Genomic DNA, 57671 nt, shown 5'->3' with positions numbered 1-57671 from the left:
GAACTGACGATCGATCACGACGCCCGGAATCTGGGTCATCGCTTCGGCGACGTTGGTGTTCGGGAACTTGCCGATGTCCTCGGCGGTGACCGCCTCGACGACGGCGTCGGCGTTGCGCTTGGTGTCGAGCGACTTCTCGAGACTGGCGCGGATGCCGGTCACGGTGATCGTGTCCAGCTGGGCTGCCTTGGCGGCGTCGGCCTTTTCCTGAGCCGTCTTCGGTTTCGCGGGTGCCGCCGAGTCCTGCGCATAGGCAGACCCGGTGATACAGCACAGTCCGGCGATGATGCTCGCCGCGAGCAGGTTTCTACGATGCGACATGATGTCCTCCCCTCAGAGGATGAAAGCGTCGACGGGTTTCGCGACCGCGTCGTGCCTTGTTGCTATCGATAGGCCTTGCGGCCCGGTTTTCTAACGAGTCAGCGTTCCTTCCCCGCTCTTCAATGAGCGGTCGAACCGTGCAGGTAGAGACCGGCGGCACCGATCACACCCAACTGTCCGTGGTCCATCAGACGTACCGGCACTTGCTGGAGAAAGGCGCGCATGACGCCCTTGTTGAAAAACCTGGTAGCGAAGCTGCTCACCAGCAGTCGATCGCGGATTTGCGGCAGGATGCCGCCGGCAAGGTACACGCCGCCGCGCGCGCCGTAGAGCATCGCGAGGTCACCGACGAAGCTGCCCAGCAAGCCGCAAAAGACATCCAGCGCTTCCACGGCGGCGGGATCGCTCCCGTCGAGGGCGGCGCGCGTGACATCCGCGGGCAGGGCCAGCGTCGCCGGCGTACCGCGCAGCGTCGAAATGGCGTTGTAGAGATTGACCAGACCGGGCCCGGAAAGGGCGGTCTCGTAGGAAACGTAGTCGCGACCGCGAGCGAGTTCGGCGAGGATGGCGGACTCGCGATCGTTGCCCGGTGCGAGCGAAATCTGGCCGGCTTCGGTCGCCAGCACGGTGGCGTGCGGCGTGCCCGGAAGCAGCACGGCGGAACCCAGGCCGGTACCCGGCCCCATGACCAGCACGGGGCCGATGGCCGGCTCGGCCGAGGTCTCGATCACCGCCGTCGTCTGGTGGCTTTCGAGGAACTGGCAGGCATAGGCCACGGCTTCGAAGTCGTTGACCACGGCCAGGCCGGACAGGCCCAGCGTGGCGCGGATGTCGCCGATGGACACCGGCCACGGCAGGTTCTCGTTGACCACCGCGTCGCCCAGCACGTAGCCGGCGCTAGCGACCGCGCAATGCGCGATGGGTGGGTGGCCTTCGAGATGGCCGACGAAATCCTTGAGCACGGCGGTGAGGCTCGGCCACTCGGCACAGGCGTAGCGCTCGTAGCGCAGCACTTCTATGCCATCGCCGGCGCGCTGGACGAGGCCCACGCGGGCATGCGTCCCGCCCACGTCGGCGGCGAGGAACGCCTCCTGACGCGACGCACGCACGATATCCCGTTGTTTGGCCGACTCGCCCACGCGTTGCCCCTTATGACCGATTCCGTGTCGTCACATGAAGTTTCCGTGACGCCCTGTTGCGGCGCAGTCTGTGAGGGTGATGACAACGTTGTCAACATGACGAACGGACAAGACAAGCAAGTTTCTGTCATGCGCCGCAATAGCCTGTCAGGAGCATTTTCGGCAACTTACGAAAAATGCCTGCAATTAAATCGTGATTATTGATTCCTCAGATACTTGCTGCACTGCAATATCGAAAGTCATCCGGGAATGACAACGAAGTCGGTATCGCACTTTCGCCGATTGACAACGTTGCGCACACAGGTCAAAAAAGGGACAAAATTGGGGCGGGTCCGGCGGTGCCGCCGACCGGATACCAAAAACAACTACGCGGGGGAGTACCCATGTCGTCCACCACGGTCGCCGTCGACGAGACGCGCCACTCCAGCCTGGTCCCGATGATCATCATCGGTGTCCTGTTCTTCATCTTCGGCTTCGTCACCTGGCTCAACGGCCCGTTGATCACCTTCGTCAAGCTCGCCTTCGCGCTCGACGACGTGGGCGCCTTCCTCGTGCCGATGGCGTTTTACTTGTCGTACTTCTTCCTCGCCCTGCCGTCCTCCTTCATCCTGAAGAAGACCGGCATGAAGAAGGGCATGGGCCTTGATCTTTTCGTCATGGCCATCGGCGCCGTGATGTTCGGCCAGTTCGTCACCATGCGCGTCTACCCCGGCGCACTGACCGGCCTGTTCGTGATCGGTGCCGACCTGTCGCTGCTGCAGACGGCCTCCAACCCGTACATCTCGATCCTCGGCCCGATCGATAGCGCCGCGCAGCGCATCGCCTTCATGGGCATCTGCAACAAGATCGCCGGCGCGCTCGCCCCGTTCGTCTTCGGCGCGCTGGTGATGAGCAACATCGGCAGCTTCGACAAGCAGATCGCCGCGGCCGGCTCCGCCCAGGAAAAAGACGCCCTGCTGGCCGCCTTCGCCGCCAAGGTGCATATGCCGTACATGGTGATGGCCGCGCTGCTCGTGGTGCTGGCGATTTGGGTCGTGCGTTCCTCGCTGCCCGAGATCAAGCCGTCCAACGAGAACTCCGAGCGCGCCATCGGCCACGCCAAGGGTAGCCTGCTGAGCTTCCCCCACCTGTGGCTGGGCGTGCTCTGCCTGTTCGTTTATGTGGGTGTGGAAGTGATGGCCGGCGACGCCATCGGCACCTATGGCCAGGGCTTCGGCATCTCGCCGGACGAGACCAAGCATTTCACCTCGTACACGCTGTTTGCGATGCTGCTGGGCTATATCGCGGGCCTCGTCCTGATCCCCCGGTTCGTGTCGCAGCAGAAATACCTGGCCTTCTCGGCGATCCTCGGCGTGGTGTTCTCCATCGGCACCTATGTGACCACGGGCTACACTTCGGTGGCCTTCGTCGCCGCGCTGGGCTTCGCCAACGCCATGATGTGGCCGGCCATCTTCCCCTTGGCGATCAAGGGCCTGGGGCGCCTGACGGAATTCGGCTCGGCCTTCCTCGTCATGGGCATCGCTGGCGGCGCGATCATGCCGGTGCTGTTCGCCCACCTGAAGCAGGTGTACAACTTCCAGGCCGTGTTCCTGGCGATCATGGTCCCGTGCTACCTGTACATCCTGTACTACGGCGCGGCCGGCCATCGGGGCGGTCAACACGTCAAGGACTGACGTCGCATCTTTGCTACGTGACGGCCATCCGCTAGGATGGCCGTCCTGCTTATGAGGGTCGTAGATTGCGCAGCCCCACCATCAAGGACGTGGCCGAACGCGCGGGCGTCTCGCTGAAGACGGTGTCCCGCGTCATCAACCACGAGCCGTCCGTCCATGTGCGCACCCGCGACAAGGTGCAGCGCGCCATCGAGGCGCTCGACTACCAGCCCGACCAGGCGGCGCGCAGCCTGCGCAGCTCGCGTACTTACGCGCTGGGACTGGTCTACGACAACCCCAACGCCCACTACGTCATCGCCATGCAGAACGGCGTGCTCTCGGTGTGCCGCGAGCGCGGTTTCGGCTTGCAGATCCACCCGTGCGACGCCCTCGCGCCGCGCCTGGCCGAACAGTTGGGCGACCTCGCCCGGCGCAATCGCCTGGCCGGCCTCGTGCTGTGCCCGCCCATGTCCGAGCAGCCGGGCCTGCTGGCCTCGCTGACCGAACAGAAGGTGCCTTTCGTGCGGATCTTCTCCGCCCGCAAGGACCCGAAGGACGGCTGGCCCTGCGTCTTCGTCGACGACCGCGACGCCGCCTACGCCATCACCGAACACCTCATCCAGCTGGGCCATCACCGCATCGGCTTCCTCTGGGGCGGCAAGGAGCACCGTTCCAGCCCCGAGCGCTATCAGGGCTATGAGGACGCGCTTCGCGAGTACGGCCTGCCGGTCGACAAGAAACTGGTGGTGGAGGGCGACTACTCCTTCGACGACGGCTTCCGTGGCGCACGCAAATTGCTCGCCCTGAAGGAACCGCCGACCGCCATCTTCGGTTCCAACGACGAGATCGCCGCCGGCGTGCTCGCCGCCGCGCGCTCGGGTGGCGTCGATGTGCCGTGGGAGCTCTCCATCGCCGGCTTCGAGGACAGCCCGTTCTCCAAGCAGTCGTGGCCCGCACTCACCACCGCACGTCAGAACACCGAGGAAATCGGTCGCCACGCGGCGCAGCGACTCATCGCCGAACTGGAGCGCGGCGAGGGTGCCTCGATCGACAACGAGGGCTTCAGCCCCGACCTCGTGGTCCGCGGTTCCACTGCTCCTCGTCGCCTGTAACCGCGTTTTACAGGCGCTTCGTAGGATTGGCTCGCCTGCGGGCGACTATGCTCCTGTAGGAGCGCGCTTGCGCGCGATCCGCGGCAGCGGCAACTTGGCCCGCTACGCGGATCGCGCGCAAGCGCGCTCCTACAGGGGTGGGGCGTTGTCCACGGGCCCTTAACGCCTTGTTTGCTATAGTCCCGTGGATGTCCTCCCCGCGTCGCGCTTCGACGCCTTGTGCAGGACATCCCCGCGAGTCCCCCAATCTGTACCGGCGGACCGTTTCGAGCGCCGCCATTTCGCGTTGCGCATCCCTATCCCCAGGACGGCAATCCCGGCCACGTGTTCGTGTGCCTGCGCGTCCGCGAGAACAGGAGCACACACGATGCAGGATTCATCCGGGCACGACGCCCATTTCGGCTGGTTTACACGCCGCCGCAAGCATCTGAAACCCGACGATCTCACCATCGTCGACGAACCCATGTTGAAGCGCGCCGTCGGCGCCGCCGTCCTTGGCAACGCCATGGAGTGGTTCGACTTCGGCGTCTACGGCTATCTCGCCGTGACGCTGGGACATGTCTTTTTCCCTGGCAACAGCCCCGCCGCGCAGGTGATCGCCACCTTCGCGACGTTTACCGTGGCTTTTCTTGTACGCCCCATCGGCGGCCTCGTATTCGGACCGCTGGGCGATCGCTTCGGTCGGCAGCGCGTGCTCGCCGCCACGATGATCATGATGGCTTTGGGTACCTTCGCCATTGGCCTCATCCCGAGCTACGACAGCATCGGTATCTGGGCGCCGATCCTGTTGCTGGCCGCACGCCTGGTGCAAGGGTTCTCCACCGGTGGCGAGTACGGCGGTGCTGCGACGTTTATCGCTGAATACTCCACCGACGCGCGACGTGGGCAGATGGGTAGCTGGATGGAATTCGGCACGCTGGGTGGCTATATCGCCGGTGCCGGTGTCGTCACGGCGCTGACCATGCTGTTGAGCACGCAGGAGATGCATGCCTGGGGTTGGCGCGTGCCGTTCCTCGTGGCCGGGCCGCTGGGCCTGCTTGGCCTTTACATGCGCATGAAGCTGGAAGAAACCCCTGCATTCAAGGCACATGCGGAAGCGATGGAAGCGCACGGCGACACGCCACGCATCGGCTTGCTTGAACTGGTTTCCGTGCATGGTCCGCAGCTGCTGAAATGCGTCGGCCTGGTGCTGGTGTTCAACGTCGCCGACTACATGCTGCTTACCTACATGCCGAGCTATCTCACGGTGACGATGGGCTACAGCGAGGCCAAGGGCTTGCTGCTGATCATCATCGTGATGCTGGTGATGATGCCGCTCAACGTAGTGGGTGGCCGCTTCAGCGATCGCATCGGTCGCCGTCCCATGATCATCGGCGCCTGCGTGGCGATGCTGCTGCTCGCCATTCCCTGCATGCTGCTGGTGGGCACGGGCAACGACCTGCTGATCTTCGCCGGCCTCATGGTGCTTGGCGTCGTGCTGGTCTGCTTCACCAGCACGATGCCGTCGACGCTGCCTGCGCTGTTCTATACGCCCGTGCGCTACAGCGCGCTGTCCATTGCCTTCAACGTGTCGGTGTCGTTGTTCGGCGGCACGACGCCGCTGGTCACCGCGTGGCTGGTGGAGCGCAGCGGCGATCCGCTGGTGCCGGCCTATTACCTGATGGGCGCGGCGGTGATCGGCGTCATCACGATGCTCTTCGTCACCGAGACCGCCGGCCTGCCGTTGCGCGGTTCGCCGCCGGCTGTGGCCGACCACGCGGAAGCGCGCGAATTGCTCGCCAGCGATGCCCCGCTGACGGTGGACGAAACCTTGCCGTCGCTACCGGAAAGCGACAACGGCGGCGAGGCGAAGCCGGCCTAGCGCGCCTGGGTCATCACGCCGATGGCGACGATCGCCAGCGCGATGCCCAGCCAGTTGAGCGCCGACAGCTTCTCGCGGAAGCCGAAGGCGCCGACCAGGGTGCCGAGCACGACGACGCCGGCGTTGGTCGAGGCGAAGACCAGCGACGGCTCGTTGGCGAGGGCTTGATGGCCCTTGATGTAGAACAGGATGTTCGCGAAGTTGCAGGCGCCCAGCACCACGCCGAAGCTGAGGTTGCGCAGGGATAGCGCGGCGTGACCCGCGACGGCGCGGCCGATGGCCACGAGCCAGCACAGCACCATCGCGATGAGGAAGGCGGCGAGCAGGGCGCTGGGAAACGATGCGCCGGCCTGGGCGATGAGCTTGAAGCAGATGTCGATGGCGCCGAAGCCCGCGAACACCAGCAACGGCGCCCACCAGCTGCCGGCTTCCACGCGCCCGCGCTCCTTGCGCCAGAGCACGCAGAGCACCGCGACCAGGGCGATACCGATGCCTGCGCCCTTGAGCGGCGTGAGCGTATCGCCGAGGAAGGCGAAGGCCGCGACCAGGGACACGAACAGGGACAGGCGCTGCGCGACATCGGTGCGCACGATGCCAACGGTGCGGACCGAGCGCGCCATGACCACGAAGATGCTCGGTAGCAGCACACCCAGGACGATCAGCGGTGTCCAGGTGGCGCGGGCGTCCAGCGCGGCCTGTGGCGTGGCATGCAGGAACCACCAGGCCATCGCGGACGCCACGATGTAGTTGGTGCCAACGGCCTGCACGATGTCGATGCCGGCACGCCGGGCGAGCTTGAGCAGGATGGAGACGGCGACGCTGAAGGCGACGGCCAGGAGGATGTAGAGCATGAGATCAGCGTCGGAAGGCGAGGCTGCGAAGGATGCGCTCGTCCCGTGCCCTGCGCAAACCGTCCTACCCGTCGTTCCTGTGAAAACAGGAACCCAGCGCCTTGGTTTGCCAGCATGGCGAGGGCGCCGCATCGGCTTTTGCGTAGGAGGTCCTGACGCGACAACCGATCGCATCGCGCTGGGTTCCAGCGTGCGCTGGAACGACGGATTGCCAGCCTCGTCGTTCCTGTGAAAACAGGAACCCAGCGCCTCGGTTGACCAGCAGGGCGGGGCGCTGCATCGGGCTTTGCGTAGGAGGCTACGACGCGATAACCGATTGCCCCGCGCTGGGTTCCAGCGTTCGCTGGAACGACGGCTGGTTGGTCGCTATCAGCGCTTCAGCTGCGCCGCTTCACGGGCCAGCGTTTCGATCGCCGCATAGTCGCCGGCGGCGAGCTTGTCGGCCGGGGTGAGCCAGGAGCCGCCCACGCAGACCACGTTCGGCAGCGACAGAAACTCGTGCGCGTTGGCGAGGCTCACGCCGCCCGTGGGGCAGAAGCGGATCTGCGGCAGGGGCGAGGCCCAGGCGCCGATCAGCTTGGGGCCGCCCGCCGGCACGGCCGGGAAGAACTTCTGGAAACGGTAGCCGCGCTCGAGCAGTTCCATCGCCTCGCTGGCGGTGGCCGCACCCGGGAGCAAGGGCAGCTCGGAATCGTCGGCCGCGTCGAGCAGGCGCGGGCTGCTGCCCGGCGACACCGCGAACTTCGCACCGGCCTTATAAGCCGCTTCCAGATCCTTCGCCGTCAATACGGTACCGACACCGACGAAGGCGCCTTCGACTTCCGCTGCGATGGCGCGCACCGCGTCGAGCGCGGCGGGCGTGCGCAGGGTCACCTCGATCGCCGGGACACCACCGGCCACCAGCGCGCGGGCCATGCCCACCGCCTTCGACGCGTCTTCGATGATGACGACGGGCACCACCGGCGCGAGCCGCAGCGTGGATTCGACCTGTTGTTGCTTCGCTTCGTTGCTCATCTGCTACTCCGGTGGATCAGAAGACGCCGGCACCGAGGTCGGCGGTGACGGCCGACTGGCGGAACATGGCGAAGAGTTCGCGGCCCATGCCCGTGTGATGCGCGGACAGGTCGACGTTGTCGGGGATGCGGGCGTTCCACTCGTCGGCGGGTACCAGCACTTCCATGCTGCCGGTGACGGCGTCCACGCGGACGAGGTCACCCGTGCGGATGCGCGCGATCGGACCGCCGGCTTCGGCTTCCGGCGTCACGTGGATGGCGGCGGGCACGCGACCCGACGCGCCGGACATGCGGCCGTCGGTGAGCAGCGCCACGCGATGGCCGCGATCCTGCAACAGGCTCAGCGTCGGCGTGAGCTTGTGCAGTTCGGGCATGCCGCGTGCGCGTGGTCCCTGGAAGCGCACCACCGCCACGAAATCGCGATTCAGCTCACCGCGATCGAAGGCCGCCTTCACGTCATCCTGCTCATCGAACACGATGGCGGGCGCCTCGACGACCATGCGATCTTCAGGCACCGAGGACACCTTGATCACGCCGCGGCCGACATTGCCCTTGAGCATGCGCAGGCCGCCGTCGTGACGGAACGGCTCCGTGATGGACCGCAGCACGCCGCGGTTGCCGCTTTCCTTCGAGACCGGCGTCCACGCGAGGCTACCGTCCACCAGTGAGGGCTGCTGGCGATAGGCGTCGAGGCCATGACCCATGATCGTATGCACGTCGCCATGCAGCAGACCGGCGTCAAGCAACTGATCCATCAGGTAAGCCATGCCGCCGGCTTCGTGGAAGTGGTTCACGTCCGCGTAGCCGTTGGGATACACGCGCGCCAGCAACGGCACGACGGCCGAGAGCGCGTCGAAATCGTCCCAGCGCAGCTCGATGCCGGCCGCGCGGGCGATGGCGACCAGGTGCAGCAGATGGTTGGTGGAACCGCCGGTGGCATGCAGGCCGACCACGCCGTTGACGATGGCACGCTCGTCGATGATCCGGCCCAGAGGCAGGTAATGCTCGCCCAGGCAATCCGTGGCCAGCACGCGGTCGACGGCGAGGGCAGTGAGCGCGTCGCGCAGCGGCGTGTCCGGTGCCTCGAAGCTGGCGCCCGGCACGTGTACGCCCATGATCTCCATCAGCATCTGGTTGGAGTTGGCCGTGCCGTAGAAGGTGCAGGTGCCCGCACCGTGGTACGAGCGCGCCTCGGCCTCGAGCAGTTCGGCGCGCGATGCCTTACCGGCGGCGAAGGCCTGGCGCACCTTCGACTTCTCTTCATTGGGAATACCCGAAGGCATCGGACCCGACGGGATGAAGGCGCTGGAGAAATGGCCGAACGACAACGCGCCGATCAGCATGCCCGGCACGATCTTGTCGCAGATGCCGAGATACACAGCACCTTCGTACATGTCGTGCGAGAGCGACACGGCGGTGGCCATGGCGATCAGGTCGCGCGAGAAGAGGGACAGGTCCATGCCCGGGCGACCCTGGGTCACGCCGTCGCACATCGCCGGCACGCCGCCCGCCACCTGCGCCGTCGCGCCGCGAGCGCGCGCGAGTCCGCGAATCAGCTCGGGATAGCGCTCGTACGGCTGGTGCGCCGAAAGCATGTCGTTGTAAGCGGTGACGATCGCAATGTTCGCGGCGTGGCCGTTACGCAGGGCGTCCTTGTCGTGCTCGCCGCAGGCGGCGAAGCCGTGCGCGAGGTTGCCGCAGGACAGATGATGCCGCTTCGCGCCCTTCCCGCGTGCGGCGTCGATTTTCGCGAGGTAGGCGCTACGCGACGCGTGGCTGCGTTCGACAATGCGCTGGGTGACCTCGGCAAGGACAGGATGGATGGTCATGGCGTGTTCCTGAAGGCTTTGACCGTACCGCGCGCCCCATCATGGCGCGCGGGAGTGGCGGAAACGCCGCCGACTCCCCATCGGCGGCATGGGAGGCGTCTTACGGCGCCCAGTAGACGTCGAGCGGAACGCGGTCCTGCGTGAGCACGGCGCGGATCGGGAAATCCTCGCCGGCCTCGGCCTTGGCGAGTACGTCCTTCTTGTCGGCACCTTCGATGTGCAGGTACAGCGCGCGGGTATCGAGCACCTTCGGCAGCGTGAGCGTGATGCGCGGCTCGCCGGCACCACCCGCACGCATCGACAGCACGGTCTTCGTGCCGTGCGGATCGATGGCTTCGGCGAGGTGGTCGCCACCCGGGAAGAACGAAGCGGTGTGGCCGTCCGGCCCCATGCCCAGGATCAGCGCGTCGAACGGCAGGCCAAGCGCATCGATGCGCGCGCCGACATCGGCGAGCGCGGCGTCCACGTCGTTCTTGTGCGCGGGGTCGAACAGCGGCAGAAATTTAGCCACATGCGCTTCGTGGTGCAGCAGGTGGTCGGCGACGAGCTTCGCGTTGGAGCGGTCGCTGTCGGTGTCGACCCAGCGTTCGTCCACCAGCGTCACGGTGACCTTGGACCAGTCGATTTCCTGCTCGGCCAGCACGGCGAACATCATCTTCGGCGTGCCGCCGCCGGACACGGCGAGGCTGGCCTTGCCGCGCGCCTTGATGGCGGCATCGAGCTTGGCGGCGACATCGCGTGTGAGCTTATCGGCCAGCGTCAGCTTGTCGGCGAATTCATGGCGGTTGATCTTGGCGTTCATGCGGCATCCTCGGCCCAGGTGCGGCCATCGCGTTCGATAAGCGCCACCGCGGCGCTCGGACCCCAGGTGCCCGCCGTGTACGGCTTGGGCGTGTCACCAGCGGCTTCCCACGCGTCGAGGATCGGGCCCGCCCAGTTCCATGCCGCCTCGACCTCGTCGCGACGCATGAACAGGGTGGGGTTACCGCGCACGACATCGAGGATGAGGCGCTCGTAGGCGTCGGGCTGCTGCACGCCGAACGCCGCCGCGAAGCTCATGTCGAGCGGCACGTGGCGAAGGCGCAGGCCGCCCGGACCCGGGTGCTTGATCGTCAGCCACAGCTTCACGCCCTCGTCCGGCTGCAGGCGCAGCGTAAGACGGTTGGGCAGGAGCGGGCCGCTCGTCGGGTCGAAGATCGAATGCGGCAACGCACGGAACGTCACCACGATCTCCGACACACGATTGGGAAGGCGTTTGCCGGTGCGCAGGTAAAACGGCACACCGGCCCAGCGCCAGTTACCGATCTCCGCCTTGAGGGCGACGAAGGTTTCGGTCCTGGACTGGTCGCTGCCGAGCTCGTCAAGATAGCCCGGAACGCCCTGACCTTCCGCCGCACCGGCGCGATACTGGCCGCGCACGGTGAGCTGGGCCGCATTGCTGGCGTCGATCGGACGCAGCGAACGCAGCACCTTGAGTTTCTCGTCGCGCACGGCGTCGGGTGCGAGCGACGAAGGCGGCTCCATGGCAAGCATGCACAGGAGCTGCAGGATGTGGTTCTGGACCATGTCGCGCAGGGCGCCGGCACGGTCGTAGTAGCCGGCGCGATGACCCACGCCGACGGTCTCGGCCACGGTGATCTGCACGTGGTCGATGTGCTGGGCGTTCCACAGCGGCTCGAACAGGGCGTTGCCGAAACGCAGCGCCAGCAGGTTCTGTACCGTTTCCTTGCCCAGGTAATGGTCGATGCGATAGGTCTGCGATTCGCTGAAGACCTGCGCCACTGCGTCGTTGATCGCGTTGGCGCTGTCGAGGTCGCGACCGATGGGCTTTTCCAGCACCACGCGCGAGCGCTCGCCGTTGAGGCCCAGCGAACCGAGGCGCTGACAGATGTCGGTGAAGATTTCCGGGGAGGTGGACAGGTAGAACACCCGGATGTGGTCCGGCTCCTGCGCCATCAGCGCCGCGAAGTCGTCCCAGCCCTCGGCCTTGCGGGCATCAAGCGGGCGATAGGCGATGAGCTCGATGAACGCGTCGAGCTGGGCCGGCACCACGTGCGACACGCCCTTTTCGACCGCCGACCGCACCTGCTCCCTATAGCCCGCGTCGTCGAGGCCCTCGCGGGCCACGCCGATGATCCGGCTCCTCGCCTGGATCTGGCCGTCCACGAACCGGTGGTACAGCGCGGGCAGGAGCTTGCGCACGGCGAGGTCGCCGGTGCCGCCGAAGATGACCAGATCGAACGGTTCGATCAGGGGGAGGGGAGCGCTCACGACAGTCGCCTCGTTGGAATTCGGATGGAGATGCCTCCGGATCGTACCAGTGACATACCAGGTGGTACCAGCCCCGTACCACTTCGCGAATCCTTTCGACGATTTTCACCTCTCCACAACCCCATGCAAACGTTTCCACTGAAACTTAAATCGTGATAATCGCCCCCTGAATCTCACAGTGGTATGCGCATCGTCTCAGCCGCTTGCCCCATTGGTAACTGATTGGTATCTTCGTCGAATGGAAACCGCCCTCGTCGCCGAGTACCAGCGCCTGCAACACGATCCGGCCGCCCGGCAGCCGTTGGCGTACATGCGCCTGCGCCGCGCGATCCGCAACGTGATCGAGAACGGCGAGGTCCAGGTGGGCAATGCCCTGCCCAGCGAACGCGACCTGGCCAAGGCCCTCACCTTGTCCCGGGTCACCGTTCGCAAGGCCATCGGCGGCCTGGTGGAGGACGGCCTGCTCACCCAGCGACACGGCGCGGGCACCTTCGTCTCCGAGCGCATCGTCAAGCCGCTGTCGCGCCTGACCAGCTTTACCGACGACCTGCGCTCCCGCGGTCTCAACCCGCGGTCGGAGTTCTTCGAGAAGGCCATCGGTGAAGTCACGCCCGAGGAAGCCATGGCGATGAACCTGTCGCCCGGCACGCTGGTCGTTCGCCTGCACCGCCTGCGCTACGCGGGCGACGAACCGCTGGCGATCGAGCGCAGCGCGGTACCGCATGCCCTGCTGCCCGATCCCCACCTGGTCGAAGATTCCCTCTACGAGGCGCTCGACAAGCTCGGCAACCGCCCGCTGCGCGCGCTGCAACGTCTACGCGCCGTGGTGCTGGGCCCCGCACAAACCCGCCTTCTCCGCCTCTCGCCCGGCAGCGCCGGATTGAACATCGAGCGGCGCAGCTTCCTCGACGACGGACGCATCGTCGAATTCACCTGCTCCTGGTATCGCGGCGACATCTACGACTTCGTCGCGGAACTGCAAAGCGACTAAAGGCCCATCATGACGACCAAGCCGCAAGACACCCTGATGTACCGCGAAGCGCACGAGACCGCCGAGGTCGTGGAGCGCCAGCTCGCCCAGAACGAAGCGGTGGTGTCGGCGCTTGCCGAACGCCTGCGCGCGAACCCGCCGCGCATGGTCATCACCTGCGCACGCGGTAGCTCCGACCATGCCGCGATGTACGCCAAGTACGTGTTCGAGACCCAGCTCGGCGTCGTGACGGCTTCGGCCTCGCCGTCGGTCACCTCGATCTACCACGCCGACCAGCACCTCGATGGCGCGCTCTATGTCGCCGTCTCGCAGTCGGGCAAGAGCCCGGACCTGGTCCGCAACGCCGAGGCCGCCAAGCGGGCCGGTGCCTATGTGGTCGCACTGGTCAACGTGATCGACTCGCCGTTGGCCCAGGTCGCCGATGTGGTCGTGCCGCTGCATGCTGGCCCGGAAAAGAGCGTGGCCGCGACCAAGAGCTATCTTGGCGCGCTGTTCGCCATCCTGCATATCGCCGCTCGCTGGAGCGGCAAGAAAGACATCGCCGATGCGCTGACCGCACTTCCGGCGCAGCTGCGCGCGAACTGGGAAGCCGATTGGTCGTCGCTCACCGACGGCCTGGTCACCGCGCACAACCTGTTCGTGGTCGGTCGTGGTTTCGGTTTCGCCGCCGCGCTCGAAGCCGCGCTCAAGTTCAAGGAAACCTCCGGCATCCACGCCGAAGCCTTCAGCGCCGCCGAGGTGAAGCACGGCCCGATGGCCATCGTCGGCCCCGGCTTCCCCGTGCTGTTCTTCGCCCAGAACGACGACACGCTGCCGAGCGTGCTCGACGTGGCCGCCGAGTTCCGCAAACGCGGTTCCCGCGTGTGGGTGGCAGCCCCGGGCGTGCAAGGCGAGGACATCCTGCCGCTGGTCACCAGCGCGCCGATCGCCGCTCCGCTGATCGCCGTGCAGAGCTTCTATCGCGCCACGGCGGCGCTCGCGCTGAAGCGCGGTTTCAATCCGGACGTGCCGCCGCACCTGAACAAGGTCACCGAGACGGTATGACGTGGAGCGGGAGAAGGGAGTCGCACCTTGAAGGTTCCGTCACTCACCGACCGCTTCTCCCTTCTCCCGCCTCCCTTCTCCCACCCCCATCAAGGACTCCCCCATGACCCTCGCCCTCGTCAACGGCCGCGTACTCACCGACAACGGATTCCAGAGCGGCTTCGCCGTGCTGGTGGACGACGGGGTCATCACCGGGCTGGCCCTGCCGTCGGATCCGCGCGTGCGCGCCGCTGAACGCCATGACCTGGGCGGCCGCACCTTGCTGCCGGGCTTCATCGACTGCCAGGTCAACGGCGGCGGCGGCGTACTGTTCAACGACGAGCCCACGGTGGAAGCCATTCGCCGCATCGGCGAGGCGCACGCGAAATTCGGTACCACGGGTTTCCTGCCCACCCTGATCAGCGACGATGCCGACGTGATGGCCAAGGCCATCGACGCAGTGAACACGGCAGTGGAGCAGGGTGTGCCGGGCGTGCTCGGCATCCATCTGGAAGGCCCGTTCATCGCCCCGGAACGCAAGGGCGTGCACGACCCGAAGAAATTCCGCATCGCCAATGCCGACGATATCGCGATGGTCGCCCGTCGCCACGGCGGCGTGACCTTGCTGACCCTCGCACCGGAACGTGCGGATGACGAGGTACTGCGCCAGCTGGTCGCGAACGGTGTGATCGTCTGCGCCGGCCACACCGCTGCCGACTACGACACCACGCGCAAGGCGCTGCAACTTGGCGTGCGCGGCTTCACCCACCTGTTCAACGCCATGACGCCGTTCACCAGCCGCGAGCCGGGCGTGGTCGGCGCCGCGCTGGACGACGAGGGCAGCTGGTGCGGTCTGATCGCCGACGGCCACCATGTGCATCCGGCGTCGCTGCGCGTCGCCATCAAGGCGAAGGCGCGCGAGAAGATGATCCTGGTGACGGATGCGATGCCGCCGGTCGGTTCCGACGATCCGAACTTCGTGTTGAAGGGCGAGACAATCACCGCACGCGACGGCATCTGCCAGACCGCCGATGGCACGCTCGCCGGTTCGGCGCTGGACATGGCCACCGCCGTGCGCAATACGGTTGACATGGTCGGCGTGCCGCACGATGAAGCAGCGCGCATGGCGTCCACCTATCCGGCCGCCTTCCTCGGCCTCGATCGCACGCACGGCCATATCGCCGCCGGGTACCGCGCCGACTTCGTGGTGACCGACAACAACCACGACGTCGTCGAGACCTGGATCGGTGGCAAGAAGGTCTACGGTGCCGCATGAGCGGCGAGCGTAGCGAACGGCTGTTCTCCTACGGCACGCTGCAACTGGACAGCGTGCAGTTGAGTTCGTTTGGACGCCTGCTCGAAGGCGAAGCCGACACCATGCCCGGCTACCGCAAGGACATGGTGGAAATCACCGATCCGGAGGTGCTGCGCGCAAGCGGCGAGCGCTTCCATCCGATCGTCTCGCATACGGGTGACCCCACCGACCAGGTCGATGGCAAGGTGTTCCGCATCACTGCCGACGAACTGGCGGCAGCGGATCGCTACGAGGTGTCCGATTACAAGCGCGTCAGCGTGACGCTGAAATCGGGACACGAAGCCTGGGTGTACATCAAGGCCTGACGTCGTTCCTGTGCACGCAACAACGACGGGTTTCGCATAAAAAAGGCCGGCGAATCCGCGCCGGCCAGGATGGGAGATCGCAGGGCATCTGGGTACGTCGCCCGGATGCCCTCGTGGTGTCTTAGAAGTCGTAACGCACGCCGAAACGGAAGTAGCGGGGATTCTGGAAAGCCAGCGGACGCTGGTAGTCCTGGCTGGCGACCGGAACGCCATTGCGGATGGTGCCGGTTTCACCCACGTCGACCTGGGCGATCGGACGCTGGCTGCCGACGACATTGAACACCGCCGCCGTGAAGGCCAGCGGCTGCTTCTCGCCAGCCCACAACGGACGGTATTCGGCGTTGAGGTCGAGGTTCCAGGTGTACGGCAGACGCCCCCTCGAACCGCGCGGCGACGGCTTCAGGCCGCACTCGAAGTACGACGCGCCGTAGTCGATGGCATCGACGGGATCCACGCCGATGCAGTTCTTGGGACGCCCCGTGGCGACGGCAACGTTCGCACCGAACAGCCATTCGGGCGTGGCCTGGAAGTAGCCATACGCCTTCAGCTGGTGGGTGCGATCGTTCGGCAGCACGCCATTGGTGTACTGCATGATCTCTGGCGCATCCCAGTCCTGCGTCACCGAGGGATCGAGCTGGCCGATGTCCGACTTCAACTGACCCTCGGAGTTGCCGTAGCTGCGCGAGAAGGTGTAGTCGATTCGACCGAACCAGTTGTCCGCGAAGTGGTGCTCCAGGTAGACATCGAGCGAGTAGTAGCTGCGCTTGAGATCGGGGAAGGGCACGTTGCCCGGCGGCGGCGAGGTGAAGTCGGCCTTGGTCAGGGCGAAGGGAACGAGCTTGCCGCCGCCCACGTCGACGAGGAAGGTGTTCGACTTGCCCGGATTGAACAGGTAGCAGCCCGGAATCGACGCGTTGCTGAGATCGATGCCGTTGCGCGCCGCGTAGGTCTCGAACGGTCGCGAATCGCAGAAGTCGTCGATGGAGCTCTTCAGCTTGCGATAAGTGGCCTTGGCGCCGTAGCTCCAGTCGGCGTTGATCGCCTTGTCGAAGCCCAGGATGTATTCGTCCTGGTAATAGGCCTTGATGCCCTGCGCGCCCACGGTCTTCGGGTTCGGAACCGTGCCATCCTCGCCATTGAGGTAGCGGCGCGAGCCGAGCAGCTGCGTACCGGTGGGCTCGCCATTCGGACCCACGCCCGTATAGGAGTAGTACTCGCTGTAGTACGTGGAGGCCGATGCGGCGCGGATCGCGACGTTCGACGGAATGGCCAGATGGTAACGGCCGGCATTGGCGTACACCTTGAACGTGGAGTCCCCGAACACGTCCCAGGTCACGCCCAGTCGCGGCGCCAGCTGGTGACGCTGCTTCACGTAGACGTCGCCGTTGCCGTTGATGTTCTTGAACTGCTCGTTGCGCAGGCCAACGTAGGCCATCCAGCGATCGGAGACCTGCCAGCGATCCTCGATGAACTGCGCTTGCTGCTCCGTCTTGACCGAGGCACCGGTCTGAAACAGGCGCTTCTCGACGAAGTACGGGGCACCGGGCGGCGGCACGATGTCGGGACGGTTGGGCACGTCGCCGGCGTCCTTGTACACCCAGCGGTAACCGCCTTCGTAGACGTTGCCGGAATAAGATTCCAACGTCTGGTTGTCGATACCGACACGCAGGTCGTGGTCGCCGATGTGGTACTCCACATCGAGACGATAGCCGTGGGTCTTGTCGCGCGCGCCCTGGCCGAGCACGGTGTTGTTGACCAGGCCGCAACCGGTGATCGGCGTGGAGACCGTTCACTGATCGGTGATCCAGGGGCAGTTGCCGCTGTCGGCGTAGTTGAGGTTACGCACGTGACGCGTACGCGAACGGCCGTACAACGCGTTGATCGTGAGATCGTCGGTGATGTAGCCCGTGTACTTGCCAATGTAGACATCGCCACCCGGCGCGGAACCCGGACCCGCGTCGAAGTTCTTCAGGTTGTCGGTACCGATGTAGTTCGCGCGGCTACCGGACGCGTAGTCGTAGGCGTAGACGCTGCGCTCGGTATTGGTCTTGTCGCCGATGCCGGTCAGTTCGAGGATGTGGCTGTCGGTGATGTTCCAGTCGATCTTGGCCATCCACTTGGTGGCCTTCTGCTCCTGGTTCGTTTTCTGCGGTGACGTGATGGGGCTGATGTTCTTGCTGTTGGACCGCGTGAAGTCGGCGGCGGCGAACAGGAACAGTTTGTCCTTGATCAGAGGACCGCTGATGTAGCCGGTGTACTGCGTATCGTTGCTCTTGTTCTCGGAGCGCGTCTGGTAGATCGTGCCGTTCTTGCGGTAGATGTTGCGCGGGCTCTGGCGCAGGCCCGAAGGCTGCCAGTACATGCCGACGCCGCCCTTCCACTCGTTGCCGCCGCGCTTGGTCACGATGTTGATCACGCCGCCGGTGGAGCGACCGTATTCCGCACCGTAGCCGCCGGTGAAGATCTGCTGCTGGTCGATGGCGTCGTACGGCAGGCTGGTGAAGCCCAGCCCGGTGAGGGCGTTGGTCACCGCGTAGCCGTTGATGTAGTACTGGTTTTCCGAGGCCGACGAACCGCCGAACGAAGCAACGTTGCCGTAGCGACTGTCACCTGAGATCACGCCGGGTGCCAGCAAGGCGGCAGCGGTGACATCGCGGGCGAGCGGCAGTTTCTGCAACTGCTGCGAGGTCAGCACCGTGCGCGAGTCGACCGACGAGACGTCGATGGCGGGCAGGGCGTTGCCGGTGACCTGTACGCCTTCCAGGTTCTGCGCGGCGCCGGCATGGGCCGCGGCGGACGCACCGGCGAAGGAGACATCGACGCCGCTGCCCAAGGCCACCTGGACCTCGTCGCGGGTCTCGACCACCTGGTCGCCTCGCTGAAGGGTGATCTTGTAGCGGCCGACCGGCAGGGACGAGACGCGGTAACGACCTTCCGCATCCACGCCGGTATCGCGGCTGAAGCCGGTGTCGAGGTTCTGCAGGCGCACGGTGGCACCTTGGGGCTGGCTCACCCGGCCGAAGACGACGCCGGAAGCGTTGGACTGGGCGAGGGCGGAGCCGCTGGCGAAACAAAGCACGAGCGCGGCGCAAAGCGAAGAACGTCGCGGCAGGACGCCGCGAAACATGGAACGGGCCATATTGTGGTCTTCCCGGAATGGACAGCAAGGTGACGGCCGCAGCACGACCGCCAAGCAAGTGCGCATCTGATGACCACCACGCCCGACCGTTACCCCCGTCCAGGCGCCCGCCCGTGCGCAATCTCTTGCGCTTCGGTGAGCATCCAGACCGGTTTAGCCGCAATTGCTTACGGGTGTCAAGCGATTGTTAGGAATTCGTGACACGCGACACCCCTGCGGCTAAAGTGGCGCCGTTCGGGTGTCCCGCCGGCCAAATGGCCTTCGGGATGAAACGGGAAGCCGGTGCGCCGCGTCGCGGCAAGGCCGGCACTGCCCCCGCAACGGTAAGCGCCGGGAGGCTTCACCTCCCCCGAAGCCGGTAGAAGCCACTGCGAAAGCGGGAAGGCGCCGGCACCGGATGGCGCGAGTCCGGAGACCGGCCCGATGGAAATCTCCACGACCTTTCGTGGGGTTTCGCCTGTTTCGGACGATTCGCGGAGGGCGGATCCGGACTGCCCCGTGGCCGATCCGGTCGCGCGCGTTCGTCTTTCCTCCCGTGGCGTCCATCGCCCTGTGATTGCCGCCACCCCGCGGCGGAGGAACCCGTCTCATGAAGAAGACCCTGCTCGCGATGGCCCTGCTGTCGACCATCGCCGCCGCCCACGCGGCCGACACCCCCGACCACCTCGATCCCGTGGTGGTGACCGCCAACCGTGCGCCCACGCCGCTGGACGAGGTGCTGGCACCGGTCACCGTGATCTCGCGCGACGACATCGAGCGCATGCAGCCGGTCAACGTGCAAGACCTGCTGAACGGCCTGCCGGGCATCTCGATGACCAGCACCGGCGGTATCGGCCAGCAGACCTCGTTGTTCATGCGTGGCACGAACGGCAACCACACCCTCGTCCTGATCGACGGCGTCCGCGTGGGCGCCATCGGCACCGGCGCCGCCGCCTACGAACAGCTGCCGGTCGAGCAGATCGACCATATCGAGATCGTCCGCGGTCCGCGCTCCAGCCTCTACGGCTCGGACGCCATCGGCGGCGTGATCCAGATCTTCACCCGCCGCGGCCAGGCCGGTGAGGCGCCCACGCCCAGCATCACCGTCGGCGGCGGCAGCCACGGCTACACCAACGGCCAGGTCGGCCTGTCGGGTGGTACCCAGCACGGCTGGTACAACGCCAGCCTCGGCGGCCAGTACACGACGGGCATCAACGCCTGCCGCGTCGGCGCCGCGAAGGCCGGTGCTGGCTGCTTCACCGACGAGCCGGACCATGACGCGTTCCGCAACTACAACGGCGCGCTGTCCGGCGGTTACCGCTGGGACAACGGTACCGAACTGACCGGCACCTGGCTGCGCAGCAAGAGCAACATCGAGTACGACGGCGATTTCCAGAACCTCAGCCGCCTCACGCAGCAGGTCGCGGGCGCCAAGCTGGCCTTCGACGTGCTGTCGAACTGGCGCATGTCCGTCAGCCTGGGCCAGAACCAGGATCGCGGCGACAGTTACCTGAACGGACAGGGCAAGACGGTGCTCGATCCGAACACCTTTGAGCCCATCCTCAACAATCCCGACAAGTACCGCACCGGTTACCTGTATTCGAAGCGCAACCAGGCCTCCTGGCAGAACGACATCGCCCTGGCCCCAGGCCAGACCCTGACCGCCGGTGTCGACTTCCAGCAGGAAAAGCTGAACAGCTCCACTGCCTACACCCGCGACAGCCGTGACAACACGGGCGTGTTCGCCCTGTATCAAGGCGTGTTCGGCGCCCACGAAGTGCAACTGTCGGCACGCCACGATCACAACAACCAGTTCGGCAACCACACCACCGGTTCGGCGGCTTACGGCTATTCGCTTGGCGACGGCATGAAGCTGACGGCGTCGTACGGCACCGCGTTCCATGCGCCGACGTTCAACGACGAGTACTACCCGTACTTCGGCGTGCAGTCCCTGAGCCTCAAACCCGAGACATCGCGCACGGGCGAGATCGGCCTCTCGGCCCATCAAGGCGTGTGGAACTGGGCGGTGAACGCCTACCAGACCACGGTGAGCGACCTGATCACCCTCGACGACCACTTCGTGCCGGTGAACGTGAGCAAGGCACGCATCCGTGGCCTCGAGGGCCAGGTCGGCGCCGATGTGAACGGCTGGCACCTGCGCGGCTACGCCACCTTCCAGCAGCCGAAGAATCGCAACGCCGGCGAGCAGCATGACAACCTGCTGGCCCGCCGCCCGGAGCGCTTCGCACGCGTGGACCTGGACAAGGACCTCGGCGCCTTTACCGTCGGCGGCTCGTTCTACGCCGCCGGCTACCGGTATGACGATGCGGCAAATACCCGTCGCCTCGGTGGCTACGCCACCACGGACCTCCGTACCACCTGGCACGTGGACAGCGACTGGAGCGTGCAGGGCCGCGTGGCGAACGTAGGCGGCAAGCGCTACGAAACGGCGGCCTACTTCAACCAACTGGGCCGCACGTACTACCTGACGGTGCGTTACTCGCCGAGCCGGTGACACCGCGGACAGGGTGACCCGGCGTGTGTCACACGCCCGAAAAGCCCTGACCGCAAAGTGCGAAGATAAACGGGCGCCCCCTGCCTTCCGGCAGGGGCCTGACCATAGGCACAGCCACAAGGAAGCCCGGACAGCATAAAGTGCGCCCGGGCGCGGGTGTGTCTCCCGCGATCACAGGGAGTGTCGTGAATTTCTTTGCACCATTCATTCGCCGGCCGATCGGTACCTCGCTACTGGCGGTCGGACTGACCATTGCCGGTTTCCTGGCCTACCTGCTGCTGGGCGTCGCCGCGCTGCCCGCCGTGGAAGTGCCGGCCGTGTTCGTGCAGGTGCAGCTACCCGGTGCCAATGCCCAGACCATGGCCACGACGGTCATCGCGCCCCTGGAACGCCACTTCGGGCGGATTCCCGGCGTGGACCAGATGTACTCGAACAGTTCCGAAGGCAGCGGTTTCGTCCGCATCCGTTTCACGATGGACCGCACCACCGACGCTGCGGCCCGCGACGTCCAGGCAGCGATCAACGCATCGGCGGCCGACCTGCCGCCCGGCCTGCCAGCGCCCCCGCAGTACTTCAAGTTCGACACCGGCCAGATCCCCGTGCTGCTGGTGGCACTGACCTCCAAGTCGATGCCGCCAGACAAGCTGTTCGACCTCGTGGACACGCAGATTCGCCCCACCGTGGCGCAGATCGACGGCGTATCGCGCGTGCAGGTCTTCGGTGGCACGCCGCATGCGGTGCGCATCGAACTGAACACACAGGCGTTGGCCGCCAAGGGCCTTACCGCCAACGACGTGTCCAACGCGCTACGCGCGGCCAACGTGAATTCGCCCCAGGGCCTGCTCAGCGACGGCATGACCAATATGACCGTCATCGCCAACGACGGTCTGCGCGAGCCGGCGGAGTTCGCAAAGATCCTCATCGCCTCGCGCAATGGCGTCCCGGTACGCCTGTCCGATATCGCCACCGTCTACAGCGGCCAGCAGGACCAGTACCAGGCCGCGTGGTTCCAGGGCCAGCGCTCGGTCAGCATGCAGATCAACAAGCGACCGGAGGCGAACTCGATCGCCACGGCCGAGGCGATCCGCGCGGCGCTGCCGCGTTTCCGCGCGATGCTGCCGGCGGACGCCGAGGTGACGCCGATCTTCGATCTCACCCAGACCACCCAGTCCGCCCTGCACGAAGTGAAGGTGGCGCTGCTCATCAGTATCGTGATGGTGGTGCTGGTCATGCTGGTGTTCCTGAGGCGCCTGGGGCCCACCCTCATCGCGACCCTGAGCGTGCCCTTGTCGCTTGCCGGCGCTTTCGTGGTGATGTGGACACTGGGCTACACGCTCAACACCATGTCACTCATGGCGCTGGTGCTGTGTATCGGCTTCGTCGTGGACGATGCCATCGTGGTGATCGAGAACATCGTCCGCCACATGGAGAACGGCTCCGAGCCCATGCCGGCTTCTCTGGACGGCGTGCGCGAGATCGGCTTCACCGTGATCTCCATCACGATCTCGCTGGTGGCCGTGTTCGCGCCGTTGCTGTTCGGCAACAATATGATCACCAAGCTGTTGCGCGAGTTCTCCGTGACTCTCGCCTCGGCCGTGCTCATTTCGGCGATCGTGTCGCTGACACTGACTCCTGCGCTATGTGCCCGCTACCTCAAGCACGATCCGCCGGACCGCAAGCCCGGCAAGATCGAGCAACGCCTGGAGCGTTTCGACCGGGGCTTGCTGCGCGTCTATGAGCGCGCGCTGGATTGGGCGATGCATCATCGCCGGATCATGCGTTGGCAGCCGCTGACCTTGCTGATCGCCACGTTCCTGCTGGGTTTCGCCGTGGTGTAAACGGCGGGCGGCAACTTCATGCCCGATGAGGATACGGGCCTGCTGCAGGCGGAGGTCACCGCCGACGCCAACATCTCGCCCGAGGTGATGAGTGGCCGCCTGAAGCGAGTGGGCGAGATCATGCAGAACGATCCCGCCGTGATGGACGTCACCACGATCCTCGGCGGCGACAACGGCGGCGCGGTGGGCAACTCGGGCATGATGTTCATCGACCTCAAACCCAAGGGCAATGCCCCGGGGCAGCGACGCGACACCATCAAACAGGTCATGGAGCGACTCGGCAAGACCTACGAGAAGCTGGCCGACGTACAGGTCTTCATGACGCCGATGCAGTTCCTGGGTGGTGGTGGCAACAGCTCCAATCGCGGCCAGTATTCATTTCAGCTGATCAGCACCGACGGCGAAGACCTCCAACCCTGGGCGCTGAAGCTCGTGCGGCAGATGCGCACGATGAAGGAGTTCCGCGATGTCGGCAGCGACTTCGACGTGGTGGGAAAGCAGCAGATGCTCACGGTCGATCGTGATACGGCCAATCGCCTCAACGTAACGATGGGCTTGATCGACACGGCATTGAACAACGCGTTCGGCCAGAGCCAGGTGTCGATCATCTACTCGGACATCAACCAGTATTGGGTGGTGCTCACCGCCACGGCCGCCCAGACCCTGACGCCGGAAGCGCTGCTCAACACCTACGTGAAAAGCTCCACGGGCAAGATGGTGCCTCTATCGGCCGTGGCCAAGATGATGCCGCGTGCGACGCCGATGGCCATCACGCACCAGAACCAGCTCGAATCGGCCGACATCACCTAAAACCTGCCGCCGGGCATCACCCCGGACAAGACCGACGCGCTGGTCGAGCAGGCGTTGCGCGCCATCCATCTTCCTTCCGGCATCCGCATGGACGCCACCGGCATCAACCAACGCCTGCAGGATGCCAAGTCCAACGGCATGGTATTGCTGATCGGCGCGATCCTGGCTGTCTATATCGTGCTCGGCATCCTCTACGAGAGCCTGGGCCATCCGTTGACGATCCTGTCCACGCTACCGGCGGCGGGTGCGGGCGCCTTCCTCGCCATGCTGGTGACACAGACCCAGTTGACGCTGATGGCGATCATCGCGGTGCTGCTGTTGACCGGCATCGTGAGGAAGAACGCCATTCTCATGGTGGACTTCGCCCTGGTCGCCGAACGCGAGCACGGCATGACGCCCGTGCAGGCGATTCGTCAGGCGGCACTGGTACGCTTCCGCCCCATCACCATGACCACGCTCGTGGCGATGGGCGCGGCGCTACCTCTGGCGATCGGCTTCGGCGTGGGTTCGGAAATGCGCCGCCCGCTGGGTATCGCCATCGTCGGCGGCCTGCTGGTGTCGCAGCTGCTCACCCTGCTGAGCACCCCGGCGATCTACCTGTGGAACCACGACCGCAAGGAGCGCAAGGCACGGCGCAAGCGCCGCAAGCTCCTGAAGAAGCGGCTGAAGCGCTGGAAGGCGATACGCAAGAATCACGCCTGATTCCGCAACGCGCGTGCTACGCGACCGGGGTACGTATCGTCACCCCGGTCGCGTAGGACTCATCCCACGGCGTCCATCCACTACACGACCATTTATGAACCTGCATCCCGGTTGATGAGATGCCAATAGCATCAATGATCCGCGGACGACAGCAAGAATGACTGAGTGGATCCCTGGCTCCCCCTGATCACCGCATCTCTTCTTGCATGCATCGCCATGAACGGCAAGAAGCTCAAACCCGTCATGATCGGGATGTCCATCGCCTTGATGGTCATGAAAATGTTCGGCCTGATTCCGGTGATCTCCTTGTAGGAGCGCGCTTGCGCGCGATCTGCGGCAGCGGCAACCTGGCCGCATTCGCGGATCGCGCGCAAGCGCGCTCCTACAATAGTCAGGCGACGGCGGGCAGGACGCTGGCGTTTTTCCAGGTGCCCATGCGGTAGTACACCACCGTGATGAGGACCGATATCGCCGAACTGGCCGGGAACGCCCACCAGATGGCATCGGCACCCCATGAAGGTCCCAGCAGGTAGGCGAAGGGGTAGCGGATGAACCACATGGTGAGTGCCAGCACGCATAGCGGGAACATCACCGCGCCCGTGGCACGTACCACGCCGAACAGCACGAAGGTCACGCCGAACATCAGGTAGGACCACACCACGATCAGGTTCAGATGCTGCGCGATGCCAATGGCGGTGCTGTCGGAGCCGAGGAAGATCGACAGCGCTCCCCGATTGAACAGGCACACGATGATCACCAGCGCGCCGGTGAAGCCCAGGCTGGCGAGTACACCGGCACGGCCGATGCCGGGGATACGATCCCAGCGGCGTGCTCCGACGTTCTGCGCCACCATTGCCGACACCGCCGTACCCACGGCGATGGCGGGCATCTGGATGTAGTTCCACAGCTGCACCGCGGCGCCATAGGCGGCCGTGGTCTGCGAGCCATGGTGATTCACCAGCGACATCATGATGATCGCCGACGACGAGATCACGATCAGCTGGGCGCCCATCGGCATGCCCTTGAAGATCAGCGTACGCAGTACGGCGCGGTCGGGAATGAGCAGGTTCAGCTCATGGCGCTGGATGCAAAGGAAATACTTGCGGCGATACAGCCACGCGATCAGTGCAACGACGGAAATGACCTGGGCGATCAGCGTCGCCACCGCGGACCCGGCGATGCCCATACGTGGGATCGGGCCAATGCCGAAGATGAACACCGGATTGAGCGCGATATCCAGCACCACGGCAACGACCATGAAGAGCAGTGGCGTCCGCGAATCCCCTGCGCCACGCATCACCATCGCCAGCAGGGTGGACAGGTACGCCGACGGCAGCGCCAGGAAGATGATGCGAAGGTAGGCGATGGCGTAGGGCTGCGCGTCCGCTGGCGTGCCCATGGCGGCCAGCACCGTTGGCGTCGTGATGTAGCCCGCCGTCGCCACGAGGACCGAAAGAAGCACAAAGAAACCGAGGCCCGTGCCCACGACACGGCGTGCCTCGGCGATGTCGCGCGCGCCCAGCGCCTGGCCGACCATGATCGTGGTCGCCATGCCGATGCCGAAGACGACGCCGAGCAGGAAGAACAGGATGAGGTTGGCGTTAGCGGTAGCGGCGAACGCCGCTTCACCGAGGAAGCGGCCGATCCACATCACGTTGACCGAGGCGTTGAGCGACTGGAGGATGTTCGTCGCCAGGATGGGCAACGCGAACATCAGCAGCGTCCGTGCGATGGGGCCTTCGACAAACGAAGGGTTGGCTTTCATGCGTCGCTCCCGGTGCGCTCCACAAGGTGGCGCACATACTCGCGCACATCCTCGGGCCACGCCATGACGAGTTGGTCGAAACGCTCGGCTTCGCGACGATGGAACGCGCGCGACGCCTCCTCGTATCCCGGCAGGTCACCGGCCAGCGCGAACATCACGCGGTCGACCGCTTCGCGGGCCTGGCGGACACGATCCGCCGGGGCACCTTCGCGACTGGCGCTTTCCACGAGTCGGCGCAGCACCACCGAAGAACCGCCCGGCTGGCTGGCCAGCCAATCCCAATGGCGGGGAAGGAGGGTTACCTCACGAGCGACGACGCCAAGCTTCGGGCGACCCGGCCCACGCTTGACCGGCACCTCGACCTCGGTGTCCCCGGCAGGCAGCCGGGCGAGCACGTCGGAGACGGTACCGCGGTAGTCGATATCCACCGGCCGACCGGAGGTGTCGTCATAGACGATGGGTGACGCGTTCGGATGCTCGTCGAGCCATCGCTTGCAACGCTCGGCGACGTCCGCAAGCGAACCGGCAGCCACACGCACGTGGCCGTCGAAGGCGGCAAAGGAAGACATGGGCTATCTCACTGGATGGAGGCGACGGCGAGATATTACCCGGGTTAAATCATCTGTCAATCAATGTGCGCCCCACGCGTACGAATCCATCGACAGCACCCCATAGGTGATGCCGCCATCGATCGCGGTGGGGGTGTCGTCGCCGGCGGCACCCGCCGCCACGAGGAGGGGCAGGTAATGTTCTTCGGTGGGGTGGGCGCGGATCGCGCTGGGAGCAAGACGGCGATAGTCGAGCAGGGCGCGGGTGTCGCCAGCCAGCACGGCCTTGCGGCTCCAGTCGGCGAACTCCGCGGCATAGGCGGCATGGCCCTGGCCGCCGTCGCGGCGAATCTCGTAGAGGTTATGAGTGAGGCTGCCCGAGCCGACCACGACCACGCCGCGCTCACGCAAGGCGCCGAGCGCCTGACCAAGACGCAAAGCGCTCTCGGTGTCGAGGTTGTGCGGCATCGACACCTGGATCATCGGCACGTCGGCCTCGGGGCGCAGGTAACGCAACGGCACCCAGGCGCCATGGTCGTACCCGCGCTCGGCGTCCACCATGGCGACGAAGCCTGCGTCGATCAGCAACGATGCGGTCTCCGCCGCGAGCGACGGCGCACCGGCCGACGGATAGGTCAGCGTGTACAACTCCGGCGCGAAGCCGCCGAAGTCGTGGATGGTGGCCGGCTTGGCCGCCCCAGTGACGCGAATGCCGCAGGTCTGCCAGTGCGGGGACACCACCAGGATCGCCGCCGCGTCCGCCAGCGATTCGCCCAGCGCCGTCAGGCGCGAGCCGAGAAGGCCGGGCTCCAGGGCGAAGGTCGGGGCACCGTGGGAGATAAAGAAGGCGGGGGCGCGGGACATGGGGACACCTGGGGACGGTCCGTGGCGGTTGCCACCCTCCCAATGTAGGCATTCTCCTCGCCGCCTTAAATCGTCTTCCGGCGAACGCATTGGCGCCGAATCGTGAACGACGAAACGCAAGTTTTTTCTTGCGGATGGAAAAGTTCCGTGGGAACCTTACATTTGCCTTACAGGAGTATGGCCGGACCACGACATGTCCGGCCCCCTTGTGGTCCCAGCGGGTCGGGAGGGACTAGAGGAGCAACATGATCATCTCACTAGAGGGGATCGAACCGGTCGCCGCAGGCGGCCGTCGTTTTATCTACGAGCATCCGGACGATCCGGCCCTGCTGATCAAGGTGATGCGCGCGGACAACCTGCAGCATCGCTGGTTCAACGCGCCCTGGTATCGCAGGCTGGCGCGCACCGGCCCGTATGTGAGCTACATGCGGGAATTCAAGGAATACCTGACCTCGCGCCGTTATTCGGACGAGCCCTCGCCCGTGGCCCGCATCATTGGCCTCGTCGACACCGACATGGGGCTGGGGCTGATCTCCGAGAAGGTGACGGGCGAGGACGGGCGCATGGCGCCGTCGCTGGAAAGCATGGTGAAGGCCCAGGGCATGACCCCGGCGATCAATGCGCTGATCAACCGCCTGTTCGAGGAAGTGCTGCGCCACTACGTGATCGTCAACGACCTGCACGCGGCCAATGTCGTGTACGGGACGGACTCGCGCGGCGGCCCGCGCCTGGTGATCATCGACGGCTTCGGCGAAAAGAACGTGCTGCCGCTCACCTCGATGAGTCGCCGGCACAACGCCCGACGCGCCCGCCTGAAGTTTGAGCGCCTGCGTGCCCAGCTCGCGGCCATCGACCAGGCGCGCCCTCGTCCATCGCCCGAGATGGTCCGCGCGCGCCCCACCGGCCAGACTTCGCGCGCGGCCTGACCCGCGTCAGGAGACGACCGGGTCCAGCGGCGTCGGTCGCGGGCCCAGCTGATCGAGCGGTACCGCGCGCGAGAACAGCCAGCCCTGCATGGAGACGCATCCTTCGGAGAGCAGCCAGCGGCGCTGGCGCTCGGTCTCCACGCCTTCGGCCACCACCTCCAGGTTGAGGCTGCGGGCCAGGAAGATGATCGAACGACAGATCGAGGTATCCACGTCATCCTGCAGCAGCGTCGCGGTGAAGTGACGATCGATCTTGATCTTGTCCAGCGGCAGGCGAGACAGGTAGGTGAGATTGGAGTAACCGGTACCGAAGTCGTCGAGCGCGACGCTCACGCCCAAAGCCCGCAATTCATGCAGCGTGCGGATCGCCCGCTCGGGTTCGTGCATGAAGGCGCTTTCGGTCAGCTCCAGCTCCAGCGAGGAAGCGGGTGCTCCGGTTTCCAGCAAGGCCTGGCGCACTTCGGCGACAAGGTCGGTATGCACCAGCTGCTGCACCGACACGTTCACCGAGATGCGGCAATCGGGGCCCAGTATCTCGGCGATCCGGCGCTGCCGACGGCAGGCCTCGCGTAGCACCCATTGGCCGATCTGTACGATCGCGCCAGTTTCTTCGAGCAAGGGGATGAGCCGGTCCGGCGAACCCAGGTCGCCCGGTGCGGATGGCCAGCGCAGCAACGCCTCCACGCCGATCACGCGACCGTCGTCACCGGCATGCTGGGTTTGCCACGCAAGTGCCAACTCGTGGTCGAGGTTGGCGCCGGACAGGCGGGTGAGCACGTTGAGGCGGGCCATCGCCACCGCATGCATGTCGGGCGAATAGCGCTTCCAAGTGTGGCGACCCGAGCGCTTCGCGTCGTACATGGCCGTATCGGCATTACGGATCAACGTGTCGGCATCGGCACCGTCGCGTGACGCAAAGGCCACGCCAATACTGCATTTCAGGCGCTGCACCGTGCCACCGACTTCCAGCGGCGCCTCGATGGCGTCCTGGATGCGCGGCAGCACGTCGAGCGCCTTGGCCGGCGAACAGGTGAAGGGCAGCACGGCCACGAACTCGTCGCCACCGAAGCGACCGATATGGCCTTCGCCTTCCAGCGCATCGCCCAGACGCAGCGTGATGTCACGCAGCACCTGGTCGCCAAGCGCGTGGCCGAGCGCGTCGTTGATGACCTTGAAATGGTCCAGGTCGATGAAGAGCACCATCAGGCCCAGGTTGTTCTTGCGCGATTCGAGCACCATCCGCTGCAAGGTCTCGCGTAGCGCGCGTCGATTGGGCAGGCCAGTGAGATCATCGTGCGTGGCCTGGTGGTTGAGGCGTTCCTCGTAGCTGCGCTGTTCGGTGACGTCGCGAACGATCACCAGCGTGCCCTGGCCATGCGCGTCATGCATGGCGGACAAGGCCAGTTCCGCCTCGAAGGGCATGCCTTCCTCCGGCTCCAACCATGCGGTGATGCTGCCACCCTCGCCACCGCGACGGATCGCGTCCAGCGCCGCGGTATCCATGAAGGCCGCCGCTTCACGGCCGACCAGGGTGCTGTCCTTGCAACCCAGTCGCTCTTCGGCGAGCCGGTTCGCGTAAGCGATGCGGTCCTCGCGCACGATCACCAGCGGCAACGGCACGCGGGCGAGCAGGCGCCGGTAGGCGGCTTCGCTCGCGGCGAGGTCGCGATCGCTGTGACGCAAACGCAGGCGGGTTTCGTGCAGCGCCGTGATTTCGGTGATCGTGCCGGCGAGGATCGACTTGCCGCCCTCGTCGGTGATCCGCGTGCCGCGCAGGTTCACCTGCACCTCGCGACCGTCGGGACGGCACAGGCGGTGCTCGATGTCGTAGGGGCCGTCGCCGTCATCGAAACGGCGCAGCCACTCCACCATCACCGGCTGGTCTTCCGGATGCACGAGCTTGTAGTAGGTGCCCTGTCGCCCGGAGGCGCGCTCGGGTGGCAGGCCGGTGATCTCGTGGACCTGGCCCGACCATGCGATGTCGCCGGTGGTGAGGTCAGCCTCCCACAGGCCGATATGGCCGGTGCGCTGCACGTCGCCCAGGTGACGCGCGGTGCGACTGAGGGCGTCGACGAGACGATCCTGCCGACGGTAGGCGCGCGAGAAGAGTCCCGCGCCGAGGTTGAGCAACAACACCAGTCCGAGTGTCGCCAGTACGGTCGGTTGCGCCTGGCGCAGCCATTCGTCGCGGATCGCCGCACGATCCAGTTCGGCCAGCGCCACAAAGGGGTAATGCGCCGACGAGGCCCACGCGTAGAGGTGTTCGTCGTCGTCACCGCCGCCGGCGCTGCCGGGCGAAGGCGGCTGGACATGCCAGGTCGGCCGGATATCGTCGCGATTGGCCGCGAAGAGGGTGCCGTCCGGCGAGAACACGGCCATCGCGCCGCCACCGGGCATCATGTGGCGCATGCTATCGCGCACGCGCGCCGCGTCGATGAGGGTGCCGAAGGCCGCGGGTCGATCCACCCTTGCGTCGGCGATCACCCGGATAGCGGCAGGCACGGTACCGCTGGTGGAGGCCACGGCGACACGTACGCCCACGCCGAGCGCCGTTCGACGGGGCATGCCCATGCCGGGGCGCCAGTCCGAGGCGGGATTGCCCACGGCGGCGAGCACGTCGCCATCGTCCTCCAGCGCCACGAAACCGGGAAGCTCCGGATGACGCGCCTGCACCTCGGCGAGGCGACGACGAAGGGGTTCCTCCTCCGGACCATCCACGGCGTTACGCAGGGCGAGCAGGGGGCCCAGGCTGGCATCAACCTGCTGGTCGACCACGCGGACCAGCGAACTGGCCACGCCGGATACCTGCCGGCGGTAACCCGCCAGCAGACGCTGGTAGCCATCCACCTGCAGCGCGCCCACGATCGCCACCACGCCGGCGCTCACCGCCAGCGACACGGCCCAGGTGGCCAGACGCATCCGGCGGGCCCGCTCGCTTCTGGCTGCCTTTGCCCTCGCTTCCCGCACCGTCCCGGAATCCCTCGCCAAGTAACCCCTACCACCCACACGCGATGCGATGTGGGAACCCGTGCGTCGTTAACGGCAGTCCGCAGACCGCCTTGAACGCCCCGACCCCAAGAGGGTTTTGCCGATCTTGCTCCCTTTGGCATGAAATTTCTTATAGCTCCCCCCTTTATTCACGCTCGCTGGACACTATTTACCGAACGATGCGGTTCACAAACTTGCGACCGTTCATAACAACGACAAAAGCGTCTCCCCGATCAAGGACTCTCCCCCCATGCGTCCCTCACGCCTCGCCCTCGGCGCCCTCGCCGCCCTTTCCCTCGCCGCCGTCGCCGCACCCGCCGCCGCCACGCATCTGGAAGTCCAGGGTGGCCGCAGTTACATGGATAGCTACGGCACGCCGGCATTCTTCGTCGAAGCGGTGTTCGATCCGCACCAGATGGGCCAGAGCCGTTTCACCTGGTCGCCCGATGTCTCCATCGGCTATATCAAGGGCCGTGACATCGGTCGCTATCGCGATGCCAGCCCGGGTGTGCGGAACAATGTCTGGATCGGCGCCGCGGGCGCGCGCCTGCATTACGGCAACGAAGGCGACTGGTACCAGCCGTTCTTCTTCAGCTTCCAGGTCGCCGGCGCGGCGGGTGGGCACACGCAGGCCCTGTCCACCGGCTACGAATTCGTGAGCACGCTGGGCTACCAGTTCAAGAACGTCAGCTTCCAGATCCGCCACATTTCCAACGGCAGCTTCAAGAAGCCGAACCGTGGCGAGACGATGGCACTGGTGGGTATCGGCTTCGATATGTGACCCAGGTCGTTCGATGCATATAAAAAAAGCCCGACCGTCACCGGTCGGGCTTTTTTATGGCCATGCTTGAAGCCTAAAGTCAGCAGCGTCGATGACGCAGGTTGCCCGAGCAATTGACGAGCTGCCGCACACCCTCGGGATAGGTGGCGTTGACGGCCGACTTACCCACCGAACCCCGACCCGTGAGGCACGAGGCACGAATCGCACACATACCGCGGGATACGTCGATATCCATCGGCACGGAGCAGGTGCTGGCGGCCGCTGACTGGCGAAACGCCTGGCGGCACTGGTCGGGACTCGGGCCAGAAGGCTCCGAGAAGGCGCCGGTGATGTTGCTGGCGATGGCACCCTGCGATGCGAAGAGAAGGCAAGCGGCGATGAACGCTGTCGTCCTGGTCATGTGTGACTCCGTATGGGGGCCGAGCATTCTTCGTCTTGCACGCCGCGTAGGCTATCGCCGCAACCCTAGCAAGACGTAGGCGTTCGCCCCGCCCGAACGACGGTCAACAACGCCCATTGCGCAGGTTGCCGTTGCAGTTCACCAGGTCCCGCACGCCTTGCGGATAGGTGCCACCGCCGGTCGTGACGTTCCAGGTATAGCCGTCGGACTTCGCGCAATCGGCGCGAAACGAGCAGAAATTGCCGACAGCGGTGGTGATCAGCACCTGGCAGGTACGCCAGGCCGTGGACTGCGCGAAGGCCTGGTTGCACTGCGCTTCGGTAGCCATGGGACCGACCTGCCAACCCGCCGGTGCCTCGTCGGCGAGTGCCGGCACAGACAGCGTGGACAGCCCTGCGACAAGGAACGCTTTCATCCGCTTCATGGAGTTCTCCTGGGCACGGCGACATTGCCGTGGTCACCAGCATCCCCGCGACGCGGCGCAGGCCCTATGGAAGGATTCTGAAAACCCAAAAGGAAAAAGCCCGGCGAGCCGGGCTTTTTCTTCGATGCGATCGATCAGTGACCCGACGCTGCCGGTCCGGCCTTCGCCGTGAACGGTGGCTTGGCGAGCCAGACCACGAACACCAGCGCGAAGAAGACGTAACCGAGCAGGTGGAAGACCTCGTTGAACGAGATCTGGTAACCCTGCTGGGTAACCATCTGGTTCACTGCCGCCGCCGCGTACTGCGGATCGCCGTGGCCGATCTGGGTCAACGCCGCCTGCGCGTCCGGGTTGAACGCCGTGATGTTCTCCGCCAGGCGTTCGTGGTGGACGATGGCGCGGCGGTCCCACAGGAACGTCGTCAGCGACGCCGCGAAACTACCGCCCAGCGTACGCAGGAAGGTGGCCAGGCCCGAACCCGATGCGATCTCGCGGGGTTGCAGGTCGGACAGCAGGATCGACAACACCGGCATGAAGAACAGCGCCACGCCGAGGCCCTGGATCAGCTGGACGCCCGCGACATGGTAGAAGTCGATGTCGAGGTAGAAGTCCGAACGCATGAAACAGGTGGCACCCATCACCAGGAACGCACCGGTCGCCAACAGGCGCAAGTCGAACTTGTGCGCGTAGCGACCCACGAACGGCGTGAGGATCACCGGCAGGATGCCCAACGGCGCCGCCGCGAAGCCCGCCCATGTCGATGTGTACCCCACGTTGCGTTGCAACCACTGCGGCACGAGCAGGCCGATGGCGAAGAACGCCGCGTAGGCCAGCACGAGACATAGCGTGCCCATCGCGAAGTTGCGGTGGCGGAACAGGCGCAGATTGACGATGGGGTCCTTGTCGGTGAGTTCCCAGATGAGGAACACCGCCAAGCCGATCGCCGCGATGATGCTGGTGACGATGATAAACGAGGAATTGAACCAGTCCTCGTCGTTACCCTTGTCGAGCACCACCTGCAACGCGCCCACGCCGATCACCAGCGTGATCAGGCCCACGTAGTCGACACGCGGCTTCTCGGTGGTTTCCGGGCGCCCCTTCATCTGGTTGGCGACCACCATGCTGGCGAAGATGCCGATGGGGACGTTGATGAAGAAGATCCACGGCCAGGTGTAGTTGTCGGTGATCCAGCCGCCCAGGATCGGGCCCGCGATGGGCGCCACGACGGTCACCATCGCCAGCAGCGCCAGCGCCATGCCGCGTTTGGCAGGTGGATAGATCGAGATCAGCAGGCTCTGCGTGATCGGATACATCGGACCGGCCACCGCGCCCTGGATGGCGCGGAACAGGATCAGCATGCTCATGCTCTGCGCGATACCGCACAGGAACGAGGCCATCGAGAACAGCAGCGTGGCCCATACGAACAGCTTGGTCTCACCAAAACGACGGGTGAGGAAGCCGGTGAGCGGCAGCGCGATCGCGTTGCTCACCGCGAACGAGGTGATGACCCATGTGCTCTGGTTGGAGCTGACGCCGAGGTTGCCCGCGATAGTGGGCAACGATACGTTCGCGATCGTGGTGTCCAGCACCTGCATGAAGGTCGCGAGCGATAACCCGATCGTGGACAGCGCCAGATTGGGCGGTCGAAATTCGGTGCTCATGGAAGAACCTGATCGTTGGAGGAGGAGGCCGGAAGCGGATGGCGGACGTGGCGTTGACCACGTCCGCCCTGGTGCTTACTTCGGCGCCTTTTCCTGCTCGCCTTCACCGACGGACGCGTTCTCGTGGATCACGCGGGCGATCTCGGCGTCGGCACCGTCCAGACGCTTGTCGTACACGTCGGTGGAGAACTCCGGCTGGGTCGGCGCCTGCTTGGCGAGGAGGTCGCCGTTCTGCTCATGCAGGGACACCGTCACCTTGGTCGACAGGCCCAGACGCAGCGGCTTGTCGTCGAGCTGCTTGGGGTCGGTGAAGACCACGCGGACCGGCACGCGCTGCACGATCTTGATCCAGTTGCCGGTGGCGTTCTGCGCCGGCAGGATCGAGAACGCGCTGCCGCTACCCACGCCCAGGCTACGGATCTTGCCCTTGTAGACCACGTCGCTGCCGTACACGTCGGCGGTGACGTCGACCGGCTGGCCGATGCGCATGTGGGTGAGCTGGGTTTCCTTGAAGTTGGCGTCGATCCACACCTCGTGGAGGGGCACCACGGCCATCAGGGCGGCACCCGGCTGCACGCGCTGGCCGAGCTGCACGCTGCGCTTGGCGACGTAGCCGTCGACCGGCGCGAGGATGGTCGTACGGGCCACTTCCAGCAGGGCGTTGCGCAGCTTGGCGGCGGCGGCGCGCACGTCCGGATGCGAGGCGACGACGGTGTCGTCGACGAGCACCTTGCTCGTGCTGTAGCTCTGCTTCGCGGATGCGAGGCTGCTTTCGGCGGAGGTCAGCGTATCGAGCGCGTGCGACAGTTCCTCGGCCGAGATGGCACCCGTCTTCGCGAGGTCGCGACGGCGGTTGTAGTCGGCACGGGCACGATCGACCGCGGTCTGGCGCACCGCCACGTCGGACTGCGCCGAGGTGACGTTGTTGTACAGGCCGCGCACGCGACGCACGGTGTTGGCGAGGTCGGCGCGGGCGCTTTCGACCTGGATCTTCGCGTCGGCGTCGTCGAGCTTCACCAGCACGTCGCCCTTGTGCACGAGGTCACCGTCATCGGCGGTGATCGACAGCACGGTGGCGGCGAGCTGCGGGGTGATCTGCACGACGTTGCCGTTGACGTAGGCGTCGTCGGTGTCCTCGTACCAGCGGCCGTCCACGAAGTACCAGACGGTCCAGCCGATTGCCGCCAGCACGAGCACGGCGACGAGGAGCTTGAGGAAGAACCCGCGACGGCTCTTCGGGGGCGGCGCGACGACGGCGCCGGCGGGGGCGGTAGTTTCTTGTGACATCGTTAGCTGCCTCGGTGAACTTGGATCAATGGTTGGCCGGCGCGGCGGACGCGACCGGCTGGTCGCCCGCTTCGGGGCGGAAGCCGCCGCCGAGCGCCTGGATCAATTGGACGGAGGTGTCGACCTGCTGCGACTGCAACCCGGCGAGGCGCTGCTCGGATTCGAGCAATTGCTGGCGCACCACGAGCGAATCGAGATAGCTGCCGACACCGGCCTTGTAGCGTTGCTGGGAAAGGTCGTAGGCCTGCTGCGCCGCTTCGTGGGCGCGCTGCTGCGCCTGCAGCTGCGTGCCGACCGAATCCAACGCCGAGAGGTCGTCGGCCACTTCGTTGAGCGCACCGACCAGCGTCTTGTTGTACTGGGCGACGGCGAGGTCGTACGTCGCGTCCTTGCCGGCCAGGTTCGAACGCAGGCGACCGCCATCGAAGATCGGCAGGCTGAAGGCTGGCAGCACCTGCCAGAAGCGGGCGCGCGAGTTGAACAAGTCCTTCGAGCCACCCGCGACCTGCGCCGCGAGAACGCCGAGCGTGACGTTGGGCAGGAATTCCGTCTTGGCCGAGGCGATGTCCTTCGAGGCGACCTCGACGCGCCAGCGCGCGGCGATCAGGTCGGCGCGATGACCGAGCAGGTCGGCCGGCAGGTTCGCCGGGATCGCGACGGCGGTGGGGTTCAGCGCGGTGGGACGGGCGATGTCCATGCCACGATCCGGACCCTTGCCGAGCAGCACGCTGAGCGAGCTGCGTGCCGAATCGATCGCGCGCTGGGCGACGGCCATCTCGCGCTCGGCGGACGCCACTTCGCTGTCGGCCTGCTTGACCTGCATCTGGTTGTCCACGCCGGCGGCGACGCGCTGGCGGGTCAGGTCGCGTGAGGCGTTGCTGCGATCCAGCTCGGCCTTGGCGACATCCAGCTGCGTGAACGCGTAGCCCAGCTGCACGTAGGCGCGGGCGACATTGGTGGAGATCTCGATGCGCGCGGCGCGCGCGTCGATCTCGGCGGCGCGCTGCGAACCGAGCGCGGCCTCCCAGGCGTCGCGCTTGCCACCCCACAGGTCGAGGTCCCAGTTGAAGGTGCCGTAGCCGTACTTGGTCCACGAGAAGTGGTTGCCTAGCGGCGCCGGGAACAGCGTGCCCGGCAGGTGGGCGCCGGCGGCGCCACCGCCGACCGAGGCGTTCGGGCCACGCGCGGCGTCGGCCGCGCCGACCTGGGCCTGCGCCTGGCGGACGCGCGCCTCGGCGACCGCGAGGTCCGGGCTGTCCTTGAGTGCTTCGTCGATCAGGCCGCTCAGCTGGCTATCGCCGATGCCCGTCCACCAGTCGGCCGCCGGCCAGCCGGCCGGGGATACCTGGACCTTGCCGAGGCTGCGCTCGGCGTGAAGGGTGGCAGGGTCGGTGAGCTTGTCCTGCGGTTCCAGTCCGCGGCTGGTGACGCAGCCGGAAAGGACCAATGCGGCCCCGACAGCCGCCACAAGAGTGTGCAGACGCATTGCGTTTCGCCTCGAACGTGTGGGTTCAGTCTTTGTCGCGGAGCGCGGTAAGTACCCGCCCCAGGTAATCGTGCAACTGGTCGCGCTCCGCCGTGGACAGGTCGCGCTGCGCGCGTTCCAGGGTGGCGACGTTGCTTTCGTGCAGGTGTCTCCACAGCGCGTCGCCCGCTTCGGTCAGCTCGATGCGAAGGGCGCGGCGATCCAGCTCGTGCGGCTGGCGGCGCAGGTAGCCCTTCGATTCGAGCTGGTCGAGCTGGCGGGTCATGGCGCCGCCATCCAGGTCCACGGCCCGGGCCAGCTCGGTGGCCGTCATGGGGCCGATCGTGGCGAGGCGCTTGAGCACGTGGAACTGGGTGAACTTCAGGTCGGCCCCCTGCGCGGCCAGATCGGTCTCGATCGCCCTGACGATCTCGCTGCGCACCATGCCGATGAGGGCACCCAGGCTGTCGCGACCATCAGGGGAGTAGCAGAGGGAGGGATTCATGGACGTGCATTCTATTGCCTCCAATATAGTTGTCAAGGCAAATATACGTCCGTCGGATAGTTTTGTAGTGCGGTTTATTCACTCTTCATCGGCAAGGAGCGCGGCGAGCGCAGGGTCGCGCACGTCGAACAGTTCGAAGACACCGAGCGCCCGAAGGGTCGGCAATTGCGCCAACAGGCGCGGTTCAAGGCGACGCAGCTGGTTTTCCGGGGTGGTTGGATCGAGCATGGCGTGGGCGCAGGCCACGAAGGTGGCCAGGGCATCGCCGGCCAGGCGATCCTCGGCGTCCTCGGTGAACTGGCTGGTGACGAGACGGATCATGGGGTGTCCTCCGGCGTCGAGCGTCCCGGCGGGGCCCTGGGAAGGCACCTGTCAGGACAGTTACTTGGGGTAACAAATATTAGCCATGGAAGGTATAGGCCTGATAACGTTATCGGGCCAAGTTATGTCGAGGGTCGGCCAAAATGCTTAATGATCGCCTGCATGAACTCCTGGAAAGCCCCGATGGTCCGCCACTGATCGCCTACCACGCCCGTGGAGAGATCCCCTTGAAGGAGACCGACTGGCACAGCCACCTGCGTGGCCAGTTCTTCTACGTGGAAGAGGGCGTCTTCGTAACCCAGACCGAGCGTGGCTCCTGGCTGCTGCCGCCTCGGCGCGGCGGCTGGATGCCACCGGGCGAGATGCATACGGTGAGCATCGCCGGGCCCAGTCGCGCCTGGGGCGTCTTCATCGCGCCGGACATGACCCAGGGACTGCCGGACAAGCCCTGCGTGGTCGGCGTGGACGACCTGTTGCGCGAGATGATCAAGCTCGCGTCGCTGTGGCAGGTGGACGACGAACCCACGCCCGAGCGCGAGCGACTGCTCGCCGTGTTGCTCGACGAGATGCGTCGGGCACCGGTGGAACCGCTACACCTGCCGATGCCGACGGACCGACGCCTTCGGCGCGTCGCCATGACCATGTTCGAGCGCCCGGACGACACGCGCTGCATCGAGGAGTGGGCTGCGTGGGCAGGCATGTCCACGCGCACGCTCACCCGCCTGTTCCGCCAGGAAACGCAGTGCAGCGTGGCCGAATGGCGACAGCAGGCGCGACTCACGCGCGCGCTGGAACGCCTGGCCACGGGCGAGCCGGTCTCCGTGGTGGCCGATGCGCTGGGCTACGCCACGCCCAGCGCCTTCGTCGCAATGTTCCGCAAGGCCTTCGGCGATTCGCCGGGACGCTACCTCGCGCGGCAGGCCGCCCCCTGAGTCGATGTCAGTCGAAGGCGGGGCCATCCATCTCCCGCTCCGCCGTCGGCTTGCACATCCACAGCGCTTCGAAGGTCATCGGATCGCCGCCCGCACTCGCCACCACGTCGACGCCGATGCGGCCGTGCATCCACGGCCCGTGCTCGCCGGGCGGCGCCACGTCGTAGCAGGAGCGCACGCTGCGCCAGGCGCCTGTCTGGGTCATTGCGGTCTCGTGCTCACGGCATTGCGCCATGGCTTCTTCGTGGGTCGGCAGGCGATGCGTGCCGCTCACGTAGTGTTCCTCGCCGCAATCGACCACCACGGCGAACGCGGGCGCGAATACGCACGCGGAAAGAATCACGGCGAACACGGACGGCACGCGCCGTCGTGTTGGTTGAAGAGTTCCCACCCCAGGCTCCTCTGACAGGTTTTGGTTTCCAGACAGGGGAGCGTGACGACCGACAAACCGTGCCGGTATGGAAGGATTCTGAAAAAACGTGAAGATGCGCGTACAAGCGTGACCGGGGTCACGAAGCGCGATCAATGTGCCGGAAAATGGTATCCGACGCCCGGTTCGGTCTTCAGCCAGCGCGGCGTCGCGGGGTCGTCGCCGAGCTTCTGGCGCAGCTTGCCCATGACGATGCGCAGGTAGTGGGTGTCCTGCACATGCGTGCCGCCCCACACCTCGCGAAGGATCTGCTGCTGGCTCACCACGCGACCGGGATGGCGCACCAGCAGCGACAGCACGGCGAATTCCTTGCGCGTGAGCGCCACCGTCTCGCCATCGAGCAGCACCTCGCGACGGGCGAGATCCACCGACAGGCGTTCGTCGTCGTAACGCACCGGGGCCTGCGGCTCGCCGGCCTTCACGCTCTGCCGCATCAGCACGCGCAGGCGCGCCATCAGCTCCTGGATGCCGAAGGGCTTGGTCACGTAGTCGTTGGCGCCCGCATCCAGCGCCTTCACCTTTTCCGTCGCGGCGTCGCGCACGGAGAGCATCATCACCGGCACCGTGCTCCAGCCGCGGATCTCGCGCAGCACGTCGTGGCCTTCCATGTCGGGCAGGCCGATGTCGAGGATTACGAGGTCGGGCGACTGCGTCGCGGCGAGCCCCAGGCCCTCCTCGCCATTCGCGGCGAGCAGCACCTGGTAGCCCTCGGCGCGCAGGCCGATGTCGAGGAAGCGGCGGATCTGGGCTTCGTCATCGATCACCAGCACGCGGGGGGCGGTTGGATTCATGGGGACTCGTCAGGTGGCGGAGGCAGTGGGAGCGAGACCCGAATGGTCGTGCCACCGCCGACGTGGGGCAAGGCCTCCACGCTTCCGCCATGCGCGCCGATCATGCCGCGGCAGATCGCCAGGCCCAGTCCGGTGCCCTGCTTGCCACGGTCGCCGCGCGACACCGAGTAGAACATGTCGAAGATCCGCGCCCGCTCGTCCTCGGGAATGCCGGGGCCGCGATCGGCCACGTCGACCAGCAGACGTCCCGCCTCGGTGCGCACGATGACCCGCACCGCCTCGTCGCGCGGCGAGAAGCTGGCCGCGTTTTCCAGGATGTTGAACAAGGCCTGCTCGATGAGCGCCGGATGCACGTGGAGCAGCACGGTGTCCGTGGGCAGGTGTACGTCCACACGGGTGTCCGGGAACAGCTTGCGCAGGCGGCCCACGGCGGCGGCGACGATCTCGCCGGCGTCCACCCAGTCGCGATTGAGCTTGAGGGTGCCGTGGCCCAGGCGGGTCATGTCCAGCAGGTTCTGGATGTAGCGATCCAGCCGCTGACCCTCGCCGAGGATCGCCTGCAGCAGCTCGTGGCGCTCTTCGGCGGGAAGCTGGGTTTCGTAGCTGAGCAGGGTGCCGGCGGAGCCGATCATGGAGGCCAGCGGCGAACGCAGGTCGTGCGATACCGAGGACAGCAGTGCGCTGCGAAGACGCTCCGTCTCGCCCTGTACGCGGGCGCTCTCCAGTTCGGTCGCCAGTCGCGCGCGCTCCAACGCCTGGCCGATGTCCTGGACCATCGCCAGCGCGAGGCCGCGCCGGTCGGCATCCGGCTCGCGTGCACCGAGCGGGAAGCGCAGGGCCGCGACGCCCGCACGCTGGTGCTCGGCGCCGAGCGGCAGCATCCAGCACGACGCCGCATTGAGGGTATCGGTATAGCGGCCGGCCGGCTCGGCGTGGACCTCGCTCCAGTCCGCCGCCGCCCGGTCCTGCGTGGACAGCGCGAAGGCATCCGGCATCGAGGTGACCACCGCGAGATTGGCGCTGGCGTCGCGGGCGAGGATCGCCACTTCCGCCTCCAGCGTGCGGGCCAGCGCACGGGCACCGGCGGCGCGGATGCCGTCCGCGTCGGCGCTGGTGGCGAGCTGCTGGCCGAGCGCGACCAGCGCACGGCCACGCACCTGCGCCGTGCGCAACGACGCCACCTGGCCCGCCAGGCGCGTGGCCAGGCGGCTGCATACCAGCGCGGCGGCCAGGAACAACACCACGGCGAGCACGTCGTCCGCGTTGGCAATCGCCAGCGTGTAGCGCGGCGGCGCGAAGAAGAAGTTGTAGCCGACGAAGCAGAGCAGCGCCGTGTACACCGCCACCGCCATCCGCGTGCGCACCGCCACCGCGAGCACGGCGGTAAGGAAGATCAGCGAGAGGTTGGCGACGGAGAGGAAGCGATCGGCGACGAAGGCCAGCGCCATCGCGGCGACCGTCGCCAGCGTGGCGAAGGCGTAGTCCTTGCGGTCGCCCGGACGCTCCGGCAGGCGCAGGCGACGACGCGCACGGGCGCGCTCGGCCGGCGTGGCGACGATGGTCAGTTCCAGGTGCGCACCGCGACGGAGTAGCTGCTGGGTGAGCGAATAGCCGAGCCGACGCGCAATGGGGCGTTCGCGCGTGCGGCCCACGATGATCTGGCCCACGCCTTCGCGATCGGCCCAGGCCAGCAGTTCGTCGGCCACGGCGTGGCCGCGCAGGATCACCGCTTCACCGCCCAGGCGACGGGCCAGGCGCATCGCGGCATCCACGCGCTCGCGTCGCTCGTCGTCCATGCCGCCGCGATCCACGAAGACCACGCTCCACGGCGCGCCGCGACGTTCCGCGATACGGCGGGCGATGCGAACCAGGTATTCGCTTTGCGTGTGGCCATCGATGGCGGCCATGCAGCGACGCCGCACCGGCATCGCGCCACCGCGGGCGAGCATGTGCTCGCGCAGGTCGCTGTCGACGTGCGAGGCCACGGTTTCCACCGCCAGCTCGCGCAGCGCGGCGAGGTTGGTCGGCGAGAAGAAGGCGTCGAGGGCCACGGCCGCCGTTTCGGGCACGTAGACCTTGCCCTGTTTCAGGCGACCGATCAGCTCGCGCGGCGGAAGGTCGACCAGAACGATGTCGCGCGCACGGTCGAGGAAGGCGTCGGGCACCGTCTCGCGCACCGCCACGTTGGTGATCCGGCGCACCTGGTCGTTGAGGCTTTCCAGGTGCTGGACGTTGAGCGCGGTGTACACCTCGATCCCGGCGTCGAGCAGCTCGGCGATGTCCTGCCAGCGCCGCGCATGGCGGCCACCCGGCAGATTGGTGTGGGCCAATTCGTCGACGAGGATCACCGCTGGCTTGCGAGCCAGCGCACCCTCCAGGTCGAACTCGCGGAACTCGCGGCCGGCGTACTGCACCGTCCGCGTCGGCAGCACCTCCATGCCTTCGAGCAGGGCCGCCGTTTCCGTCCGCCCATGGGTCTCCACCAGGCCCACCACCACGTCGATGCCCTGCCGGCGCAGGTCACGCGCGGCGGAAAGCATCGCGTAGGTCTTGCCGACACCGGGCGCCGCGCCGAGGAAGATCTTCAGACGCTGGCCGAGATCGTCCTTCACCGTGTTGAGCAGGGCGTCGGCACGGGCGTCGCGGGTGTCGGTCATCGGGCGGGGGCCTTGGGGCGGATGGGAAAATCCTAGCGGATAGACCGCGTGATCGCGCGCAAGCGCGCTCCTACAACTACCGCCCTGTAGGAGCGCGCTTGCGCGCGATGGGTGTTACCGAGATGCCTGATCGAGCGCCAGATTCAACTTCAACACATTCACCCGAGCCTCGCCCAGCATGCCGAACTGGCGGCCCTGCGTGTTGGCGGCGACCAGCTCGCGCACCTTCGCCGGCTCCAGGCCGCGCAGCCGGGCGACGCGCATCACCTGGTACTCGGCGGCGGCAGGGCTGATCTCCGGATCAAGACCACTACCGGAGGCCGTCACCAGCTCCACCGGTACCGGCGCCTTATTGTCCGGGTCAGCGGCACGCAGGACGGCGATGCGCTGCTTCGCCGCGTCGGCCAGCGCCGGGTTGGTCGGACCCAGGTTGGACGGCGTGGACGAGGCCGCATTGTTCGCCGCCGGCGTCGTGGCCGACGGACGGCCCCAGAAGTAACGCGGCTCGGTGAACGACTGGCCGATCAGCGCGGAACCGACCGGCTTGCCGTCGCGCTCCACCAGGCTGCCCGAGGCTTCGTGCGGGAACAGCAGGTTGCCGAGGCCGCCGACCACGGCCGGATAGGCCACGCCGGTGACGGCGGTCAGGAGCAGCAGGAGGACGATCGCATTGCGCAGCAGGGTGCTCATGGGGGTTACCTCAGTAGTGCCAGATCGCGTCGACGATGGCGCTGAGCTGGTTGTCCTTGCGTCCGCCATCGTAGGCGGTGGTGTCGTACGACTTCTCGTAGCGCAGCTCGGGGCGGATCTCGAGGTCCTGGCTCACCCAGTGGGTCATGCCCACGGTGTGCGTCGTATAGCGCGTGGCGTAGCCCGTGCGCTGGCCCTTCTGGTCGTTGTACCACTCGTTGCGGATCGAGATCATGTTGGTCGGGTTCAACGCGATGTTGAAGTAGTTGACGATGCCGTACTCGCCCGCTTTGCCGGCGGTCTCGGCCGAGCCCGGCACGCCCGGCTGGCCATCCGGACCGTAGCCCGGGATGTGGCGGCCGTACATGTAGTAGGCCTCGGTCAGGATGTGCACGTTCTCGCTGAAGCGATGGCCCCAGGTCGTCACGTACATCTGCACGTTGTTGTAGTTGTAGTCGCTGGTGTTGAAGCTGTTCACGCAGGGATACAGCATGTCGTTGTTATCGGCCGACACCCAGCGCACGCAGGCCTGCAAGGTGGGACGCGCCGAGCGGTTCCACACGGCCGTATCGTTGCCGCCGTTGATGCTGATCTGCACCGTCCACTGCTGGTTGAGGCGCGTGGTGGTCATCACGCCCATCTGCGTGTACGGGTCCACGGTGTAGAGCACCGAATGCGTCACGAGGTAGTTGTTCGGCGAGAACTGCGCCTCGATGTCCGGCAGCGACAGGTAACGACCGACGCGCACCACCATGCCTTCGGCGACGTGCGGCAGGTAGATTTCGCCGTAGAACAGCATCGGATCGTAGCCGTACGTCTTGCCCGGAAGCGGCTGGTCGGCACGCGGGTTGTTCAGATACTGGTTGCTGAAGACGCCCTTCATCGTCGTGTAGTGGTAGTCGTAACCATAGAGGTTATCAATGTGGAAACCCCAGTCGATATGGTCCGTCTGCACCGTGTCGGGAATACGCTCGATGCGCAGCAGCGCCTGGTTGAACTCGGCGCGGTTCGGACGCGTGGCGTATGACAACGGGTAGTTGGTGTGCTGCGAGCTGCTGGCATTGACCGAGCCGTTGAGCCAGCCGTAGATCTCGATGCGGTTTTCCTTCATCCAGCCGCCAAAGCTCGTGCAGGCCAACGCCTTCTCGAGCGGGTACTGCGAATTCAGGTTGGGCACGCCGATCGGATAGGCGACGCCACCGAGCTGCCACTCCGCCGAGGGGAACGGCATCGACGGGAGCGGCGAGGGCATGGCGCGGCGTGCCGGCGCCGGCGCGTTCGGATCCGCGGGCTGGGCGTCTTCGCGGTAGGCCGCGGCGAAACGCGAGGCGAAACCCTGGGAGCAGTCGTCGCTGCTGGCGGCGAGCGCCTTGGAGACCGGGGCGACCGCGAGCATGGCGGCGAGGAAAGCATAACGTGTGGTACGCATGATTGGACCGATCCCTTTCGGGACCCCTTTTCGGTGTGTGTGGATGGGTGTCGCGTCAGATGCCGGCGTAGCCGCCGAGCGTGTATTCGTCGTCGTCCCGGCTCACCGTGACGACGCGCGGACGCAGCGGCGTGACGGGTGCGGCGGTAGCGGTGGCAGCCTGGTCGGCGTTCACAACACGAACTTCCATGTCGATGTCGGCGCCTTCTTCGATGAGCAGGGTGAGCTTGACGGATTGCATGGTTGCACCTCGTTTCAGGCCAGTCCGACCAGGACCAGCAACATGTCGATCAGCTTGATGCCGATGAACGGCACCGCGACGCCGCCGAGTCCGTAGACGAGCAGGTTGCGGCGGAGGAGCGCGCCAGCGCCGAGCGCGCGATAGGCCACGCCCTTCAACGCCAGCGGAATGAGGAAGATGATGATCAGCGCGTTGAAGATCACGGCCGACAGGATCGCGCTGTGCGGCGTCGCCAGACGCATCACGTTGAGCGTGTTCAGCGCCGGATAGGTGCTGGCGAACGCCGCCGGGATGATCGCGAAGTACTTGGCGATGTCGTTGGCGATGGAGAACGTGGTGAGCGCACCACGCGTGATCAGCATCTGCTTGCCGATGCCGACCACCTCGATGAGCTTGGTCGGGTTGGAATCCAGGTCGACCATGTTACCGGCTTCCTTGGCCGCCTGGGTGCCGCTGTTCATCGCCACCGCGACGTCGGCCTGGGCGAGCGCCGGGGCGTCGTTGGTGCCGTCGCCGCACATCGCGACCAGGCGGTTCTCGGCCTGGATGTCGCGGATGAGCTTGAGCTTGGCTTCCGGCGTGGCTTCGGCGAGGAAGTCGTCCACGCCCGCTTCGGCGGCGATCGCCGCGGCGGTGAGCGGGTTGTCGCCGGTGATCATGATCGTGCGGATGCCCATGCGGCGCATCTCGGCGAAACGCTCCTTGATGCCGTCCTTCACGATGTCCTTGAGTTCGACGACGCCGAGGGTGAGCGCGCCGTCCACCACGATCAGCGGCGTGGCACCGCGACGGGCGACGTCTTCGGCCATGCGCCGGACCAGCGGCGGCATGTGGCTGTCCTGCGAGTCGAGGTAACGCTCCACCGCATCCATCGCACCCTTGCGGATGTGGCGGGTGCCGGTATCGACGCCGCTCATGCGGGTCTGCGCGGTGAACGGCACGAACACGGCGCGGCTGTCGTCGCGATGGCGACCGCTCCAGCCGAAGGTGTCGTTGGCCAGCGTCACGATGCTGCGGCCTTCCGGCGTCTCGTCGGCGCGCGAGGCCAGCTCGGCGGCTTCAACCAATTCGCGCTCCTCGATACCCGGAGCCGGATGGAAGGCCACGGCCTGGCGGTTGCCGAGCGTGATCGTGCCGGTCTTGTCGAGCAGCAGCACGTCCACGTCGCCGGCGGCTTCCACCGCGCGGCCCGAGGTGGCGATCACGTTCGCACGGATCATGCGATCCATGCCGGCGATGCCGATGGCCGAGAGCAGCGCACCGATGGTGGTCGGGATAAGGCAGACCAGCAGGGCGATGAGCACGGTCAGGCAGATCGGCTCGCCGCTGCCGGCCGCCTGCACGCTGTAGATGGAGTACGGCAGCAGCGTGGCGCAGGCCAGCAGGAAGATCAGCGTGAACTTCGCCAGCAGGATCGTCAGCGCGATCTCGTTCGGCGTCTTGCGACGCGACGCGCCTTCCACCATCGAGATCATGCGGTCGAGGAAGCTCTCGCCCGGGTTGCTGGTGATCTTCACCACGATCCAGTCGGACAGCACGCGGGTGCCGCCCGTGACCGCGCTGCGATCGCCACCGGACTCGCGGATCACCGGAGCGGATTCGCCCGTGATGGCGCTCTCGTCCACGCTGGCGGCGCCGACCACGATCTCGCCGTCGCCCGGCACGATGTCACCGGCCTCGACCAGCACATGGTGACCGGTGCGCAGCTCGCTCGACGGCGTGAAGGTGATGGCGGCGTCACGCGACGGCTCGGCCAGTTTCTTCGCGGCCACGTCCTTGCGCGAACCGCGCAGGGCGTCGGCCTGGGCCTTGCCGCGACCTTCCGCAAGCGCCTCGGCGAAGTTCGCGAACAGCAGCGTGAACCAGAGCCACAGGCTCACCCAGAAGATGAAGCCGGTCGGCGCTTCGCCGTGGCCGGTGAGCGCCTGCACCCAGAGCAGGGTGGTCAACACACTGCACACGAACACGATGAACATCACCGGATTACGGAACTGCAGGCGCGGCGAGAGCTTGACGAAGGCGTCGCGCAGGGCGCGCATCACCAGCGCACGATCGAAACCGCGCGGCGTATGGGCATGGGAGTTCATGGATCAGTGGCCCGTGGCGGACATCAGGTGTTCGGCGATCGGCCCGAGGGCCAGTGCCGGGAGGAAGGTCAGCGCGCCGACGACGATGACGACGCAGGCAAGCAGGGTGACGAACAGCGGCGTATGCGTCGGCAGCGTGCCCGCAGACGGCGGCACATGGCGCTTGGCGGCGAGCGAGCCGGCCATGGCCAGCATGGCGATGGCGAGCGGGAAGCGGGCCAGGAACATGCAGATGCCGAGCAGGACGTTCCAGAACGGGGTGTTCGCCGAGAGACCGCCGAACGCGCTACCGTTGTTATTGGATGCCGAACTCACGGCGTAGAGCATCTCGCTGAAGCCGTGCGCGCCGGGGTTGGCGACACCCGCCACGCCGGCCGGGCTCATCACCGCCACCGCGGTGCCGATGACCACCAGCGCGGCAGGGATCAACACGGCGAGGCTCGCCATCTTCATCTCGTAGGCTTCGATCTTCTTGCCGATGTATTCCGGCGTGCGACCGACCATCAGGCCGGCGATGAAGACCGCGACAATCGCGAAGGCCAGCATGCCGTAGAGCCCCGCACCCACGCCGCCGAAGATCACTTCGCCCAGCTGCATCAGCCACATCGGAACCAAGCCGCCGAGCGGGGTCAGCGAATCGTGCGCCGCGTTCACCGCGCCGCAGGACGCCGCTGTGGTGATGGCCGCGAACAGACCCGACGAAGCAATACCGAAGCGCGTTTCCTTGCCTTCCATGTTGCCGCCGCTTTGCAGGGCAGACGCCTGCGCATCGACGGCCAGGCCGTGCAGCGCCGGGTTGCCGGCCTGCTCGGCGGCGACGAGGCCGACGGTGAGCGGCAGGAAAATGAGCAGCATGGTGGCCAGGATCGCCCAGCCCTGGCGGCGGTCGCCGACCATGCTGCCGAAGGTGTAGCAAAGCGCCGCAGGGATAAGGAAGATCGACAGCATCTCGACGAAGTTGGAGAACGGCGTCGGGTTTTCGAACGGATGCGCGGAGTTGGCGTTGAAGAAACCGCCGCCGTTGGTGCCGAGCATCTTGATCGCGACCTGCGAGGCGGCCGGGCCCATCGGCAGGGTCTGCGACCCGTGCTGGAGGGTGGCAACGTCGATGTAGGCCGACACGTTCTGGATCACGCCCTGCGATACCAGCAGCAACGCGATGATCAGCGAGAACGGCAGCAGCACGTAGAGCGTGGCGCGGGTCATGTCGACCCAGAAGTTGCCCACGGCGGCCGAGCCGCGACGCACGAAGCCGCGCACCAGGGTTACCAGCACGGCGATGCCCGTGGCGGCCGAGAGGAAGTTCTGCACGGTCAGGCCGAGCGCGTCCGTGAGGTAGCTCATGGTCGACTCGCCGGAATAGGCCTGCCAGTTGGTGTTGCTGGCGAAGCTGATGGCGGTGTTCATCGCCAGGTCCGGTGCGACGGTGCCGAAGTGCTGTGGGTTCAGCGGCAGCCACTGCTAGGTGCGCTGGAGCAGGTAGACGGCGGCGAGGCCGGCCACGTTGAACACGAGCATGGCCAGGGCGTAGCGCTTCCAGCCCATGTCCTCGTCGGCACGGATGCCGGACAGGCGATAGAGCAGGCGCTCCGCGCGGGCACCGAAACGGGTGACCTTGTTGGGTTCGTCGGCGAAGACCAGGGCCATGTAAGCGCCCACGGGTTTCACGAGGGCCAGCAGCACGACGACGAACAGCCCCAGCTGGAAGAAGTCGTTGGCGGTCATTCGAACCACTCCGGCTTCAGCAGGGCGACGCAGAGGTAGCCGGCAAGCGCCACCGCGATGGCGGTGGCGAGGATGTACACGAGAGACATGGCGGCGGCTTCCTCAGCGACGACCCAGGCGGTCGCAGATCATCAGGAAGCCGATCGTCATGGCGGTGAGCACGACGGCCAGTAGTACGTACAGGAATTCCACGGGAGCGATCCGTCATGAGGGGACGGTGCGCATTGTTCGTTTTCGCGGATATTTACGGTGTATCGAGGCGGGGAGGGGGCGTAACGTTTGCGTAAATTTTTATATGGCCCTGATATCGGGAAAGCCGATGCGGCGCCCTCGCCATGCTGGCGAACCGGGGCGCTGGGTTCCTGTTTTCACAGGAACGACGAGCTCGCGATCCGTCGTTCCAGCGCACGCTGGAACCCAGCGCGGGGCAGCCGGTTATCGCCTCGCGGCCTCCTACGCACAAGTCGATGCGGCGCCCCCGCCGTGCTGGCCAACCGAGGCGCTGGGTTCCTGTTTTCACAGGAACGACGAGGCTGGTAGTCCGTCGTTCCAGCGAACGCTGGAACCCAGCGCAAGGCGATCGGTTATCGCGTCGAGACCCCCTACGCAAAAGCCGATGCGACGCCCTCGCTATGCTGGCGAACCGGGGCGCTGGGCTCCTGTTTTCACAGGAACGACGAGCGGTTAGCGGGACCCTTCCAACCGCTCGCGGAACAGCTCATCGATGCGGCGGTATTCGTCGTACCAGGAGTCCGGGTGCACGAAGCCGTGGCGCTCCAGCGGATACAGCGACATCCAGAAGTTCTTCTTGTGCAGCTCGATGAAGCGCTGGTACAGGCGCACGGTATCGCTGGCCAGCACGTTGTCGTCGATCAGGCCGTGTTCCATCAGCAGCGGGTCGGCGAGGTTCTCGGCGTAGTGAATCGGCGAGCTGGTGGCGTAGGCCTCCGGATCGAGCTGGGGATCGTTCAAGATGTTCGAGGTGTACTCGTGGTTGTAGCTGGTCCAGTCCGTGACCGGGCGCAGGGCCGCGCCAGCCGCGAACTCGCCGGGTGCGCGCAGCAGGGACATCAGGGTCATGAAGCCGCCGTAGCTGCCGCCGTACACGCCCACGCGCTTCGGATCCACGCCCTGGTTCTTCACCAGCCACGCCTTGCCGTCGAGCAGGTCCTCCAGCTCCGGGTGGCCCATCTGGCGGTAGATCGCCGTGCGCCAGTCACGGCCATAGCCCTTCGAGGCGCGGTAATCCACGTCCAGCACCACATAGCCACGCTGCACCAGCATGTTGTGGAACATCTGCTCACGGAAATACGCCGGGTAGGACAGGTGCACGTTCTGCAAGTAACCCGCGCCATGCACGAAGATCACCGCCGGGCGACCGCCTGCCGGGGCCGCGCCCGCGCTGTAGAACTTCGCGTAGATGGTGCCCGCGCCATGGCTGGACGGCATCTCCACCACCTTCGGCGCGATCCACTCGCGCGCCTTGTACTCCGGCTTGCGGGTATCGGTGAGGTCGTGGGCGTTACCGCCATCCACGCCGATCACGGCCAGCTGCGAGGGCACATAGGCCGACGAATGCAGCACGGCCAACGAGCGGCCGTCCGGCGACAGCGAGAAGTCGTCGAGGCCTTCGTAGCGGGTGATGCGCAACAGCTCGCCGCCAGCGGCGGGCACCTTGTAGATGTCGTAGCTGTACGGCGCGACCTTGTTGGAGCGCAGGTAGAACGTGTTGCCGTCGGCCGAGAGTTCCGGATGGTCGACCTCAAAATGACCCGAGGTCAGCGCCTTCGCCTTGCCGCCCAGCGGACGGACATAAAGCTGCGACCAGCCGCTTTCCTCGCTCAGATACCACAGCGTGCGACCGTCACGGAGCCAGCCAAAGTCGTTGTAGTCCCAGTTGATCCAGGCCTTGTCGGTGAGGCGATGCTGGGTGACCAGCGCGTGGCGGTCGAAGTCGACCGTGGCGATCCAGCGGTCCTTGTTGTCGATGGCGCGCAACTGCACGGCCACCTGGGCGCCGTCGTCGCTCCACACGATGCCCTGGCTGTATTCGCCGTTGACGATCACCGGGCGCTTCTTCGGTGCGGCGAGGGCGTCGGCGCGATCGGCCTTGCCTTCCTTGCGCAGCGTGGCGATCGTCTTCGCGCGGATGTCCGCGAGCGGATCGTCCGAGATACCGGGCAGGGCGGCGGTGTCGAGGTCGAAGCTGACATGCTTTCGCAGGTCGAGCAGGCGCAGCGACTGCGGTGCCGGATCGTTGCGGCCCACGTACGGGCGCGTGGCCTCGGCTTCCGCGTAGCCGGAATCGGTGACGTAGCGGGTAAGGTCGGCGACCTTGCCCTGGTCGGCGTCCTTGGCCTGGGTGACCACGATCATCCAGCGGCCGTCCGGCGAGAGCGAGGTGTCGGTGATGGACACGTCCTTGCCCAGGTAGAACGGCTCAGGCGCACGACCGGCATCGGCGGCCGCCAGCGCATCGGCGTCGGCGCGCATCGCGTCCTCGTCCGCGCGTAGCTGGCGCAGCGTCTTGAACAGCGCCTGCTGGTCGTCCTTCAGCGCGTCGCTCTTGCGCTCCTTCGGATCGGCGCCCTCCTTGAGCACGGCGGCCGGCGCGCTCGGGCCACCAGCCATCGGCCAGGCGAACCAGTCGTTGCCGCTGCGGAAGGTGAGCAGGCGACCGTCGAGCGAGAAGTGCGGCGAGGTCTCCTTCGCGGCGGTGCGGGTGACCTGGGTGGTGCTGCCGTTGGAGAGGTCGCGCACGAAGATGTCGCCGTGGCGGACGAAGGCCGCATGGCGGTGCGCGCGGTCGTACACCGTGTGGTTGCCGTCGGCGCTGGCGACGGCCGTCGGGTCCAGACGCTCGGGTGCGCCACCCGAGGCGGCGACGCGATAGACGTCACGCACCGGGCTGCCGTCGCGCTTGAGCGCGTAATAGACCTGTCGGCCATCCACGCTCCAGTAGGGCAGTTCCACGGCCGGGCCGATCCAGTCCGGATTGGCCATGATCGTTTCCATGTCCAGCGGCGCGGTGTTGGCCGCCAGGGCGGGCGCGGCGGCGAGGGCAGTGAGCAGGGCTGCGGCGAGTACGCGCATCGGGAGATATCCGGTAACCACAAAGCCGTCGAGGATACCGGCCCGGGCCCGGCGCGGGGAATGACTGTCGGCAGGGTTGCCGACGCCGTTACTTTGTTACGCTCGGGCCTTCCTGCACGTCCAGAGGGTTCTCCATGCGCGTCATCCTGCCCCGTCTTCTCGCCGCGAGCCTGCTCGTCGCCTTCAGCGCCCACGCGGCCACCACGGCGCCGCCGCCGACGCCCAAGCGGATGGTCTCCGAGACGCTGGCCGGGCAGCCGGTGAACGATCCCTACCGCTGGCTCGAAAACCCCGAGGCGGCCGACGTGAAGCAGTGGATCGAGGCCCAGAACACCTATACCGAGTCCACCATCGGCGCCATGCCGATGGGCAAGGAGCTGAGCGCGCGCATCCGCGAGCTGGCCATTACCTCCACCACCCGCTCGTCGCCCACGCTGGCCGGCGGCACGCTGTTCTACTTCGAGAACACGCCGCCGCAGCCGCAGCCCGTGCTGGTCGCCAAGGCCTGGCCCGACGGCGCCACGCGCACCCTGGTCGACCTCAACAAGGGCGACGGCAACACCGCCATCACCGAATACTGGCCCTCGCCGAGCGGCCGCTACCTCGCCTATGGCACCGCCGAGGGCGGTAGCGAACTGACCACCATCCACATCCTCGACACCACCACCGGCAAGGCCCTGGCGGACGAACTGCCCTGGGCCGGTGGCGGCACCGCGCCCCAGGCGCTCGCATGGGATGCCGACGAAAAAGGCGTCACCTACGCCCACTTCGACGCACCCACCAAGGACAAACCGCTGACCGGCTTCGACGCCTACCTGGCCCATCACGTCATCGGCACGCCGGCGGCGAAGGACACCACCGTGTTCGGCAAGGGCTACTCGCCCATCGCCGAATACATCCTCGACGAAGGCCGCGGCGGCAAGTCCACCGCGCTGCTCGCCAACGAAGGCGACGGAGGCCCGGCCGAGGTCTACCTGCGCGAAGGCAAGGGCGCGTTCCGCAAGGTGATGGGCCGCGACGCCGACGTGCGCTCGGCCAGCTGGGTGGGCGACCGCCTCTTCGTGGTCACCTTCGCCAACGCGCCGCGCGGCCGCATCGTCGCCATCGGCGCCGACGGCAAGACCACCGACGTGCTCGCCCAGGGCGACGGCGCCATCCAGAAGGTCAAGCCGCTAGGCGATGGTTTCCTCGTGGTGCGCAGCGCCGGTCCCGACTGGTGGGCCGACCAGTACGACGCCAAGGCCACGCTGGTTCGCCGCGTGCCGCTACCGGCCACGGGCGTCACCATCGGCGGCGTGGCGTCGGAGAAGGGCCAGGACAAGGCGCTGATCACCTACGCCGGCTGGACCACGCCGACGCATTGGGCCGAATACGACGGCAAGACCGGCACGCTCAAGACCATCTTCGAAGTGAAGCCCGCCGCCGACTATTCGAAGGTGCGCGTCACCCGCGTGGACGGCACCTCGAAGGACGGCAGCAAGGTGCCGGTGACGGTCATCTCGATGGACGGCATCACGCCCAACGGTAAGCGCCCGACCATCCTCTACAGCTACGGCGGCTTCGGCATCCCCGTCACCCCGGGCTTCGTCGGCGCCAACCTCGCCTGGCTCGAACGCGGCGGCGTGCTGGCCTACACCAACATCCGCGGCGGCAACGAATTCGGCGAAGCCTGGCACGAACAAGGCCAGAAGCTGCACAAACAGAACGTGTTCGACGACTTCTACGCCGCCTCGCAGGCGCTGATCGACACCAAGTGGACCGACACCAAGCACCTGGGCATCCTCGGCGGCAGCAATGGCGGCCTGCTGATGGGCGCCTCGCTCGTGCAGCATCCGGAGCAGTACCGCGCGGTGGTCGGCATGGTCGGCATCTACGACGTACCGCGCCATGAAACCGCCTTCGCCAACGGCCCGTACAACGTCAGCGAGTACGGCACGGTAAAAGACACCGCGCAGGCCAAGGCCACGCTCGCCTACTCGCCGCTGCACAACGTGAAGAAGGGCACCCCGTACCCAGCCGTGCTGCTCACCACCGGCGCCAACGACCCGCGCGTCGCACCGTGGCAGTCGCGCAAATTCGCCGCCTCGCTGCAGGACGCCACCACCTCCGGCCAGCCCGTGCTGCTGCTCACCCGCATGAACGCCGGCCACGGCATCGGCGCCCCCTTCAGCCAGCGCGTCGGCAACGCCGCCCTGTCGATGACGTTCTTCGCCACCGAACTCGGCCTGGGCGAGTAACGCGCGGAAGGCGAATTCACCTATCCTTGGCGACGCGGCAGGGGAGCCGCGTCGTCCAAGGAAGTGATCGTGTCGGACCTGTTCACCTTGCCCGCCTTCGTGGCGTACCTGGGCCTGGGCATCCTGTATTTCGTCGCCTTCGTGGTGACCTATATCTGGATCACGCCGCAGCGCGAAATGGCGCTGATCCGCGAGGGCAACCTCTCCGCCGCCATCAGCCTCGGCGGCGCGGCCATCGGTTTCGTGCAACCCCTGGCCAGCGCCATTGCGCACAGCGTCAGCCTCACAGACCTTGCCATCTGGGGCCTCGTCGCCTGGGTGGTGCAACTGCTGACCCACCTCGTGCTGCGCCTCATGATCCACGACCTGCGCGGTCGCATCGAAGCCGATGTGCGCTCCGTCGCGCTCTTCGTCGCCGTGGTCGCCGCCTGCGTCGGCACGATCAACGCCGCCGCGATGACGTACTGAGGGCGCCGCCATGAAAGACGGTGCCAACAGCAAGTGGAACAAGAACAAGACGTCTGGCGATCCGCGCCCCGACGCGAAGTTCAAGCTACCGCCTAACTACCGCTATCCTTCGTTCTCGCCACCGGTAGAGCCGCTTTTCAGCTTCTCGAAGCCGGGCAAACGCATGCGATCCGCCGTCGTCGCAGTGGGCATCATCGGCGTGATCGGCTATATGGCGTGGCCCGAGACCGACGTGCAGCGCAACAGCTACAACACCAAGGAAGATTGCGAGCACGACTACGCCACAGGGCAGTGCACGTACGAGCAGCCCACCACCAGCGGCTACTCCGGCGGTTACTACCACTACTACGGCCCTTGGTACCGCAGCGACTGGAGCACCCGCACCACGCAAGGCGACCCCGGCCCCGGCCGCATGCTCGCCAGCCGCGGACCGAGCGGTGGTCACGGTCCCGCCGGTTTCGACTTCGGTTCGCGCGGCGGCTTCGGCAGCAGCGGCCGCGTCTCCGCACGAGGCGGCTGATGCGCCGCGAGACCATCGCCCCCCGCGCCAACTGGCAGCAAGAGGTCGAAGCCATCAGCTTCGGCTTCCATACGCTCGACGGCCAGCCGTACTGGCGCGAAGACGCCTGCTACGTCTTCGATGCTGCCGCCATCGACGCGGTGGAAGCCGCTACCGACGAGTTGCATTCGCTGTGCCTGGAAGCGGTAGACCGCATCGTGCGCAACGACCGCTACGCCGACCTGGGCCTCGACGACACCGCAGCTCGACTCGCGGAACGCAGTTGGTTCGATCGCGAGCCATCGCTCTACGGCCGCATGGATCTTTCCTGGGACGGCATCTCGCCGCCCAAGCTCCTCGAATACAACGCCGACACCCCGACCTCGCTGTTCGAAGCCTCGGTCGTGCAGTGGTACTGGCTCGAAGCCCGCTATCCCGACGCCGACCAGTTCAACTCCATCCACGAAAAACTGATCGCGCGCTGGAAGCAGGTCGGCGGTCCACCGCGCGTGCACTTCGCTGCGTGCTACGACAACCCCGAAGACGGCACCACCACCGACTACCTGCTCGACACCTGCCTGCAAGCCGGCCACGAAGTACAGGCACTCGACATCGAGGAAATCGGCTGGTCCGGCAACGCCTTCATTGACCTCGCCGACCGCCCCATCGAACGCCTGTTCAAGCTCTACCCGTGGGAATGGATGCTTGCCGAAGCCTTCGCCGGCCACATCGGCCCCTCGCGCACGCGCTTCATCGAACCGGCGTGGAAGATGCTGCTGTCGAACAAGGCCATCCTGCCCCTGCTATGGGAATGGTTCCCCAACCATCCCAACCTGCTACCCGCAAGCCTGCGCCGCGAAGACATTCCCGGCCCCGTCGTCGCGAAACCGTACTGGGGCAGGGAAGGCGAAGGCATCGCCATCCTCGACGCAAAGCAAGGCCCCGTCGTCGCACCGCAACGCGTATACCAGTCGCTCGCACCACTGCCCGTATTCGACGGACGACACACGCTGGTCGGCTCATGGATCGTCGGTGACGAACCGGCAGGCATCGGCATTCGCGAAGATAACGGCCCCATCACACGCAACGGCAGTTGCTTCGTGCCGCATCTTTTCCGCTAACGCAACAAACCCTTGTAGGAGCGCGCTTGCGCGCGACCCCGCGCAGCGGGCCAGGTCATCGTCACCGCCTGATCGCCCCACGTCGTTCCAGCGAACGCTGGAACCCAGCGCGATGCGATGGGTTGTCGCGACGACGTCACCTACGCACAAGCCGATGCAGCGTCGTCGTGTTACTGGTAAACCGAGGCGCTGGGTTCCTGCGTGCGCAGGAACGACGGTGAGGTAACTTTTGAGAATCCTTCCATAGGCAAGCACGCACGTAATTTGTTACCGTGCACGCGTTGTTTGCTGGTTCGTGTCACGTGTCGGCAAACAACCATCGCTCGTAAGCGGTAAGAAACGCGAGCCAGAGGTGTGTCACCACCTCATGGCCCGCTAACCAAAACCAACTAACAGAGAGTTGATATGGCTGTGTCGAAGTTTAAGACATTCTCACACCCACCGCCCGACCCACGCGGTCCACGGACGTCCCGGAGCCCCTCCGGACGCGGCTAAACGCCCGGCCTGTCCGCTTTTCTCATGGCATTTCCCTCCGCCGAGCCACCCGGCGCGTAGCGCCGTGGGCGAATGAGAACATCGGACAGTCGGACCTTGTGAGATCGAACCGCTCGAGTCGATGAGGGGCACGGCCGTTGGCGTGCCCCGCTCGGAAGCGGTGGATGAGGATTTG

45 protein-coding genes, 2 pseudogenes and 1 riboswitch (1 of these 48 running past the window's edge) are annotated in these 57671 nt (G+C 66.2%); of the genes and pseudogenes, 16 read left to right on the top strand and 31 right to left on the bottom strand.

The genetic code is table 11. The features are described 5' to 3' along the window. Positions 1 to 321, bottom strand: partial view of a TonB-dependent receptor gene (locus tag GAK28_RS13665; protein WP_291780014.1) — the beginning only. 2415 nt of this gene lie to the left of the window's left edge; the window shows 321 of its 2736 coding nt (coding positions 1–321); the start codon lies at positions 319 to 321; its stop codon lies off the left edge, out of view. A 119-nt stretch (positions 322 to 440) separates the two neighbouring features. Further along, positions 441 to 1460: a glucokinase gene (gene glk, locus GAK28_RS13660; protein ID WP_291780011.1), complete on the bottom strand. Its 1020-nt coding sequence runs from the start codon at positions 1458 to 1460 to the stop codon at positions 441 to 443. A gap of 383 nt (positions 1461 to 1843) precedes the next feature. Between glk and GAK28_RS13655 the strand changes: the two genes are divergently transcribed. The 3 genes from GAK28_RS13655 to proP all read left to right on the top strand — a co-directional run bounded on the left by GAK28_RS13655 (position 1844) and on the right by proP (position 6085). After that, positions 1844 to 3133: a sugar MFS transporter gene (locus tag GAK28_RS13655; protein WP_291780008.1), complete on the top strand. Its 1290-nt coding sequence runs from the start codon at positions 1844 to 1846 to the stop codon at positions 3131 to 3133. 65 nt (positions 3134 to 3198) lie between these two features. Then, positions 3199 to 4224, top strand: coding sequence for a LacI family DNA-binding transcriptional regulator (locus GAK28_RS13650; protein ID WP_291780006.1), 1026 nt, complete (start codon positions 3199 to 3201; stop codon positions 4222 to 4224). Between the two features lie 367 nt (positions 4225 to 4591). Further along, entirely contained in the window at positions 4592 to 6085 is a 1494-nt protein-coding gene (proP, locus tag GAK28_RS13645) for a glycine betaine/L-proline transporter ProP (RefSeq protein ID WP_291780003.1), read from the top strand. Here proP and GAK28_RS13640 read toward each other — a convergent pair. The 5 genes from GAK28_RS13640 to zwf form a co-directional block, all read right to left on the bottom strand. Next, positions 6082 to 6936: a DMT family transporter gene (locus tag GAK28_RS13640; protein WP_291780000.1), complete on the bottom strand. Its 855-nt coding sequence runs from the start codon at positions 6934 to 6936 to the stop codon at positions 6082 to 6084. The genes proP and GAK28_RS13640 overlap by 4 nt on opposite strands. Positions 6937 to 7305: 369 nt before the next feature. Beyond that, on the bottom strand, positions 7306 to 7950 hold the full coding sequence (eda, locus tag GAK28_RS13635) for a bifunctional 4-hydroxy-2-oxoglutarate aldolase/2-dehydro-3-deoxy-phosphogluconate aldolase (RefSeq protein WP_291779997.1): 645 nt from the start codon (positions 7948 to 7950) through the stop codon (positions 7306 to 7308). Positions 7951 to 7966: 16 nt separating this feature from the next. Beyond that, complete coding sequence (gene edd, locus GAK28_RS13630; protein WP_291779994.1) at positions 7967 to 9778, bottom strand: phosphogluconate dehydratase; 1812 nt, start codon at positions 9776 to 9778, stop codon at positions 7967 to 7969. A gap of 100 nt (positions 9779 to 9878) precedes the next feature. After that, on the bottom strand, positions 9879 to 10580 hold the full coding sequence (gene pgl, locus GAK28_RS13625) for a 6-phosphogluconolactonase (RefSeq protein ID WP_291779991.1): 702 nt from the start codon (positions 10578 to 10580) through the stop codon (positions 9879 to 9881). Continuing rightward, positions 10577 to 12049 (bottom strand): glucose-6-phosphate dehydrogenase, encoded by a 1473-nt coding sequence (zwf, locus tag GAK28_RS13620; RefSeq protein WP_291779988.1) that lies wholly within the window; start codon positions 12047 to 12049, stop codon positions 10577 to 10579. The genes pgl and zwf overlap by 4 nt, the downstream gene beginning before the upstream one ends. A gap of 238 nt (positions 12050 to 12287) precedes the next feature. Between zwf and GAK28_RS13615 the strand changes: the two genes are divergently transcribed. The 4 genes from GAK28_RS13615 to GAK28_RS13600 all read left to right on the top strand — a co-directional run bounded on the left by GAK28_RS13615 (position 12288) and on the right by GAK28_RS13600 (position 15683). Beyond that, positions 12288 to 13040, top strand: coding sequence for a GntR family transcriptional regulator (locus GAK28_RS13615; RefSeq protein ID WP_291779986.1), 753 nt, complete (start codon positions 12288 to 12290; stop codon positions 13038 to 13040). Positions 13041 to 13049: 9 nt separating this feature from the next. Beyond that, the gene (locus tag GAK28_RS13610) at positions 13050 to 14084 is read left to right on the top strand and encodes an SIS domain-containing protein (RefSeq protein ID WP_291779984.1); all 1035 of its coding nucleotides are present in this window, start codon (positions 13050 to 13052) and stop codon (positions 14082 to 14084) included. Positions 14085 to 14187: 103 nt separating this feature from the next. Continuing rightward, a complete protein-coding gene (gene nagA, locus GAK28_RS13605; RefSeq protein WP_291779982.1) occupies positions 14188 to 15339 on the top strand; it encodes an N-acetylglucosamine-6-phosphate deacetylase in 1152 nt (383 codons plus the stop codon). Next, positions 15336 to 15683, top strand: a complete 348-nt coding sequence (locus GAK28_RS13600; protein WP_291779980.1) for a gamma-glutamylcyclotransferase family protein — start codon at positions 15336 to 15338, stop codon at positions 15681 to 15683. Before nagA ends, GAK28_RS13600 begins: the two co-directional genes overlap by 4 nt. Positions 15684 to 15804: 121 nt before the next feature. Here the strand turns inward: GAK28_RS13600 and GAK28_RS13595 are convergent, their stop codons facing one another. Together GAK28_RS13595 and GAK28_RS13590 are read right to left on the bottom strand one after the other, a co-directional pair. After that, the gene (locus GAK28_RS13595; protein ID WP_291779979.1) at positions 15805 to 17427 is read right to left on the bottom strand and encodes a TonB-dependent receptor; all 1623 of its coding nucleotides are present in this window, start codon (positions 17425 to 17427) and stop codon (positions 15805 to 15807) included. 45 nt (positions 17428 to 17472) lie between these two features. Continuing rightward, positions 17473 to 18822 (bottom strand): TonB-dependent receptor, encoded by a 1350-nt coding sequence (locus GAK28_RS13590; protein ID WP_291779976.1) that lies wholly within the window; start codon positions 18820 to 18822, stop codon positions 17473 to 17475. A gap of 219 nt (positions 18823 to 19041) precedes the next feature. Then, a riboswitch (cobalamin riboswitch) is annotated at positions 19042 to 19261 on the top strand. 150 nt (positions 19262 to 19411) lie between these two features. Between GAK28_RS13590 and GAK28_RS13585 the strand changes: the two genes are divergently transcribed. Continuing rightward, complete coding sequence (locus tag GAK28_RS13585; RefSeq protein WP_291779974.1) at positions 19412 to 21316, top strand: TonB-dependent receptor; 1905 nt, start codon at positions 19412 to 19414, stop codon at positions 21314 to 21316. A 185-nt stretch (positions 21317 to 21501) separates the two neighbouring features. Next, positions 21502 to 24666: pseudogene (locus tag GAK28_RS13580) on the top strand (efflux RND transporter permease subunit). Positions 24667 to 24797: 131 nt separating this feature from the next. On the opposite strand, the gene GAK28_RS13575 reads toward GAK28_RS13580, so the two are convergent. The 4 genes from GAK28_RS13575 to GAK28_RS13560 are packed head-to-tail and all read right to left on the bottom strand — an operon-like array spanning position 24798 to position 27843. Continuing rightward, positions 24798 to 25040 (bottom strand): hypothetical protein, encoded by a 243-nt coding sequence (locus GAK28_RS13575; RefSeq protein ID WP_291779971.1) that lies wholly within the window; start codon positions 25038 to 25040, stop codon positions 24798 to 24800. Between the two features lie 17 nt (positions 25041 to 25057). Next, positions 25058 to 26431, bottom strand: coding sequence for an MATE family efflux transporter (locus tag GAK28_RS13570; protein ID WP_291779968.1), 1374 nt, complete (start codon positions 26429 to 26431; stop codon positions 25058 to 25060). Further along, on the bottom strand, positions 26428 to 27000 hold the full coding sequence (locus tag GAK28_RS13565) for a DUF2239 family protein (RefSeq protein WP_291779965.1): 573 nt from the start codon (positions 26998 to 27000) through the stop codon (positions 26428 to 26430). The genes GAK28_RS13570 and GAK28_RS13565 overlap by 4 nt, the downstream gene beginning before the upstream one ends. A gap of 60 nt (positions 27001 to 27060) precedes the next feature. Further along, the gene (locus GAK28_RS13560; RefSeq protein ID WP_291779962.1) at positions 27061 to 27843 is read right to left on the bottom strand and encodes a class III extradiol ring-cleavage dioxygenase; all 783 of its coding nucleotides are present in this window, start codon (positions 27841 to 27843) and stop codon (positions 27061 to 27063) included. Between the two features lie 245 nt (positions 27844 to 28088). On the opposite strand from GAK28_RS13560, the gene GAK28_RS13555 reads away from it, so the two are divergent. After that, a complete protein-coding gene (locus tag GAK28_RS13555; RefSeq protein ID WP_291779958.1) occupies positions 28089 to 28769 on the top strand; it encodes a YrbL family protein in 681 nt (226 codons plus the stop codon). Between the two features lie 6 nt (positions 28770 to 28775). Here GAK28_RS13555 and GAK28_RS13550 read toward each other — a convergent pair whose 3' ends face one another. Beyond that, entirely contained in the window at positions 28776 to 31688 is a 2913-nt protein-coding gene (locus GAK28_RS13550) for a GGDEF domain-containing phosphodiesterase (protein ID WP_291779956.1), read from the bottom strand. 319 nt (positions 31689 to 32007) lie between these two features. On the opposite strand from GAK28_RS13550, the gene GAK28_RS13545 reads away from it, so the two are divergent. Then, positions 32008 to 32538 carry an acyloxyacyl hydrolase gene (locus GAK28_RS13545; RefSeq protein ID WP_291779953.1) on the top strand — a complete coding sequence of 177 codons (531 nt, stop codon included), beginning with the start codon at positions 32008 to 32010 and terminating at the stop codon, positions 32536 to 32538. A gap of 79 nt (positions 32539 to 32617) precedes the next feature. Here the strand turns inward: GAK28_RS13545 and GAK28_RS13540 are convergent, their stop codons facing one another. From GAK28_RS13540 to GAK28_RS13510, 7 genes are all read right to left on the bottom strand, one after another. After that, positions 32618 to 32938, bottom strand: coding sequence for a hypothetical protein (locus tag GAK28_RS13540; protein ID WP_291779950.1), 321 nt, complete (start codon positions 32936 to 32938; stop codon positions 32618 to 32620). Between the two features lie 103 nt (positions 32939 to 33041). Beyond that, entirely contained in the window at positions 33042 to 33362 is a 321-nt protein-coding gene (locus GAK28_RS13535) for a hypothetical protein (protein WP_291779947.1), read from the bottom strand. A gap of 134 nt (positions 33363 to 33496) precedes the next feature. Further along, entirely contained in the window at positions 33497 to 35023 is a 1527-nt protein-coding gene (locus tag GAK28_RS13530) for a DHA2 family efflux MFS transporter permease subunit (protein WP_291779944.1), read from the bottom strand. 75 nt (positions 35024 to 35098) lie between these two features. Then, complete coding sequence (locus tag GAK28_RS13525) at positions 35099 to 36310, bottom strand: HlyD family efflux transporter periplasmic adaptor subunit (RefSeq protein ID WP_291779941.1); 1212 nt, start codon at positions 36308 to 36310, stop codon at positions 35099 to 35101. 25 nt (positions 36311 to 36335) lie between these two features. Continuing rightward, positions 36336 to 37796 (bottom strand): efflux transporter outer membrane subunit, encoded by a 1461-nt coding sequence (locus GAK28_RS13520; protein WP_291779937.1) that lies wholly within the window; start codon positions 37794 to 37796, stop codon positions 36336 to 36338. A gap of 25 nt (positions 37797 to 37821) precedes the next feature. Then, positions 37822 to 38280 carry a MarR family transcriptional regulator gene (locus GAK28_RS13515; RefSeq protein ID WP_291779936.1) on the bottom strand — a complete coding sequence of 153 codons (459 nt, stop codon included), beginning with the start codon at positions 38278 to 38280 and terminating at the stop codon, positions 37822 to 37824. Positions 38281 to 38358: 78 nt separating this feature from the next. Beyond that, positions 38359 to 38601 carry a hypothetical protein gene (locus GAK28_RS13510; RefSeq protein ID WP_291779934.1) on the bottom strand — a complete coding sequence of 81 codons (243 nt, stop codon included), beginning with the start codon at positions 38599 to 38601 and terminating at the stop codon, positions 38359 to 38361. 143 nt (positions 38602 to 38744) lie between these two features. On the opposite strand from GAK28_RS13510, the gene GAK28_RS13505 reads away from it, so the two are divergent. Continuing rightward, positions 38745 to 39533, top strand: coding sequence for a helix-turn-helix transcriptional regulator (locus GAK28_RS13505; protein WP_291779932.1), 789 nt, complete (start codon positions 38745 to 38747; stop codon positions 39531 to 39533). Positions 39534 to 39540: 7 nt separating this feature from the next. Here GAK28_RS13505 and GAK28_RS13500 read toward each other — a convergent pair whose 3' ends face one another. From GAK28_RS13500 to GAK28_RS13455, 10 genes and pseudogenes are all read right to left on the bottom strand, one after another. Further along, positions 39541 to 39894: a hypothetical protein gene (locus GAK28_RS13500; protein WP_291779930.1), complete on the bottom strand. Its 354-nt coding sequence runs from the start codon at positions 39892 to 39894 to the stop codon at positions 39541 to 39543. A gap of 161 nt (positions 39895 to 40055) precedes the next feature. Next, positions 40056 to 40754 (bottom strand): response regulator transcription factor, encoded by a 699-nt coding sequence (locus GAK28_RS13495; RefSeq protein WP_291779927.1) that lies wholly within the window; start codon positions 40752 to 40754, stop codon positions 40056 to 40058. Continuing rightward, positions 40751 to 43411 carry a sensor histidine kinase KdpD gene (locus GAK28_RS13490; RefSeq protein WP_291779924.1) on the bottom strand — a complete coding sequence of 887 codons (2661 nt, stop codon included), beginning with the start codon at positions 43409 to 43411 and terminating at the stop codon, positions 40751 to 40753. Before GAK28_RS13490 ends, GAK28_RS13495 begins: the two co-directional genes overlap by 4 nt. A gap of 114 nt (positions 43412 to 43525) precedes the next feature. Continuing rightward, positions 43526 to 44101: a potassium-transporting ATPase subunit KdpC gene (kdpC, locus tag GAK28_RS13485; RefSeq protein WP_291779921.1), complete on the bottom strand. Its 576-nt coding sequence runs from the start codon at positions 44099 to 44101 to the stop codon at positions 43526 to 43528. Positions 44102 to 44111: 10 nt separating this feature from the next. Further along, positions 44112 to 45530: an outer membrane beta-barrel protein gene (locus GAK28_RS13480; RefSeq protein WP_291779919.1), complete on the bottom strand. Its 1419-nt coding sequence runs from the start codon at positions 45528 to 45530 to the stop codon at positions 44112 to 44114. Between the two features lie 55 nt (positions 45531 to 45585). Next, positions 45586 to 45771 carry a hypothetical protein gene (locus tag GAK28_RS13475; protein WP_291779917.1) on the bottom strand — a complete coding sequence of 62 codons (186 nt, stop codon included), beginning with the start codon at positions 45769 to 45771 and terminating at the stop codon, positions 45586 to 45588. A gap of 14 nt (positions 45772 to 45785) precedes the next feature. Further along, positions 45786 to 47858: a potassium-transporting ATPase subunit KdpB gene (gene kdpB / locus GAK28_RS13470; RefSeq protein ID WP_291779915.1), complete on the bottom strand. Its 2073-nt coding sequence runs from the start codon at positions 47856 to 47858 to the stop codon at positions 45786 to 45788. Between the two features lie 3 nt (positions 47859 to 47861). Further along, positions 47862 to 49583 (bottom strand): annotated as a pseudogene (gene kdpA, locus GAK28_RS13465) (potassium-transporting ATPase subunit KdpA). Then, positions 49580 to 49672 carry a K(+)-transporting ATPase subunit F gene (gene kdpF / locus GAK28_RS13460; protein WP_291779913.1) on the bottom strand — a complete coding sequence of 31 codons (93 nt, stop codon included), beginning with the start codon at positions 49670 to 49672 and terminating at the stop codon, positions 49580 to 49582. Before kdpF ends, kdpA begins: the two are co-directional and overlap by 4 nt. A gap of 595 nt (positions 49673 to 50267) precedes the next feature. Continuing rightward, complete coding sequence (locus GAK28_RS13455) at positions 50268 to 52676, bottom strand: prolyl oligopeptidase family serine peptidase (protein WP_291779911.1); 2409 nt, start codon at positions 52674 to 52676, stop codon at positions 50268 to 50270. Between the two features lie 134 nt (positions 52677 to 52810). Between GAK28_RS13455 and GAK28_RS13450 the strand changes: the two genes are divergently transcribed. The 4 genes from GAK28_RS13450 (at position 52811) to GAK28_RS13435 (ending at position 57001) form a co-directional block, all read left to right on the top strand. Then, on the top strand, positions 52811 to 54913 hold the full coding sequence (locus tag GAK28_RS13450; protein ID WP_291779909.1) for a prolyl oligopeptidase family serine peptidase: 2103 nt from the start codon (positions 52811 to 52813) through the stop codon (positions 54911 to 54913). Positions 54914 to 54982: 69 nt separating this feature from the next. Then, the gene (locus GAK28_RS13445; RefSeq protein WP_291779907.1) at positions 54983 to 55381 is read left to right on the top strand and encodes a DUF350 domain-containing protein; all 399 of its coding nucleotides are present in this window, start codon (positions 54983 to 54985) and stop codon (positions 55379 to 55381) included. A gap of 10 nt (positions 55382 to 55391) precedes the next feature. Continuing rightward, positions 55392 to 55901 carry a hypothetical protein gene (locus GAK28_RS13440; protein ID WP_291779904.1) on the top strand — a complete coding sequence of 170 codons (510 nt, stop codon included), beginning with the start codon at positions 55392 to 55394 and terminating at the stop codon, positions 55899 to 55901. Further along, positions 55901 to 57001, top strand: a complete 1101-nt coding sequence (locus GAK28_RS13435; protein WP_291779901.1) for a glutathionylspermidine synthase family protein — start codon at positions 55901 to 55903, stop codon at positions 56999 to 57001. The genes GAK28_RS13440 and GAK28_RS13435 overlap by 1 nt, the downstream gene beginning before the upstream one ends. Positions 57002 to 57671 lie beyond the last annotated feature (670 nt).

Source organism: Luteibacter sp. (genome assembly GCF_009912395.1).
In the GTDB taxonomy this organism is placed as follows: domain Bacteria; phylum Pseudomonadota; class Gammaproteobacteria; order Xanthomonadales; family Rhodanobacteraceae; genus Luteibacter.
The sequence above is the reverse complement of the archived record's forward strand: the minus strand, read 5'-3'. Positions and strand labels throughout refer to the sequence as shown.

What these genes read in the sequence shown, in the direction of transcription:
- GAK28_RS13655 (WP_291780008.1), top strand. Translation starts at nt 1,844, where the DNA reads ATGTCGTCCACCACGGTCGCCGTCGACGAGACGCGCCACTCCAGCCTG.
- proP (WP_291780003.1), top strand. Translation starts at nt 4,592, where the DNA reads ATGCAGGATTCATCCGGGCACGACGCCCATTTCGGCTGGTTTACACGC.
- GAK28_RS13640 (WP_291780000.1), bottom strand. Translation starts at nt 6,936, where the DNA reads ATGCTCTACATCCTCCTGGCCGTCGCCTTCAGCGTCGCCGTCTCCATC.
- eda (WP_291779997.1), bottom strand. Translation starts at nt 7,950, where the DNA reads ATGAGCAACGAAGCGAAGCAACAACAGGTCGAATCCACGCTGCGGCTC.
- edd (WP_291779994.1), bottom strand. Translation starts at nt 9,778, where the DNA reads ATGACCATCCATCCTGTCCTTGCCGAGGTCACCCAGCGCATTGTCGAA.
- pgl (WP_291779991.1), bottom strand. Translation starts at nt 10,580, where the DNA reads ATGAACGCCAAGATCAACCGCCATGAATTCGCCGACAAGCTGACGCTG.
- GAK28_RS13615 (WP_291779986.1), top strand. Translation starts at nt 12,288, where the DNA reads ATGGAAACCGCCCTCGTCGCCGAGTACCAGCGCCTGCAACACGATCCG.
- GAK28_RS13610 (WP_291779984.1), top strand. Translation starts at nt 13,050, where the DNA reads ATGACGACCAAGCCGCAAGACACCCTGATGTACCGCGAAGCGCACGAG.
- nagA (WP_291779982.1), top strand. Translation starts at nt 14,188, where the DNA reads ATGACCCTCGCCCTCGTCAACGGCCGCGTACTCACCGACAACGGATTC.
- GAK28_RS13600 (WP_291779980.1), top strand. Translation starts at nt 15,336, where the DNA reads ATGAGCGGCGAGCGTAGCGAACGGCTGTTCTCCTACGGCACGCTGCAA.
- GAK28_RS13590 (WP_291779976.1), bottom strand. Translation starts at nt 18,822, where the DNA reads ATGGCCCGTTCCATGTTTCGCGGCGTCCTGCCGCGACGTTCTTCGCTT.
- GAK28_RS13585 (WP_291779974.1), top strand. Translation starts at nt 19,412, where the DNA reads ATGAAGAAGACCCTGCTCGCGATGGCCCTGCTGTCGACCATCGCCGCC.
- GAK28_RS13570 (WP_291779968.1), bottom strand. Translation starts at nt 26,431, where the DNA reads ATGAAAGCCAACCCTTCGTTTGTCGAAGGCCCCATCGCACGGACGCTG.
- GAK28_RS13565 (WP_291779965.1), bottom strand. Translation starts at nt 27,000, where the DNA reads ATGTCTTCCTTTGCCGCCTTCGACGGCCACGTGCGTGTGGCTGCCGGT.
- GAK28_RS13560 (WP_291779962.1), bottom strand. Translation starts at nt 27,843, where the DNA reads ATGTCCCGCGCCCCCGCCTTCTTTATCTCCCACGGTGCCCCGACCTTC.
- GAK28_RS13555 (WP_291779958.1), top strand. Translation starts at nt 28,089, where the DNA reads ATGATCATCTCACTAGAGGGGATCGAACCGGTCGCCGCAGGCGGCCGT.
- GAK28_RS13550 (WP_291779956.1), bottom strand. Translation starts at nt 31,688, where the DNA reads ATGCGTCTGGCCACCTGGGCCGTGTCGCTGGCGGTGAGCGCCGGCGTG.
- GAK28_RS13545 (WP_291779953.1), top strand. Translation starts at nt 32,008, where the DNA reads ATGCGTCCCTCACGCCTCGCCCTCGGCGCCCTCGCCGCCCTTTCCCTC.
- GAK28_RS13540 (WP_291779950.1), bottom strand. Translation starts at nt 32,938, where the DNA reads ATGACCAGGACGACAGCGTTCATCGCCGCTTGCCTTCTCTTCGCATCG.
- GAK28_RS13535 (WP_291779947.1), bottom strand. Translation starts at nt 33,362, where the DNA reads ATGAAGCGGATGAAAGCGTTCCTTGTCGCAGGGCTGTCCACGCTGTCT.
- GAK28_RS13530 (WP_291779944.1), bottom strand. Translation starts at nt 35,023, where the DNA reads ATGAGCACCGAATTTCGACCGCCCAATCTGGCGCTGTCCACGATCGGG.
- GAK28_RS13525 (WP_291779941.1), bottom strand. Translation starts at nt 36,310, where the DNA reads ATGTCACAAGAAACTACCGCCCCCGCCGGCGCCGTCGTCGCGCCGCCC.
- GAK28_RS13520 (WP_291779937.1), bottom strand. Translation starts at nt 37,796, where the DNA reads ATGCGTCTGCACACTCTTGTGGCGGCTGTCGGGGCCGCATTGGTCCTT.
- GAK28_RS13515 (WP_291779936.1), bottom strand. Translation starts at nt 38,280, where the DNA reads ATGAATCCCTCCCTCTGCTACTCCCCTGATGGTCGCGACAGCCTGGGT.
- GAK28_RS13510 (WP_291779934.1), bottom strand. Translation starts at nt 38,601, where the DNA reads ATGATCCGTCTCGTCACCAGCCAGTTCACCGAGGACGCCGAGGATCGC.
- GAK28_RS13505 (WP_291779932.1), top strand. Translation starts at nt 38,745, where the DNA reads ATGCTTAATGATCGCCTGCATGAACTCCTGGAAAGCCCCGATGGTCCG.
- GAK28_RS13495 (WP_291779927.1), bottom strand. Translation starts at nt 40,754, where the DNA reads ATGAATCCAACCGCCCCCCGCGTGCTGGTGATCGATGACGAAGCCCAG.
- GAK28_RS13490 (WP_291779924.1), bottom strand. Translation starts at nt 43,411, where the DNA reads ATGACCGACACCCGCGACGCCCGTGCCGACGCCCTGCTCAACACGGTG.
- kdpC (WP_291779921.1), bottom strand. Translation starts at nt 44,101, where the DNA reads ATGAGCACCCTGCTGCGCAATGCGATCGTCCTCCTGCTGCTCCTGACC.
- GAK28_RS13480 (WP_291779919.1), bottom strand. Translation starts at nt 45,530, where the DNA reads ATGCGTACCACACGTTATGCTTTCCTCGCCGCCATGCTCGCGGTCGCC.
- GAK28_RS13475 (WP_291779917.1), bottom strand. Translation starts at nt 45,771, where the DNA reads ATGCAATCCGTCAAGCTCACCCTGCTCATCGAAGAAGGCGCCGACATC.
- kdpB (WP_291779915.1), bottom strand. Translation starts at nt 47,858, where the DNA reads ATGAACTCCCATGCCCATACGCCGCGCGGTTTCGATCGTGCGCTGGTG.
- kdpF (WP_291779913.1), bottom strand. Translation starts at nt 49,672, where the DNA reads ATGTCTCTCGTGTACATCCTCGCCACCGCCATCGCGGTGGCGCTTGCC.
- GAK28_RS13455 (WP_291779911.1), bottom strand. Translation starts at nt 52,676, where the DNA reads ATGCGCGTACTCGCCGCAGCCCTGCTCACTGCCCTCGCCGCCGCGCCC.
- GAK28_RS13450 (WP_291779909.1), top strand. Translation starts at nt 52,811, where the DNA reads ATGCGCGTCATCCTGCCCCGTCTTCTCGCCGCGAGCCTGCTCGTCGCC.
- GAK28_RS13440 (WP_291779904.1), top strand. Translation starts at nt 55,392, where the DNA reads ATGAAAGACGGTGCCAACAGCAAGTGGAACAAGAACAAGACGTCTGGC.
- GAK28_RS13435 (WP_291779901.1), top strand. Translation starts at nt 55,901, where the DNA reads ATGCGCCGCGAGACCATCGCCCCCCGCGCCAACTGGCAGCAAGAGGTC.